43 protein-coding genes and 3 tRNA genes (1 of these 46 running past the window's edge) are annotated in these 47,053 nt (G+C 63.5%); 23 read left to right on the forward strand and 23 right to left on the reverse strand.

Annotation, left to right across the window (positions count from 1 at the left end):
- Positions 1-8, reverse strand: partial view of a hypothetical protein gene (locus tag BMI90_RS16190; RefSeq protein ID WP_078530539.1) — the start only. The gene continues 3,424 nt to the left of window position 1, outside the view; the window shows 8 of its 3,432 coding nt (coding positions 1-8); the start codon lies at positions 6-8; its stop codon lies off the left edge, out of view.
- 146 nt (positions 9-154) lie between these two features.
- Between BMI90_RS16190 and BMI90_RS16195 the strand changes: the two genes are divergently transcribed.
- From BMI90_RS16195 to BMI90_RS16205, 3 genes are all read left to right on the forward strand, one after another.
- Positions 155-658 (forward strand): peroxiredoxin, encoded by a 504-nt coding sequence (locus BMI90_RS16195; RefSeq protein WP_078530540.1) that lies wholly within the window; start codon positions 155-157, stop codon positions 656-658.
- Positions 659-954: 296 nt separating this feature from the next.
- Positions 955-2,271 (forward strand): M23 family metallopeptidase, encoded by a 1,317-nt coding sequence (locus BMI90_RS16200; RefSeq protein WP_093470181.1) that lies wholly within the window; start codon positions 955-957, stop codon positions 2,269-2,271.
- Positions 2,261-2,785 (forward strand): polymer-forming cytoskeletal protein, encoded by a 525-nt coding sequence (locus BMI90_RS16205; protein WP_078530542.1) that lies wholly within the window; start codon positions 2,261-2,263, stop codon positions 2,783-2,785. The genes BMI90_RS16200 and BMI90_RS16205 overlap by 11 nt, the downstream gene beginning before the upstream one ends.
- Before the next feature lie 97 nt (positions 2,786-2,882).
- On the opposite strand, the gene mfd is transcribed toward BMI90_RS16205, so the two are convergent.
- Positions 2,883-6,335: a transcription-repair coupling factor gene (gene mfd / locus BMI90_RS16210; RefSeq protein ID WP_078530543.1), complete on the reverse strand. Its 3,453-nt coding sequence runs from the start codon at positions 6,333-6,335 to the stop codon at positions 2,883-2,885.
- 42 nt (positions 6,336-6,377) lie between these two features.
- A complete protein-coding gene (locus BMI90_RS16215; RefSeq protein ID WP_078530544.1) occupies positions 6,378-6,911 on the reverse strand; it encodes a hypothetical protein in 534 nt (177 codons plus the stop codon).
- A gap of 149 nt (positions 6,912-7,060) precedes the next feature.
- Between BMI90_RS16215 and hemB the strand changes: the two genes are divergently transcribed.
- Together hemB and BMI90_RS16225 are read left to right on the forward strand one after the other, a co-directional pair.
- Positions 7,061-8,062: a porphobilinogen synthase gene (hemB, locus tag BMI90_RS16220; RefSeq protein ID WP_078530545.1), complete on the forward strand. Its 1,002-nt coding sequence runs from the start codon at positions 7,061-7,063 to the stop codon at positions 8,060-8,062.
- Positions 8,063-8,231: 169 nt separating this feature from the next.
- Entirely contained in the window at positions 8,232-8,789 is a 558-nt protein-coding gene (locus BMI90_RS16225) for a YSC84-related protein (protein WP_078530546.1), read from the forward strand.
- 106 nt (positions 8,790-8,895) lie between these two features.
- On the opposite strand, the gene BMI90_RS16230 is transcribed toward BMI90_RS16225, so the two are convergent.
- From BMI90_RS16230 to BMI90_RS16245, 4 genes are all read right to left on the reverse strand, one after another.
- Positions 8,896-9,507, reverse strand: a complete 612-nt coding sequence (locus BMI90_RS16230) for a lytic transglycosylase domain-containing protein (protein ID WP_078530547.1) — start codon at positions 9,505-9,507, stop codon at positions 8,896-8,898.
- A 118-nt stretch (positions 9,508-9,625) separates the two neighbouring features.
- Positions 9,626-10,165 carry a helix-turn-helix transcriptional regulator gene (locus BMI90_RS16235; protein WP_078530548.1) on the reverse strand — a complete coding sequence of 180 codons (540 nt, stop codon included), beginning with the start codon at positions 10,163-10,165 and terminating at the stop codon, positions 9,626-9,628.
- A gap of 6 nt (positions 10,166-10,171) precedes the next feature.
- Positions 10,172-10,765: a cytochrome b/b6 domain-containing protein gene (locus tag BMI90_RS16240; protein ID WP_078530549.1), complete on the reverse strand. Its 594-nt coding sequence runs from the start codon at positions 10,763-10,765 to the stop codon at positions 10,172-10,174.
- 87 nt (positions 10,766-10,852) lie between these two features.
- A complete protein-coding gene (locus tag BMI90_RS16245) occupies positions 10,853-11,110 on the reverse strand; it encodes a PepSY domain-containing protein (protein WP_158521760.1) in 258 nt (85 codons plus the stop codon).
- 258 nt (positions 11,111-11,368) lie between these two features.
- On the opposite strand from BMI90_RS16245, the gene ssb reads away from it, so the two are divergent.
- Entirely contained in the window at positions 11,369-11,887 is a 519-nt protein-coding gene (ssb, locus tag BMI90_RS16250; protein ID WP_078530551.1) for a single-stranded DNA-binding protein, read from the forward strand.
- A 281-nt stretch (positions 11,888-12,168) separates the two neighbouring features.
- On the opposite strand, the gene BMI90_RS16255 is transcribed toward ssb, so the two are convergent.
- On the reverse strand, positions 12,169-13,080 hold the full coding sequence (locus BMI90_RS16255) for an NAD(P)-dependent oxidoreductase (protein ID WP_281491821.1): 912 nt from the start codon (positions 13,078-13,080) through the stop codon (positions 12,169-12,171).
- Between the two features lie 98 nt (positions 13,081-13,178).
- On the opposite strand from BMI90_RS16255, the gene BMI90_RS16260 reads away from it, so the two are divergent.
- Complete coding sequence (locus BMI90_RS16260) at positions 13,179-15,659, forward strand: penicillin acylase family protein (RefSeq protein ID WP_078530553.1); 2,481 nt, start codon at positions 13,179-13,181, stop codon at positions 15,657-15,659.
- 414 nt (positions 15,660-16,073) lie between these two features.
- On the opposite strand, the gene BMI90_RS16265 is transcribed toward BMI90_RS16260, so the two are convergent.
- The 3 genes from BMI90_RS16265 to BMI90_RS16275 all read right to left on the reverse strand — a co-directional run bounded on the left by BMI90_RS16265 (position 16,074) and on the right by BMI90_RS16275 (position 21,327).
- Entirely contained in the window at positions 16,074-18,638 is a 2,565-nt protein-coding gene (locus BMI90_RS16265) for a PBP1A family penicillin-binding protein (protein WP_078530554.1), read from the reverse strand.
- A 173-nt stretch (positions 18,639-18,811) separates the two neighbouring features.
- Entirely contained in the window at positions 18,812-20,026 is a 1,215-nt protein-coding gene (locus BMI90_RS16270) for an N-acetylmuramoyl-L-alanine amidase (RefSeq protein WP_078530555.1), read from the reverse strand.
- 155 nt (positions 20,027-20,181) lie between these two features.
- Positions 20,182-21,327: an aminotransferase class I/II-fold pyridoxal phosphate-dependent enzyme gene (locus BMI90_RS16275; protein WP_078530556.1), complete on the reverse strand. Its 1,146-nt coding sequence runs from the start codon at positions 21,325-21,327 to the stop codon at positions 20,182-20,184.
- A 166-nt stretch (positions 21,328-21,493) separates the two neighbouring features.
- Between BMI90_RS16275 and BMI90_RS16280 the strand changes: the two genes are divergently transcribed.
- Positions 21,494-22,249, forward strand: coding sequence for a DsbA family protein (locus BMI90_RS16280; RefSeq protein ID WP_078530557.1), 756 nt, complete (start codon positions 21,494-21,496; stop codon positions 22,247-22,249).
- Between the two features lie 75 nt (positions 22,250-22,324).
- Here the strand turns inward: BMI90_RS16280 and BMI90_RS16285 are convergent, their stop codons facing one another.
- Entirely contained in the window at positions 22,325-23,218 is an 894-nt protein-coding gene (locus BMI90_RS16285) for a GNAT family N-acetyltransferase (RefSeq protein WP_078530558.1), read from the reverse strand.
- A gap of 420 nt (positions 23,219-23,638) precedes the next feature.
- On the opposite strand from BMI90_RS16285, the gene BMI90_RS16290 reads away from it, so the two are divergent.
- The 8 genes from BMI90_RS16290 (at position 23,639) to BMI90_RS16325 (ending at position 31,100) form a co-directional block, all read left to right on the forward strand.
- Positions 23,639-24,733, forward strand: a complete 1,095-nt coding sequence (locus tag BMI90_RS16290) for a hypothetical protein (protein ID WP_078530559.1) — start codon at positions 23,639-23,641, stop codon at positions 24,731-24,733.
- A gap of 112 nt (positions 24,734-24,845) precedes the next feature.
- Positions 24,846-25,772, forward strand: a complete 927-nt coding sequence (locus BMI90_RS16295) for a DMT family transporter (protein ID WP_078530560.1) — start codon at positions 24,846-24,848, stop codon at positions 25,770-25,772.
- Between the two features lie 51 nt (positions 25,773-25,823).
- Positions 25,824-26,678, forward strand: a complete 855-nt coding sequence (locus tag BMI90_RS16300) for an ATPase (RefSeq protein WP_078530561.1) — start codon at positions 25,824-25,826, stop codon at positions 26,676-26,678.
- Positions 26,679-26,730: 52 nt separating this feature from the next.
- A complete protein-coding gene (gene metA, locus BMI90_RS16305; protein WP_078530562.1) occupies positions 26,731-27,651 on the forward strand; it encodes a homoserine O-succinyltransferase in 921 nt (306 codons plus the stop codon).
- Positions 27,626-28,579 carry an alpha/beta hydrolase gene (locus BMI90_RS16310; protein ID WP_078530563.1) on the forward strand — a complete coding sequence of 318 codons (954 nt, stop codon included), beginning with the start codon at positions 27,626-27,628 and terminating at the stop codon, positions 28,577-28,579. The genes metA and BMI90_RS16310 overlap by 26 nt, the downstream gene beginning before the upstream one ends.
- 156 nt (positions 28,580-28,735) lie before the next feature.
- On the forward strand, positions 28,736-29,632 hold the full coding sequence (gene ppk2 / locus BMI90_RS16315; protein ID WP_078530564.1) for a polyphosphate kinase 2: 897 nt from the start codon (positions 28,736-28,738) through the stop codon (positions 29,630-29,632).
- The gene (locus BMI90_RS16320; RefSeq protein WP_078530565.1) at positions 29,625-30,233 is read left to right on the forward strand and encodes a TetR/AcrR family transcriptional regulator; all 609 of its coding nucleotides are present in this window, start codon (positions 29,625-29,627) and stop codon (positions 30,231-30,233) included. The genes ppk2 and BMI90_RS16320 overlap by 8 nt, the downstream gene beginning before the upstream one ends.
- A 24-nt stretch (positions 30,234-30,257) precedes the next feature.
- A complete protein-coding gene (locus BMI90_RS16325; protein WP_078530566.1) occupies positions 30,258-31,100 on the forward strand; it encodes a TPM domain-containing protein in 843 nt (280 codons plus the stop codon).
- A gap of 66 nt (positions 31,101-31,166) precedes the next feature.
- Here the strand turns inward: BMI90_RS16325 and BMI90_RS16330 are convergent, their stop codons facing one another.
- Complete coding sequence (locus BMI90_RS16330; protein ID WP_158521759.1) at positions 31,167-31,775, reverse strand: outer membrane beta-barrel protein; 609 nt, start codon at positions 31,773-31,775, stop codon at positions 31,167-31,169.
- A gap of 238 nt (positions 31,776-32,013) precedes the next feature.
- On the opposite strand from BMI90_RS16330, the gene BMI90_RS16335 reads away from it, so the two are divergent.
- Both BMI90_RS16335 and BMI90_RS16340 read left to right on the forward strand, forming a co-directional pair.
- Complete coding sequence (locus BMI90_RS16335) at positions 32,014-32,760, forward strand: SDR family NAD(P)-dependent oxidoreductase (RefSeq protein ID WP_078530568.1); 747 nt, start codon at positions 32,014-32,016, stop codon at positions 32,758-32,760.
- Between the two features lie 110 nt (positions 32,761-32,870).
- Positions 32,871-32,960: transfer RNA gene (locus BMI90_RS16340), tRNA-Ser, on the forward strand.
- Between the two features lie 299 nt (positions 32,961-33,259).
- On the opposite strand, the gene BMI90_RS19090 is transcribed toward BMI90_RS16340, so the two are convergent.
- Positions 33,260-33,544 carry an HGGxSTG domain-containing protein gene (locus tag BMI90_RS19090; protein ID WP_281491822.1) on the reverse strand — a complete coding sequence of 95 codons (285 nt, stop codon included), beginning with the start codon at positions 33,542-33,544 and terminating at the stop codon, positions 33,260-33,262.
- Between the two features lie 83 nt (positions 33,545-33,627).
- Between BMI90_RS19090 and BMI90_RS16350 the strand changes: the two genes are divergently transcribed.
- Entirely contained in the window at positions 33,628-33,885 is a 258-nt protein-coding gene (locus BMI90_RS16350) for a hypothetical protein (RefSeq protein ID WP_078530570.1), read from the forward strand.
- Between the two features lie 107 nt (positions 33,886-33,992).
- Here the strand turns inward: BMI90_RS16350 and BMI90_RS16355 are convergent, their stop codons facing one another.
- From BMI90_RS16355 to BMI90_RS16375, 5 genes are all read right to left on the reverse strand, one after another.
- Complete coding sequence (locus BMI90_RS16355) at positions 33,993-35,105, reverse strand: bifunctional DNA primase/polymerase (RefSeq protein WP_168172809.1); 1,113 nt, start codon at positions 35,103-35,105, stop codon at positions 33,993-33,995.
- Between the two features lie 91 nt (positions 35,106-35,196).
- Positions 35,197-35,502, reverse strand: coding sequence for a hypothetical protein (locus tag BMI90_RS16360; RefSeq protein WP_168172810.1), 306 nt, complete (start codon positions 35,500-35,502; stop codon positions 35,197-35,199).
- Positions 35,503-35,609: 107 nt separating this feature from the next.
- On the reverse strand, positions 35,610-35,786 hold the full coding sequence (locus tag BMI90_RS16365) for an AlpA family phage regulatory protein (protein WP_078530572.1): 177 nt from the start codon (positions 35,784-35,786) through the stop codon (positions 35,610-35,612).
- Positions 35,787-35,889: 103 nt separating this feature from the next.
- Positions 35,890-36,597: a helix-turn-helix domain-containing protein gene (locus tag BMI90_RS16370; protein WP_078530573.1), complete on the reverse strand. Its 708-nt coding sequence runs from the start codon at positions 36,595-36,597 to the stop codon at positions 35,890-35,892.
- Positions 36,597-37,889, reverse strand: coding sequence for an integrase arm-type DNA-binding domain-containing protein (locus BMI90_RS16375; RefSeq protein ID WP_078530574.1), 1,293 nt, complete (start codon positions 37,887-37,889; stop codon positions 36,597-36,599). Before BMI90_RS16375 ends, BMI90_RS16370 begins: the two co-directional genes overlap by 1 nt.
- A 582-nt stretch (positions 37,890-38,471) precedes the next feature.
- On the opposite strand from BMI90_RS16375, the gene BMI90_RS16380 reads away from it, so the two are divergent.
- Positions 38,472-39,266 (forward strand): glycosyl hydrolase, encoded by a 795-nt coding sequence (locus BMI90_RS16380; RefSeq protein ID WP_246831572.1) that lies wholly within the window; start codon positions 38,472-38,474, stop codon positions 39,264-39,266.
- Positions 39,267-39,376: 110 nt separating this feature from the next.
- On the opposite strand, the gene BMI90_RS16385 is transcribed toward BMI90_RS16380, so the two are convergent.
- The 4 genes from BMI90_RS16385 to BMI90_RS16400 form a co-directional block, all read right to left on the reverse strand.
- Positions 39,377-39,451, reverse strand: a tRNA-Val gene (locus tag BMI90_RS16385).
- Positions 39,452-39,466: 15 nt separating this feature from the next.
- The gene (locus BMI90_RS16390) at positions 39,467-39,901 is read right to left on the reverse strand and encodes an HU family DNA-binding protein (RefSeq protein WP_078530576.1); all 435 of its coding nucleotides are present in this window, start codon (positions 39,899-39,901) and stop codon (positions 39,467-39,469) included.
- 110 nt (positions 39,902-40,011) lie between these two features.
- Positions 40,012-42,426, reverse strand: coding sequence for an endopeptidase La (gene lon, locus BMI90_RS16395; RefSeq protein ID WP_078530577.1), 2,415 nt, complete (start codon positions 42,424-42,426; stop codon positions 40,012-40,014).
- 221 nt (positions 42,427-42,647) lie between these two features.
- Positions 42,648-43,982, reverse strand: coding sequence for an ATP-binding protein (locus tag BMI90_RS16400; RefSeq protein ID WP_078530578.1), 1,335 nt, complete (start codon positions 43,980-43,982; stop codon positions 42,648-42,650).
- Between the two features lie 36 nt (positions 43,983-44,018).
- On the opposite strand from BMI90_RS16400, the gene BMI90_RS16405 reads away from it, so the two are divergent.
- The 3 genes from BMI90_RS16405 to BMI90_RS16415 all read left to right on the forward strand — a co-directional run bounded on the left by BMI90_RS16405 (position 44,019) and on the right by BMI90_RS16415 (position 46,979).
- On the forward strand, positions 44,019-44,891 hold the full coding sequence (locus BMI90_RS16405) for an MBL fold metallo-hydrolase (protein ID WP_078530579.1): 873 nt from the start codon (positions 44,019-44,021) through the stop codon (positions 44,889-44,891).
- 71 nt (positions 44,892-44,962) lie between these two features.
- Positions 44,963-45,037, forward strand: a tRNA-Asn gene (locus BMI90_RS16410).
- Between the two features lie 370 nt (positions 45,038-45,407).
- Complete coding sequence (locus tag BMI90_RS16415; protein ID WP_146671325.1) at positions 45,408-46,979, forward strand: hypothetical protein; 1,572 nt, start codon at positions 45,408-45,410, stop codon at positions 46,977-46,979.
- Positions 46,980-47,053: the final 74 nt, after the last annotated feature.

The following is a 47,053-nucleotide window of genomic DNA, read 5'->3' on the forward strand; positions in this document are numbered from 1 at the left end:
GCCTTCATTCGGGTGGCTCCCGTTCCTCCCGTGATTGCCCGATCGGGCCATCCAGCGGGGGCGGGTTGGCCTTGCCCCAGTCTCCTGCCTCGTGGTTAATTCTTGCCCAATGCGGGCACGAAAGTAAGCCCCGATCTGCGAAGGAGACATCAAAGTGATCCAGACAGGCGAAAAAGCGCCGGACTTCACCCTTCCCGCAACCGGGGGCAATGCGCTCGGAGCATTGGGAAATCTGATCACGGAAGACGGGATGCTGCGGTTTTCGGACGCGCTGCCCCATCCCGTCGTGCTGTATTTCTACCCCAAGGACAACACGCCGGGCTGCACCACCGAAGCTCTCGATTTCAGCCGGCTCGCGGGCGAGTTCGCCGCCGCAGGTGTCGTCGTGATCGGGATGTCGAAAGACAGCCTCAAGAAGCACGAGAATTTCTGCGCCAAGCACGACCTCGGGATTTACCTTGCCTCAGACGATGGCGGGGAGACCTGCGAAGCCTATGGCGCGTGGGCTGAAAAATCCATGTATGGCAAGACCTTCTGGGGCATCGTTCGCTCGACCATTCTGATCGGAAAGGATGGCATCGTGGCGCAGGTCTGGCCGAAAGTGAAAGTGAAGGGCCACGCTGAAGAGGTGCTCGACGCGGCGCGCGCGCTGGCCTGAGTCCATCTTTTGCCGACCCAAACTGCCGATCGCGCGAAGGTGAAAGTCGCGCGATCGGCACGGCGAAACCCGCCTGAAAAGGCACATTTTTCGGCAGAAAACCGCCCATCCCAAGCGCGTGAGGGAACTCCTGCCCGATGCTTGGGCAAAAGCGGTTGCCCGGGCCGCCCCCCCTTGCTAATCCCTCTTCAACCGGGCGGAGGAAGTTATCCCCAGCGACGACAGGTCCTCCCTGCCCATGTTTGCAGACGGCCTCCGTGCCTTCCTCGATCTGAAACAACACAGGACCGACCGGCTTGCCCAGACGCATACTCGACCGCCTGAACACTCGCCTCGAGCGTTGGCTTCCCGAACAGCGACTGTTCATGAAATCGGACAGTGCGACCCGGTTCATCCGGTTGCGCCCCCTGACCCAGGCAAGTGTTCTCGCCGTAGGCTCCGGGCTGTTCCTGTGGTCGACCGTCGCCTCGGCGATGCTCTTCATCGACGGGATTTCCTCGGGCGGGGCCGCGCAGAACGACAAGGTCGCGAAGGTCGCCTTCGAGCGTCGCCTCGACATTCTCTCGAAGGAACGCGACAGCCGTGCCGCCGAGGCGCTGGCTGCGCAGGACCGATTCCAGACCGCGCTTCAGCAGGTCTCGAAGATGCAATCCGCCCTTCTCGCCTCGGAAGAGCGCCGCCGCGAGCTCGAGACCGGGATCAGCGTGATCCAGTCGACCTTGCGCCGCACCATGGACGAGCGTGACACCGCACGCCTCGCGCTAGCGAAGGCCGAGGGCAAGGGGGCCGACTCCGGCCCCACCCCCGTCGCGCGCGCCGAGGACATGGCCAAGACCGTCGACATGCTGACCGCAGCCCTCGGCGAGACCGCCAAGGAACGCGACACCGCGGCGCAGGACGCCCAGAGCGCCCAATACGAGATGGACAAGATCGCGCTTGAAAAGCGCCTGATGGAGCAGCGCAACGATGAGATCTTCACCACGCTCGAAGGGGCCGTGAAAATCTCGATGGAGCCGCTCGACAAGGTGTTCAAGCAGGCGGGCATGGACCCTGACAACGTGCTCGCGCAGATCAAGCGCGGCTATTCGGGCACCGGCGGCCCGCTGACCCCGGTCTCGCTCTCGACCAAGGGCTCGGCGGATCTCGACGGCGATACCGCGCGCGCCGAGTCGATCCTGCGCAAGCTCGATGAAATGAACATGTATCGCATCGCGGTGGACCAGCTGCCCTTCGCGATGCCGGTGAAATCCTCTTTCCGCTTCTCCTCGCCCTTCGGCTGGCGCTGGGGTCGGATGCATGAAGGCGTGGATATGGCCGCCCCGATCGGCACCAAGATCTACGCCCCTGCCGATGGTGTCGTGATCGCGGCCGAATGGGAACGCGGCTACGGCAACCTGATCAAGATCCGCCACGAGTTCGGGATCACCACCCGATACGGCCACCTGAACAAAATCCGCGTGAAAGTGGGGCAAAAGGTGTCGCAAGGGGACTGGATTGCTGATATGGGCAATACCGGGCACTCCACCGGACCGCATCTCCACTACGAGATCCGGATCAGTGGCAAGGCAATCAATCCGATGACCTTCATCAAGGCTGGTAAGAATGTTTTCTAAGAGCAAAATCCATGAGCCCGGCCCCAAGGCCGAGGGTGACAAACCCAAAACCCCGGAAAGCTCGGCTGCGCCCACGCGCCCCGCGACCGACTACACGCCCGGCGCCACGCCGCGCGCGAAGCCCGCGCCCTCGGTGCTGTCGTCGGACCTGACGATCACGGGCAACATCAAGACCACCGGCGACATCCAGATCGAAGGCGTGGTCGAAGGCGATATCCGTGCCCACCTGCTGACCGTCGGCGAGAGCGCCACGATCAAGGGCGAGATCACCGCCGATGACGTGGTGGTCAATGGCCGCGTCGTGGGCCGCGTGCGTGGCCTCAAGGTCCGCCTGACCTCGACCGCCCGCGTCGAAGGCGACATCATTCACAAGACCATCGCGATCGAGAGCGGTGCGCATTTCGAAGGTTCGGTGCAGCGTCAGGACGACCCGCTGCAAAACGGTCAGGGCACGCCCAAGCTCGCCCCTCCGATGGCCGAGCCCGCGCCCGCCCCGGTGGACGAAAAGAAATAATCTCCGGCAAGAGCCAGAGCGAACAGGGCGGCCCGCAGGCCGCCCTTTTTCGTATGTCATCCCCGGATCGATCATCCGCCTCTGGCAATGCGCGGCCTCAGTTTTTCTTCTGGACCGCGATGACCTTCTCGGCGAGATCACGGGCGATCGCAAAGGCCCCCTTGATCTTGTCCTTGTCGTTCTTCCAGTCGCGCCGAACGATCAGGCGATTGTCCTTCACTTTGGCCAGGTCGCGCTGTGCGGTCAGGAATTCCACGAGACCTGCGGGGTTCGGGAACTTGTCATTGTGGAACTGGACCGTCGCGCCTTTCGGCCCGGCATCGAGCTTGGCGATCATCGCGCGTTTGCACATCGCCTTGATCCGCACGACCAGCAGCAGCGTGTTGACCTCTTTGGGCAGCTCACCGAAACGGTCGATCAGCTCTGCGGCAAAGCCCTCCAGCTCGACCTTGGTGGTCAGGCTCGAGAGCCTGCGATAAAGCCCCAGTCGCACATCGAGATCGGGCACATAGCTTTCCGGGATCATCACCGGCACGCCGAGATTGATCTGCGGCGACCAGTCGCCATCCGCCGTCTCGGTCAGCTCGCCCGATTTCAGCTTGGCAATCGTCTCTTCCAGCATCGCCTGGTAGAGCTCGTAGCCGACTTCCTTGATATGGCCGGATTGCTCTTCGCCAAGCAGGTTCCCCGCCCCGCGCAGATCGAGATCCTGCGAGGCGAGGTTGAACCCGGCCCCAAGGCTGTCGAGCGATCCCAAGAGCCGCAGCCGCTTTTGGGCCTGCGGCGTCAGCGGCATGCGCGGCTTCGTCGTCAGGTAGCAATAGGCCCGAGTCTTTGCGCGTCCCACCCGGCCCCGGATCTGGTAAAGCTGGCTCAGGCCGAACATGTCGGCGCGGTGCACGACCATCGTGTTGGCGGTCGGGATGTCGAGGCCGCTCTCGACGATCGTCGTCGCGAGCAGCACATCGTATTTGCCGTCGTAGAAGGCGTTCATCCGCTCGTCGAGTTCACCGGCGGCCATTTGCCCGTGCGCCACGAGATATTTCACCTCCGGCACGTGGCTTTGCAGAAACTCCTCGATTTCGGGAAGATCGGAAATCCGCGGCACGACATAGAAGCTCTGCCCGCCACGGTAATGTTCGCGCAAGAGCGCCTCGCGGATCGTGACCGTATCGAACTCGCTCACATAGGTGCGGATCGCGAGGCGATCGACGGGCGGCGTGCCGATGATCGACAGATCTCTCACACCCGTGAGGCTCAGTTGCAGCGTGCGCGGGATCGGCGTGGCTGTCAGCGTGAGAACATGGATTTCCGAGCGCATCTCCTTCAGGCGTTCCTTGTGCTGCACGCCGAAATGCTGCTCCTCGTCGATGATCAGCAGGCCGAGATTGGCGAATTTGACCGTCTTGGCCAGCACCGCATGGGTGCCGATCACGATATCGACCGTGCCATCGCGAAGCCCCTCGCGGGTCTTCGCCGCCTCCTTGGCAGAGACGAAGCGGCTCAGCGGTTTGACGTTGAGTGCGGTGCCCCGGAAACGCTCGGCAAAGGTCTTGTAGTGCTGGCGCGCGAGCAGCGTGGTCGGCGCGATCACCGCGACCTGCATGCCCGATTGCGCGGCCACGAAGGCGGCCCGCATCGCCACTTCGGTCTTGCCAAAGCCCACATCGCCCACCACGAGACGATCCATCGGCGTGCCCGATTTCAGATCGTCCACGACATCCTCGATCGCGGTCATCTGATCGTCGGTCTCGGTATAGGGGAAGCGCGCGGCGAAAGCCTCCCATTCGTGATGCGGGGCTTCCAGAATGGGCGCCTGACGCAGGTGCCGTTCTGCCGCGATCCGCATCAGCTTGTCGGCGATCTGGCGGATGCGCTCCTTCAGCTTGGCCTTCTTGGCCTGCCACGCGCCGCCGCCGAGCTTGTCGAGCAGACCTTCTTCATGGCCGTAGCGGCTGAGCAGTTCGATATTCTCGACCGGCAGATAAAGCCGATCCCCGCCCGCATATTCCAGCAGAACGCAGTCATGTGGCGCGCCGAGCGCGGTGACGGTTTCCAGCCCCTTGTAGCGGCCCACCCCGTGATCGACATGCACAACCAGATCGCCGGGCGATAGCGTCGTGTGTTCGGTCAGGAAATTCTCGGCCTTGCGCTTGCGTTTGGGGCGCGAGACGAGGCGTTCGCCCAGCACGTCCTGTTCGGAGATGACCGTGAGGTCCTTGCCGTCGCGCAAATCCTGATACGGCGCCTCGAACCCCTCATCGAGCGGCCAGACGGTGAGGTTGACCCCCGGGCCGATCTCGCGCGCGTCCGAGATCAGCTTCGCACCGATCAGGCCCTCGTCCTCCATCAGCCCCTTGAGACGTTCGCGCGCACCCTCGGACCACGATGCAATCACCACCGGGCCATTGGCCACACGCGCTTGAACATGATCTTTCAACGCGCTGAAAAGGCTAACATTCTCGACTTTACGTTCAGGCGCAAAATTGCGTCCGATCTTGCCGCCCGCGTTCAGCACGCCCGGTCCTGGCGGGGCCGGGATCACTTGCAGGCGCAGCACACGCAGCGACTTCAACACCGCGCTCCAACCCTCTGGATCCAAATACAAAAGTTGCGGAGGTGCGGGCTTGTAGACTGAATCCAGCCGATCACGCCGGGTCATCGCCTCGCGGCGGGTATCGTATTGGTCCTCGATCCCCTCCCAGCGGCTTTCCTGCTGCGGCCCGATCTGGTCGTCGAGCATCACGGTCGCATCCGGCAGATAGTCGAACAGCGTCTCGAGGCGTTCGTGGAAAAAGCCCAGCCAGTGCTCCATGCCCGCCTGTTTGCGCCCAGCCGAGACCGCCTCGTAGAGCGGGTCTTCCGCGCCGCCCGAACCGAACTCGATGCGGTAATTCTGCCGGAAGCGCGTGATCGAGGCCTCGTCGAGAATGATCTCGGAAACAGGGGCCAGTTCGACGCCCTTCAGTTTTTCGGTCGTGCGCTGGCTCACCGGATCGAAGCGGCGCGCGTCATCCAGCACATCACCGAACAGGTCGAGCCGCACCGGCCCGCCCTCACCCGGCGGGAAGATATCGATGATGCCGCCCCGGATCGCGTAGTCGCCGGGCTCGGACACGGTCGAGGCTTGCGAGAAGCCCATGCGGACGAGGAAGTCGCGCAAGGCGCCCTCGTCGACGCGCTTGCCGACCTGCGCGGAGAAGCTCGCCCCCGCCAGTACCTCGCGCGCGGGCACGCGCTGCATCGCCGCCGATAGCGTCGTCAGCAGAACGAAAGGCCCGGGCATGCCTGCCGACAAAGCGGCCAGCGTCGCCATCCGCGTGGCCGAAATATCGGCATTGGGCGACACCCGGTCATAGGGCAGACAATCCCAAGCCGGAAAATCGAGCACCACGGCATGAGGCGCGAAGAACGCCAACGCCCCGCGCATCGCCGCCAGCCGGCGGTCGTCGCGCGCGACATGGATGACCGATTTACCCTTGGCGAGTTCCTTGGCGAGCAGAGCCGCGTCGAACCCTTCCGGGGCGCCCGAGAGAAGAAAATGATCCATAGCCAAGCGAGGTATCGAGCCAGCGCCCGGAGTCAAGCCCGCTCAGACCAACAGGGAGAGACGCAGGTTCTGGAACATGCCCCAAAGCGACGTGACGATGATCGAGATCACACCGACGGTCTGAATGCTGATCCGGTGACGCGAAAGCGCCGCGATCACGAAATCCGCCCCTGCCCCACTGGTCAGCGCATCCTCGAGCCGCATCGCCAACCGCAAACTCAGGCCGAAGACGAGCATCAGCGGCACAAGCAGCAATGCGAAGGCCTGCGCGGTTTCGGAGCCATAGACGAAACCGGTGATGATGAGAAAGCTCAAGAGGAACGGGATCGAGACCGCCATCGACACGCCCGCATCGCCCCGGATCCGGTTGAGCCTGCGCGCGTTCACACCGGCGATCTGCACCAGATCCGCCGCCGCCTCATTCCCCTTGCGCCGCGCGCGGCCGACCATGTCCCAGGGAACGCCCATCACCCAATGCGAGGCCGAAGACCAGATCGCGGCGAGCGCGATCCAGTACCACAGGTTGGAGAAGCTCCGCAGATCGATCAAACGGGTGATCACATCGAAGATTTCCACGCGGTTGGCTCCTGCGACTTGTACCGGTTTTTCCATTGCATAGACCAGCGCGAAGCCGAGCGGAAGCCCGCAGCCGCGCCGACCTGCCGCGCTTGCCAGTCCGCGCGATCCATGGCACCCCTTGGCCCAAGCCAGAGGAGTCCCCAGCGATGAACCCGATCCTTCCGCCTTTCCCCCATACCCGCCTGCGCCGGATGCGCCGCTCTGCCGCGCTGCGAGATCTCGCTCAGGAACACCGTCTGAGCGTGAAGGACATGATCTGGCCGATCTTCATCACCGATGTCGCGGGCGCCGATGTCGAAGTGCCGTCGATGCCCGGCGTGTTCCGCCGCACTCTGGAGGGCGCGGTGAAGGCCGCGGAAGAGGCCGCCAAGCTCGGCATCCCCGCGATCTGCCTCTTTCCCTATACCGATCCGGCGGTGAAGACCGAGGCCTGCGAAGAGGCCTGGAATCCCGACAACATCACCAACCGTGTGATCCGCGCGATCAAAAAAGAAGTCCCCGAGATCGCGATCATGACCGATATCGCGCTCGATCCCTATAATGCCAACGGCCATGACGGGCTGGTGCGTGACGGGGTGATCCTCAATGACGAGACGGTCGAGTGCCTCGTGCGCATGGGGCTCGCGCAGGCCGAGGCCGGGGCCGATATCCTGGGGCCCTCCGACATGATGGACGGCCGGATCGGCGCGCTGCGGTCGGCGCTCGAAGCTGCGGGCCATGCCGACGTGACGATCCTGAGCTATGCGGCGAAATACGCCTCGGCCTTCTATGGGCCGTTCCGCGATGCGGTGGGCGCCTCGGGTGCGCTCAAGGGCGACAAGAAGACCTACCAGATGAACCCGGGCAATTCCGACGAAGCGATCCGGCTGGTGGCGCGTGATCTGGCCGAGGGCGCCGATATGGTGATGGTGAAACCCGGCATGCCCTATCTCGACATCTGTCGCCGGGTGAAGGAACAGTTCGGCGTGCCGACCTATGCCTATCAGGTGTCGGGTGAATACGCGATGATGATGGCGGCGGTGAAGAATGGCTGGCTCGACCATGACAAGGTGATGCTCGAGAGCCTGATGAGCTTCCGCCGCGCGGGCTGCGACGGGGTGCTGACCTATTTCGCTCCGCAGGCGGCGCGGCTGCTCGCACAGGGGTGAGCGCGGAAAGAGGCGCGAAGGTAAGCAGGGATTCGCCACAAAGCCGTGACTTCCCTCAAGAATAAGTGACAGCGCGGGTTCCCTACGCTATAATTTGTGGCAATCGGTCAGGATAAGACTGTTGAGGGCCCGGCAGGTTCCGGGCGCAATCGAGCGGAGCAGATACAAGATGACGATGATTTCCAGACGGAACCTTCTGGCGATGAGTGGCGCGGGCCTGACGCTTGCAGCCTGCGGCAACGGGATCGGCAGCACGGGCGCGGCGAAGCTGGATGCGCGTGTCGACGCGACCCGGAACTACCTTCTCACGAAATTCCCCGGCACGAGCGATCTCGAGGCGAAATCGGTCGGCGTTCTCTGGATGCCTCTGGTGACCGAGGCGGGGTTCGGCTTTGGTGGCTCCTTCGGGCGCGGCGCGCTGCGCATCAACAACGTGACCGTCGATTACTACGCGGCTGCCGCGGCGAGCTTCGGTCTCCAGATCGGCGCGCAGCAATACGCCCATGCGCTGTTCTTCATGACCCCCGAGGCGCTTGCAGATTTCCGCAGCTCGGATGGCTGGCAGCTTGGCGCAGATGCGCGCTATGCGCTGCCCGATCGCGGCGGCGCAATCGCGGCCTCGACGCTTACCTCCACTGCACCGGTCATCGCACTGGTCTTCGGCCAGGCCGGCCTGATCGCGGGCGCCTCGCTCGCGGGCACCAAATACACCCGTGTGATCCCGTAATATCAAGGCGTTACGCGCCGATCTTCACGAAAAAACAAACCCCGCGGAGGCCATGCCCTGCGGGGTTTTTCCATTGTTATCGCTGTCAAAGCGACACCGCGTGCGATCAGCTGCCGTAGATGACCCGCACGTAATTGCGCGTTTCACGATAGGGCGGCACGCCGTTATGCTTTGCCACGGCTTCGGGCCCCGCATTATAGGCCGCCAGCGCGAGGCGCCAGCTTCCGAAGCGATCATACATCATCCGCAGGTAGCGCGCGCCGCCTTCGAGGTTCTGCGCGGGATCGCGCGGGTTGACCCCGAGCTTGGCCGCGGTTGCGGGCATTAGCTGCGCCAGACCCATCGCGCCCTTGTGCGAGCGCGCGTTCGGGTTCCAGCCGCTCTCCTGCTGCACGAGACGCAGGAAAAGGTCTTCGGGGATGTTGTGGCGCGCGGCAGCCGCCTTGGCTGTGCCCAGATACTGGCCACGATACTTGCCGGAATAGCTCGGCACCGTTTCGGGTTCGAGTCCGGCCAAGGATTTCGCGCCCGGCTTGAGGCGCGAGGAATGCTCGTATTGCTGGGCGGCGCGGGTATCGAGGATGTTGGTCTGGTTCCGAAACAGCATCGCCCGCGACTTCGAGGACGCACCGCTGAGCTTGAGCCCCTCGGCGTGCACGATCATCGGCGCGAGAGCGACCATCGCGCCCAGCCCGAGCCTCCCGACAATTTTACGCATCGGCACCCTACCGTTCACATCCACCCATTCTTGCGCAAAAACCTACACAGATTCCCCCGAAAGTTAAAGGAAAACACCCCCCGCATCGGCAATCGCCTGCCGACACGGGGACGTGAGCTCACTTTACGATGGCCTGTTGCAGTGTCGCATCGGCTCGGATCGGGCCGTGAAACAGCTCCTCGACGAAGACCGAAACGAGCTGGGCGCGCCCGCTCACCCCGGCCTTGCGATAGACGGCGTTGAGATGGGATTTCACGGTCGCCTCCGAGGAGCCGCGCAGATCGGCGGTCTCGGCGATGGTGAAGCCCTTGATCGTGAAGCTCGCCACATCGGCCTCGGCAGCCGTCAGCCCCCAGTTGCGGAACTGCTCGACCATCAGTTCGGCCATCGCGCCCTGTGCCGCCGAAAGCGCCCGGTCGGCCATCGCCTGCCGGCGCAACAGTTTCCAGAGCACGACGGCTTCGACCGCGATCCCCGCGATAAGGCCGATATTGGCGAAAAGCTCGATATTGAGATGAAGCGTGATGTGTCCGGCTTCCTTGATATCATCGAACACGTCAGCGACGAAAAGGGATGTACAGGCGGCCTGAAACAGGATGAGCGCGACGAGCGCGCCCTCCTTGGTCCAGGCCGAGACACGCTCTCGCGTGATTTGCATCGAAGGTTATCTCCCGCTGCGTCCGAACACTTTCTTTCCGGTGATCATCGCGCGGGCGAGATTGACGCGCAACCTGCGGCTCTCGTAGATCACGGCAACGATATGGGCCGCGATCGAAAATTCAGCCCAGTCGACCGCCATCTCATGCACTTCCTGAGGCCATTTCACGCCCCAATAGGCATCGGTCGTCATCAACCAGCCCGACCCCGCGATCACCAGAAGCGTCAAAAGCAGGTTGTAGATCATCAGCGCCCCGAGCGGCGAATGCCCCAGATGCGCATGCCGGCGGCCCGTGGCCATGTCACGAAGCTGCGTCAGTGCCCCCGAGGGCGAGGGCGGAAAATCGGTAAAGCGCGCATGATGCGAACCCACCAGCCCCCAGATGATACGCAGGGTGACAAGCCCCGCCACGGTATAGCCGATATAGTGATGCAGATCATGCTTGGGCGAGGTGAAGAAGGCATTCGCGGTGAAAAGCCCCACGATCGACCAGTGGAAGATCCGCACGAATATATCCCAGACATGATGGGTTCCGCGCGGCGGTGCGTGCCGCTCCTCTTGATCGGAAAAATCGGTGAAACTGGCGTCTTCGATGGCCATGCGCAGGCTCCTTCTTCTGGTTCGGTATCAGCGAGGGCAGCTTGCGGGCCGGGAATGCCCCGGCCCGCGGCAGGTAGGGACCGGCGATCAGCCGTTGTCACCTTTGCGAGTCACCTGCTTGAGGTTGGAGTCGAAATACAGCTCCATGCGCTTGCCATCCTTGAGCGCGTAAACCTCGATATAGCCGTCTTCCATCTCCATCCGGCGCACCTCGTAGCCTTGCGCCTTCAGCTCGGCCCCGAGCTTGTCGGCCTTGTCCTGCGCGACGGGCTGCTCGGCCAGAACGGGCAGCGCGGAGGTGCCGGCGATCAGGGCAGCGGCAGCGATCAGGGTCAGTTTCTTCATGGGCTCAATCCTCATGTCTTGGGTGATGGGCCGGCCGGGATCATCCCGAACCGGTGTGCAACGATCTGCACCGCCAATCCGCCCCCCGCCATCGGAGCGAGGTTGCAGAGCGCCGCGAAATCGGCCTCTCAAACCAAAGATGCACGCGGGTTCTTGCCGGTTTCCGTCACGGTTGAGCGAGGCGCAGCCCCTAGGCGCTGCCGGAAGGCTGCTCTATACCCTTGAGGGTCAATTTGAGAATCGCAGGCGGAGGAACGCATGGCAGGCAGCGTCAATAAGGTCATCCTGGTCGGCAATCTGGGGCGCGACCCGGAAGTGCGGACCTTCTCGAACGGCGGCAAGGTGTGCAACCTGCGCATCGCCACCTCCGAGAACTGGCGCGACCGCAACACCGGCGAGCGCAAGGAGCGCACCGAATGGCATTCGGTCGCGATCTTCTCCGAGCCGCTCGCCAAGATCGCCGAGCAATACCTGCGCAAGGGCTCGAAGGTCTATATCGAGGGCCAGCTCGAAACCCGCAAATGGCAGGATCAGTCCGGTCAGGACCGCTATTCGACCGAAGTCGTGCTACGCCCCTATCGCGGCGAGCTGACGCTGCTCGACAGCCGCGAAGGCGGTGGCTCAGGCGGTGGTTACGGTGGCGGCTCGGGCGGCGGCTACGGCGGGCCGTCCTCGGGCGGCTATGACGAGGGCGGCGGCTATGGCGGCCCCTCCTCGGGCGGCTCGAGCGGCGGCGGCGGCGGTCGTCCCGATTTCGACGACGAGATCCCGTTCTGATGACGAAGGGCCCCGCGTGGGGCCCTTTGCTTTTGTGGCGACCTCAGGGCTTGCGTCCACCCTGCTCGGCAAACGATGCGGGGCGCAAAAAGGGGGCGCTGCCCCCTCGGCGCGTTCCGCGCCTCACCCCCGGGATATTTTGGCCAACTCGAAGAGCATCCGTCCCTGATCTTCTTCTTGATCGAAATATCTCGGGGGAGTCGCCCCTGGGCGACGGGGGCAGCGCCCCCGCCTTTGATAAAGATGTCGCCCCGGCAACGGGGCGGCCGCGCGCCTTGCCCTCAGCCCAGCTTGCGCAGCCGCGCGATCAGCGAGGACGTGTCCCAACGCTGGCCGCCCATCGCCTGAACATCCTTGTAGAACTGGTCGACCAGTGCGGTCACAGGCAGCGAAGCACCGATCTCGTCGCCCGTTTTCAGGCAGATCGCGAGATCCTTGCGCATCCAGTCCACCGCGAAGCCGAATTCGAATTCGTTCTTCGCCATGGTCTCGTAGCGGTTCGCCATCTGCCACGAACCTGCCGCGCCTTGGCTGATCACCTCGACGACCGCGGGAATGTCGAGACCGGCCTTCTCCGCGAAGTTCAGGCTTTCGGCCAGCCCCTGCACAAGACCCGCGATCGCGATCTGGTTGCACATCTTGGTCACCTGGCCCGCGCCGCTTTCGCCCAGGCGGCGACAGATCTTGGCATAGGCCGCGATCACCGGCTCGGCCTTGGCGTAAGCGGCCTCGTCGCCCCCGCACATGACAGAGAGCTGGCCGTTCTCGGCGCCTGCCTGACCGCCCGAAATCGGCGCGTCGATGAAGGCCACGCCATGCCCCGCAGCCTCGCCCGAAAGCTCGCGCGTCACCGCCGCCGAAACCGTCGTGTGATCGACGAAGACCGAGCCGGTCTTCATCCCCTTGAACGCCCCGTCCTTGCCGAGGGAGACCTCGCGCAGGTCATCGTCATTGCCGACGCAAGACATCACGAAATCGGCGCCTTGGGCTGCCTCACGCGGGGTTGCGGCCGCTGCCCCGCCATGTTCAGCCACCCATGCCTCGGCCTTCGCGGCGGTCCGGTTGTAGACCGTCACCTCGTGCCCCGCAGCCTTCAGATGCCCCGCCATCGGATAGCCCATGACTCCGAGCCCCAGAAATGCAACTTTTGCCATAGACCTCTCCCTTGCGTGATCGCGAAACCCCGCGTCCAATGGCGCAGGCGCGTTGATTGTGGTGTCGCGCTCAACTAGTAACGCCCCAACCGGGCACGTCAACCAGAGGCCGGGACGAACGAGGTCAGAGGAACCGGATGTACAAGGTCTTTCGCTGGGGCGTGCGGCTCCTCATCGCCGTGATCGCATGTGTCGTCGTGCTGGGCGGTCTCGTTTACTATTTCGCCTCGCGCTCGCTGCCTAATTACAGCGCCACCTACGAGGTGACGGGGCTGAGTGCGCCGGTCGAGATCGTACGCTCGACAGAGGATGTGCCGCATATTTTCGGCAAGGACGATCCGGATGTCTATTTCGCGCTGGGGCTTGCTCATGCGCAGGACCGGCTCTGGCAGATGACGCTGCTGCGGCGCACGGTGCAGGGGCGGCTCTCGGAGGTCTTCGGAGCCGAGACGCTCAAGACCGACGAGCTGATGCGGCGGCTGGGCCTCTATGATGCGGCGCTGTCCTCTGTCTCGGCTCAGGACGATTACACCCGCAAGGCGCTCGAGGCCTATGCGCGCGGGGTCAACCAGTGGATCGAGATCGTCAATCAGGGCGCGATGGGGCGCGGCGCGCCGGAGTTCTTCCTCTTCGACAACAAGATCGCCTATTGGACGCCCGCCGATTCCATCGCGATCATGAAGCTGATGGCCGTGCAGCTCTCGAGCCAACTTCAGGACGAGGTGCTGCGCGCGCGTGTCTCGCTGGCCGGGCCCGATCTGGTGCGCGACGTGATGCCCGACGATCCGCAGCAGGCGGTGGCCGCCCTTCCCGCCTATGCGAGCCTCTTTCCCGACATGCCCCGCGGCATCCAGACTGCGAGCACCGCTCCCGAGGGACTTTTGTCGCCTTTCCCCGGGCGCGGCATGGCGGGTGCCTCGAATGCCTGGGCGGCCGCACCCGACCGCTCGGCCGCGGGCGGCTCGCTCCTGGCCAATGACCCGCATCTGGGCCTGACTGCCCCTTCGATCTGGTATCTCGCGCGGCTTCAGCTGCAATCGGGTGGCGTGATCGGCGGCACCATTCCGGGGATGCCGCTGGTTCTCTCGGGGCGCAACAAGGATCTCGGCTGGGGGCTGACCACCGCTTACGTGGACGACCAGGATCTGCATATCGAAGAGCTCGACCCCGACGATCCGACGAAATACCGCACGGCCGATGGCTGGAAATCCTTCCGCACCAGGCGCGTGATCGTCAACGTCAAGGATGCCACCCCCGTCACGCTGACCCTGCGCTGGACCGACAACGGCCCCGTCCTTCCCGGCAGCCATTTCGACCTCGCCACGGTCACCCCGCCCAATTCGGTGGTGTCGCTCAGCTGGACCGCGTTCGAGCCCCATGACACGACGCTGACCGGTGCGATGGAGCTGATGCGTGCCCAATCGATCCCCGAGGCGCTCAAGGCGGCCGAGCAGGTCGTCGTGCCCGCGCAGAATATCACGCTCGCCGATCAGAACGGGGTGGCGCTGGTCACCGCCGGAAAGATCCCGCTGCGCGATCCGGCCAATGACACGCAAGGCCGAATGCCCAATGCCGGCTGGAAACCCGAGAACCACTGGAAGGGCTACCTGCCCTTCAAGGACAATCCGCAATTCATCGACCCCAAGGGCGGGATCGTGGTCAACACCAACAACAAGACGGTGGACCGGCCCTTCCCCTATAACGTCTCCTTCAACTGGGGGGATACGCAGCGCATCCAGCGGCTGAGCAAGCTCATGGGCGAGCGCGAAGTGCATTCGCGCGACAGCTTCATCTCGGCGCAGCTGGATACGGTTTCGCCCGCCGCGCGCGGGTTGCTGCCGCTCGTGGGCGCGAACCTGTGGTTCACCGGTGATCCCGCCCCCGAGGGCACGCCCGAACGGATGCGCCAGCGCGCCTTGGAGATGCTCGCGAGCTGGGACGGGGAGATGAGCGAACACCTGCCCGAGCCGCTGATCTACGCCGCCTGGATGCGCGAGCTGCAAAACCGGCTGATCCGCGACGAACTGGGGCCGCTGGCGAAGAAATTCGACCATCTCGAGCCGGTCTTCATCGAACGAGTCTTCCGTGACACGCAGGGGGCCAGCCATTGGTGTGACGTCATCCAATCCGCACCAAAAGAGACCTGCACCGATATCGCGCGCCAGTCCCTCGACGCGGCCCTTCTGGATCTGTCGAAGAAATATGGCCCCAATCTCGAGAGCTGGCGCTGGGGCGATGCGCATATGGCCGAACAGGACAATCCGGTACTAGGCAAGGTTCCGGGGCTGAAATGGTTCGTGAATATCCGGCAGTCGACCTCTGGCGGTGATTTCACCTTGATGCGCGGGCGCACGCGCGGCGGCGAGGGCCCTGACAGCTACGCCAATGTCCACGCTGCTGGCTATCGTGAAGTGCTTGATTTCGCCGACCCGGACAGCTCGGTTTTCATCATCTCGACCGGGCAATCGGGCCATCCCTTGAGCCGCCATTACGACGACCTGTCGGAGCTCTGGCGCTCGGGCGAATATATCCCGATGTCGCTCGATCCCGCGCTCGCCCGGGCGGCCGCGACTGGCATCACGCATCTTGTGCCGACGGAGCCGACGCCCGGCCGCTGAGCGCCCGTCAGGTTGGGGAGCCTCCGGCGGGGATATTTTCGCCAACGCGAAGAGCGGGCCGGAAGGGCCCTTCTTCTTGATCCAAATATCTTGGGGTGAATGGCCGAAGGCCAGAGGGGCAACGCCCCTCGCGGGGCCGGGTCTTGCGCACCCTCCGTTGGCCTTATGGGCTGCACCACCGGGCATCGGTTCGGGCGGGTTGCGATCACGCGCCCAGGCATTGAAGGCGCAACGCGGAGAACACGTCGGTCAGGATCTGGCTCGCGTGCCGAACTCGCGGGCGCAGCGGCGCATGTTGCCCGTCCGAACACCCATCGGGCCGCTGACCTGTCTGACCCGCACGAGCACGATCAAAAAAGGGGCGCCCCTCCGGCGCCCCTTCGCAATGCCTTGCCGGCCCCCGCGCGGCGGCGGTCAGTAAAGCCCGCCAGCCGAAAGCGTGCCGAAATCGGCCTTCTTCGGGATCACTTTCTGTTGGCCGGTCGACGTCGTGACCGTGGTCGAGCCGCGATCGTCGGTCTCACCCCGGGCAAAGAGCGGCAGGTTCGCGCCCATCGCGAAACCACCATCGACGATCAGCGCGCCGAGGCCCGTCATGTCCTGACCCGGGCGCAGATATTCGGCCTGCACGAAATCGCCCGTCGCGCTGTCGGGAAGACGCTCGCCGGTGAAGCGGTTGAATTTCACCCAGTTGCCACCCGGCGGCACCTTGAATTTCGAGCCACCGAAATCCTTGATCGCCTCTTTCATGAACTCGTTGAAAACCGGGACGCAAAGCGTGCCGCCATAGGCATGCCGACCCAGCGAGCGCGGATTGTCATAGCCCATGTAGCACGAGGCCACGATATTGCTGGTGAAGCCGGTGAACCACACGTCCTTGGCGTCGTTCGTGGTCCCGGTCTTGCCCGCGACCGGGACGGGGAGTTTCACGCCGTAGCCCGAGCCGCGCTTCACCACGCCTTCCATCAGCGAGATCATCTGATAGGCGGTGATCGGGTCGATGATCTGCTCGCGGTTCGAGGTGATCTGCGGCCCCTGCCCCTCGGGAAGGTTCGGGTCCGAACAGTTGTCACAGCTCCGCTGGTCGTGGCGGTAGATCGTGCGGCCGTAGCGGTCCTGCACGCGGTCGACCAGTGTCGGCTCCACCCGCTCGCCGCCATTGGCGAACATCGCATAGGCCGAAATCAGGCGGAACATTGTCGTTTCCTGCGCACCGAGCGCATTGGCGAGGAAGCGGCGCATATGGTCATAGACGCCGAATTTCTCGGCATAGGCCGCGACCGTATCCATGCCGATTTCCTGCGCGATACGGATCGTCATCAGGTTGCGCGAATGCTCCAGACCCGTGCGCATCGGCGTCGGCCCGTAATACTTGTTGGACGCGTTCTTCGGGCGCCACAGGCCTTGCGGCGTGTTCACCTCGATCGGCGCGTCGATCACGATCGTCTCAGGCGAGAAGCCCGAATCCAGCGCCGCGGCATAGACGAAGGGTTTGAAATTCGAGCCGGGCTGGCGCATCGCCTGGGTCGCGCGGTTGAAGACCGAGGACTGGTAGGAGAAACCGCCCTGCATCGCGAGAACACGTCCGGTATTGACGTCCATCGCCATGAAGGCGCCCTCGACCTTGGGCACCTGGCGCAGGGTCCAGCGGATGAAGGAGCCGTCGGCGTCCTTCGTCATCGCGCGCACCTCGACCACATCGCCGATCTCGAGCAGATCCTGCGCGGTCTTGGCGCGGCCCGCGAGCTTGCCGTCCTTGAGCTGCTTGCGCGCCCAGGTCACATCCTCGGGCGGGATCCAGTGGCCGTCATTGTCTTCCTCGATGCCTTCAATGCCGATCCGGGCCGAGCCGCCCTCGAAGCCCAGCACCACCGCCGGATGCCAGCCGACGATATCGCGCGGCGCCTTGTCGGTGGGCACATCCGCAAGGGCGGCGCGCCAGTCGGCTTCCTTGCCCAGCTTGTCCTCGGGGATCTTCACCCCGGTGCCGCGCCAGATCCCCAGCTCGCGATCGTATTTCTCGAGCGCGTTCTGAAGCGCCTTGGCGGCCTGCGCCTGAAGGTCGGGGTTCACGGTCGCGCGGATCGTAAGGCCGCCGCCGAAGAACTCTTCCTCGCCGAAGCTTTTCGACAGCTGACGGCGGATCTCGTCGGTGAAGTAATCGCGCGGGGGCATCTGCGCGCGGAAGGGCGCATAATCGCCGTTCTGCACGCTCTTCAGCGGCTTTTGCTGCTCGGCCTCCATCGTGGCCTTGTCGATGCGCCCATCCTCGAACATCCGGCGCAGCACGTAGTTGCGGCGCAGGACGGCGGTCTCGTAATCGCGCACCGGGTGCAGATCGGCGGGCTTCTTCGGCAGCGCCGCGAGGTAAGCGGCTTCGCCGACGCTCAGCTCCGAGAGGGTCTTGTTGAAATAGGTCTGCGCGGCGGCGGCCACGCCATAGGAGTTCTGCCCCAGATAGATCTCGTTGAGATAGAGCTCGAGGATGCGATCCTTGCTCAGCACATGCTCGATGCGCGAGGACAGGATCAACTCCTTGATCTTGCGTTCGACCGAGCGGTCCGACGAAAGCAGAAGGTTCTTCGTCACCTGCTGGGTGATGGTCGAGGCGCCGCGCACGTCACGCCCGCCCGATTTCACCGCCGTCACCATCGCCGCGATGATGCCGCGCGGGTCAAAACCCGGGTGGTAGTAGAAATTCTTGTCCTCGGCCGAGATGAACGCACCCTTCACCAGATCCGGCATGTCGCGGATCGGAACGAAGAGGCGGCGCTGGTCGGCGAACTCGTCGATCAGGCGGCCATCGCCATTATAGATCCGCGAGATCGTCTTGGGACGATACTGCGCGAGCTGGTCATAGCTCGGCAGGTCGCGCGAATAGATCCAGAAGATCGCCCCGATCGTGAGCGCGGCAAAGAACAGGCCTGTGACGACCCAGGAGAAAACGCCGCCGATCGAACCGAGAATGAAACGGATCACTGATGCCACCTTTTGTCTCGAGGCGCGCAGGTCCGCCCCGTCGCGCCTGCCTATACATCGCGCATTCGTGACGGTCAAAGTAATGTGCGCTCACGCTTGCGAGAAGGGTTCAAGCGATCACTTTCCCGCTTCATGAGCGGATGGCCGCCCGTAAACCCCGTTTTCGCGGGTGATTACTGGCGCAGGAGTTTCGCTTCCGCGGCGTCCGATTGCGCCCAGCTCTCGATACCGCGGGTGATCGCCGCGGCCATGCGGGCGCGCCAGTCGGGATCCTGGAGACGCTTGCGATCGGCGGGCGAGGACAAGAACCCCAGTTCGATCAGGACCGAGGGAATGTCCGGGGATTTGAGCACCGAGAAATCCGCGCCCTGTACGGGATGCTTGTGCATATGCAGCCCCGCGCCCTTGATTGCGCCCGCGAGCACCTGCGAAAGCCGCAGCGAGCGCGGTTGCGTCTCGCGCCGCGCAAGATCGACGAGGACATGAGCCACCTGATCGCCTTGCCCGTCCAGATCGACACCAGCGAGGATGTCATCGCGGTCATGGCGCGCCACAAGCTTGCGGGTCGCGTCATCCTCGGCATGATCGGAGAGCCGATAGATACTCGAACCGCTCGCCTGCCCCTCCGCAATCGAATCCGCATGCAGGGAGACGAACAGATCCGCCCCGGCCGCCCGTGCGACCGTCACCCGCGTCTCGAGCGGCACGAAGACATCCTGATCGCGCGTCATCACCACTGTCATCCCGGCCCGGCGTAGCTGGTCGCGCAGCTGCCGGGCAAAGCCCAGAACGATATCAGCCTCGCGCGTGCCGCCATCCTCGGCGCCCGGGTCGATCCCGCCATGTCCAGGGTCGAGCACCACCACCAGCGGGCGCGCGCCATCCTGACGGCGATGCGCGTTCGACACCTGCGCGGGCTGTGGCAGATCCCACAGCGCGCTGTCGGCGGCGCCCTTGCGCGGGGTGAATTTCTCGACCGGCACAGGCTCGAGCTTGATGCGAATCTCGGTCTCGCCCTCGGTGCGCTCCTCGGAACTCACGAGCCGCACAGGACCGTCGAGCTCGGCCACCATGCGCGACCAGCCCGGACGAAACGCGCCCCAGCGCAGATTGGTGATCGCGTCGGTGCCGCCCAGAAGCTCCTGCGGCGTGCTGGTGCCGAAATTCACCTCGCGGAAATCCACGACGAGCCGGTAGGGCGCAGCCAGAAGAAAGACCCGGTAGATGACAGGCTGACTGATCCCGAGCGTGATTTCGGTATGTCCGTCCTGCTGGGTAATCGCGCTACGCTCTGGCTGGTAACGCGCAAGCGCAGAGAAATCCTGCGCGCGCGCCGGCAGCGTCAACGCGAGAAGCGTCGCGAGAAGAAGAAGGAACCGCCCGACCATTCATGCCTCGTTTTTCGGGCACTATAGCGGCGGGCGGTGCGGCTGGAAAGCGACGTGGCGCGCACGTTGCCCGGACGACCCGCCCGGGCCGCACTCGGGCCTGCCTCGCGCGTTCGCCGAGGCGTCCTTCCACTGGAAGGCCACCTTCGTCCGGCTCACCCGTTCCGCTTCGCCATGAACTCCCGCAACCGGCGGACGCCTTCCGCGACCCGTTCGGGGCTTTGCGCGTAGGAGATCCGGATCGTCTGCTTGCCGCGATGGGGGTCGAAATCCATCCCCGGGGTGACGGCCACGCCGACGCTTTCGAGGATCTCGGCGGCAAATGCCGCGCTGTCCTCGGTCAGCTCGGAGACATCGGCGTAAAGATAGAACGCACCGTCGGGCGGTGCGATCCGGGTGAAGCCCATCTTCGGCAACTCTTCGAGCAACAGCGCACGGCTCTCGGCATAGCGCGCGACATGGCCTTCCATCTCCTCAATGCTTTCCAGCGCGCCGAGGGCTGCCACCTGGCTCGCATGGGGCGCGCAAATGAACATGTGCTGGGCAAGGCGTTCGACGGTGCGCAGGTGGCTTTCGGGCACGACCATCCAGCCCACGCGCCATCCAGTCATCGAGAAATACTTGGAGAAGGAGTTGATCACGAAGACATCGTTGGTGATCTCAAGCGCCGAGACCGCGCGGGCGTCATATTGCAGCCCGTGGTAGATCTCGTCCGAAATGAAGGCGATGTCGCGCGCGGCGCAATGCTCGATCAGCGCTTCCAGTTCGGGCTTGCCCAGCATCGTCCCCGAAGGGTTGCCGGGCGAGGCGACGATCAGACCTTGCAGATCGTCGGGGATTTCTTCCGGCGTGGGCTGATAGCGGTTCTGCGCCTCGGTCGGGATGCCGACGGGCTCGATCGAGAGGGCCTTGAGGATCTGGCGGTAGCTCGGATAGCCCGGCTCACCCAGCCCTACCTTGTCGCCCGCATCGAACAGCGCCGTGAACGCCAGCTGGAACGCGCCCGACGAGCCCGAGGTGATCACCACGCGCGCCGGATCGAGATCGACATTGTACCAACGCTTGTAGAGCCGCGCGATGCCCTCGCGCAGGTAGGGCAGACCAAGCGCCACCGTGTAGCCCATCGGCTGATGTTCGAGCGCCTCGGCCAGGCGACGCTTTGCGGCTTTCGGCGCGGAGGTCGAGGGCTGTCCCACTTCCATATGCACGATATCGCGCCCCGCGGCCTCGGCCTCGGCCGCCATGCGCAGCACATCCATCGCGATGAAGGGTTCCACCTGTCCGCGTTTCGACTGCCGCATGACCAAACTCCCGAATTCGTGATCGTTTCGCCTCGGGGGTTAGGACACACGCCCCGCCCCGTCAATGCGACGCGACGCGGTGCCGCTCTCACAAGCCCTTGAACCTTGGCCCCCGAAACGCCAGTTTGCACGCAAGCGAAATTGCCCCGATCAAAGGAAACGCCTCATGCTCCGCACGCTTCTGGCCGCGACCGCCTTCGCAGCCCTCGCCTCTGCCGCCCCCGCGCAGGATTTCGATTTCTCGAAAATGAGCGACGCGCAGAAATCCGCTTTCGGCGAGGCCGTGCGCGACTACCTCATGAAGAACCCCGAAGTTCTGGTCGAGGCGATCAACGAGCTGGAAGCCAAGCAGCAGGCCCAGCAGGTCGAGAATGACGCGCAGCTCGTGAAGGCCAATGCGAAGGATATCTTCGAAGACGGCTACAGCTGGGTCGGCGGCAATCCCGAGGGCGACGTGACCATCGTCGAGTTCATGGATTACAAATGCACCTACTGCAAGAAAGCCTATGCAGAGGTCAGCGACCTTCTGAAAAACGACGGCAATATCCGCTTCATCGTGAAGGAGTTCCCGATCCTCGGTCAGGAATCCGAGCTTGGCGCGCGCTTTGCCGTGGCGGTCCAGCAAATCGCCGGGAACGACGCTTACGAGAAAGTGCATGATGCGCTGATGACGATGCGCGGCAGCCTCACCATCGAAAGCCTCACCGCGCTTGCGAAGGATCAGGGGCTCGATGCCGACGCGATCGTCAAGGCGATGAACGACGAAGCCGTGACCGATGTGCTGCGCCAGAACTACCAGCTCGCGCAACGCATGGCGATCTCGGGCACGCCCGCCTTCGTGATCGGTGGCCAGCTGCTGCGCGGCTATGCGCCCGAAGCGGCAATGGCGCAGATGGTGGCCGAAGAGCGCAAGGCCGAGTGAAGCCACATCGTTCGATTTGAACACTCTTCGCGAAGGCGAGGCCCCGGCCTCGCCTTCGTGCATTTCGGGCAGGACCTAACCCGGCAATACCCAACAGGTTTGCCCGAGCCGCTCGGCCCGCGCCCCGGTGCCAAGCTTGAACCGCATCCGCCCCGCGCCTTCCTCACCATCGACGGCGCCGAGATCGAGCTGGCGCACCCCGCGCGCCCGCAATTGCAACGCCGCCTGCCAGAGCATCAGGTTATGCGCGCTGCCCGCGCGACCGGCATCCGCGCTCCAGCCGATGTGATAGCTCGCCCCCGTTCCGTGGATCAGGAAGATCCCCGCCGCGATCCGCTGCCCGGCCGGGGTCTCGACACGCAGCGCCATTAGATCCTGCGGCGCGATCCGCGACCAGTTCCGGGTAAAGCCAGGTGGCAAAGCGCGATATCCCCGCGCGCGCTGCTGAGCCCTGTCTTGTTCCAGCACCCCGGCCAGGTCGGTTTCGGGGCACAGCACGAGGCCCGCCCGCTCCGCCGCCGAAAGCCTGTTGCGCCATTTCCCCGCGAGCCCTGCGCGCAGCGCCTCGGGACCAAGCGAAAGATCCCAGATCGCCTGATGGCGCGACGTGACGAGCGGGATCAGCCCCGCCCCCGCGACCGGCAGCTCGGGCGTTGCAAGGACCACGCCCACGCGTTGCGCCAACGCGCGCAAGGCCGCCCGCTGTTGCACCGCCGTGAGATCGGGCGCAAAGACCGGCCCCCGCGAGATCGGCCAGAGCCCTGCCTGCCCGATCATCTGCACAAGCCCGATCTGCCTGCCGGAGCTCCGCAATTCCAGCCGCGCGACACGGCGGCCTGCCGCCTCGGCGATCGCACCGTAGACCGCGCCTTGCTGGAACGCCGGCGCACGGACAGGCTCCAGCGCCTCGAGCGCCGCTTCCCAGTCCCGAGCGCTCTTGGCGCAAACCTGCCACGCGAACCGATCCATGTCTTTTGTTAACGCGGGCTTCACTAAGATGGGCTTAACTGGAGCGCGACATTCAACCGAAAGGCGAACCATGCGCTCAGACGAACCCGGCCGACGCCCTCGCCTTCCGGAGCAACGCGCAGACGAGTTCCCCAACCTCAAAGCCCCGCGCCTCACCCCATGGGTGCCTGCGGGTCTCGCCCTCGTCGGTTCCGCACTGTGGTTGGGATTGCTCGCAATCACGCTTTATTCGGGGCTTTTCTGAACTCCGCGGTTCGAAAGTTGACGTAAGCGTCAAAAAACGTGGCGCGATGGACACAGGCTCCGTAGCGTCAACCCGCCCATACGCCACGTCAAACTAGAAGCCTGATTGATTCACATCCCTCGGATGATAGCGTCGGCTCAGGGAACCAGGACAACACGTTAGGGAAGAGGAACAATATGAAACGTGTTATGACTTCTGCGGCCGTGCTCGCGCTCAGCGCCGGCATCGCCCATGCAGGCGGGGCCGAACGCTCGACCCAATCGGCCGGCATTCTGTTTGAAAAAGGCAACTACCTCGAACTGAACTTCGGCGCGTTCAATCCGAATGTTTCGGGCAGCTTCGAGGCAAATCCGGCCGCGAAATCCGGCGACATGGCTCCGGGCTACGGGACGTTCAGCTTCGGTTACAAGCAAGCTCTCAGCGACAAGTGGGATCTGGCGATCGTCGTCGACCAGCCGGTCGGCGCGAAGGTGAACTATCCTTCGACCGCGCCCTACCCGCTCGCGGGTTCGAAAGCGGCCATCTACTCGTCGGCTGTGACGGGCTTGCTTCGCTACAAGCTTCCGAACAATTTCTCGGTCTATGGCGGCATCCGCAGCGAGAGCGTCAAGGGCAAGGTGACGCTGTCGAACGGTTACACGATGAACACCTCGTCGGACTCCGCCTTCGGCTATGTGATCGGCGCGGCCTGGGAAAAGCCCGAGATCGCGGCGCGCGTTGCGCTGACCTACAATTCGAAGATCAAGCACAGCTTCCGCGTGACCGAGATGGGCAACCCGAGCCTTCCGTTCTCGACGACCATTCCGGAATCGGTGAATCTCGAATTCCAGACCGGCATCGCGAAGGATACCCTTCTGATGGGCTCGGTGCGTTGGGTTCACTGGACGCAGTTCGACATCACGCCGGCAGGGTATTACAGCCAGACCGGCGCCTCGCTTGTCGATTATGGCGACAACACGGTCACCTATAACATCGGGGTCGGCCGTCGCTTCAACGAACAATGGTCCGGGGCCGTCATGTTCGGCTATGAAAAGCATACCGGCGAGCGTACTGGCAACCTCGGTCCGACCGATGGCTTCAAGTCCGTTTCGCTGGCTGCAAGCTATCAGGCAACCGACAATATCAAGGTTACCGGTGGCATTCGCTATGTCGATATCGGCGATGCGAAGACCAACCCCTATGCCCCGGCAGGACCGAATCCGGTATATGGCGGCGTTTTCACCGACAACTCGGGCTGGGGCGCTGGCGTGCGCGTCGGGATCAACTTCTGATCCACGACCGATCCACAACATTCGAAAAGCCCCGCCTCGCGCGGGGCTTTTTCTTGACCAATGAGCAAAATCCGGGTGGCGCGGGACGCGGGTCGGGCTTATCGCTCGGGGCATGAAACAGACGCCCGATCCCCTCTCGATCTCTCCGCTCGCCTGGGCGCTCCTCGGTGGGCTCGCCCTGATCTGGGGTTCGTCCTTCCTGAGCAACCGTGCCGCGCTCGAAGGCGCAGGCGTGGCCACCGTGGTTTTCCTGCGCGTCTTGGGAGGCGCGGTCTTGCTCTGGATCTGGGTCGCGGTGCGAAACCTGCCGGTCCCACGCGATCCGCGCTATCTCGGGCGGTTCCTGATCATGGGGCTTCTCAACAACGCCATTCCCTTTTCCCTGATCGTCTGGGGGCAGAAACATATCGATAGCGGCCTCGCCTCGATCCTCAACGCCTCCACCGCCATCTTCGGCGCGCTGATCGCGGCCCTTGTCTTTGCGGACGAGCGGCTGAGCCCGCGCAAGATGACCGGGATCGCGATCGGCTTTGCGGGCGTCGTGGTGGCGATCGGGCCGGATGCGTTGCGCGGCTTTGACCTCACATCGGCAGGTCAGCTTGCGATCCTTGGCGCCTCGCTGAGCTACGGGTTCGCAGGCGCCTATGCGCGCTTTGCGATCAAGGGGTTACGACCCGAAGTTTCTGCGGCCGGGATGCTCACGGGTGGGGCGATCTGGACCCTGCCGATCCTTCTGATCACCGAGGGCATGCCGAGCCTAGACTACGCGCCCTCGGTCTGGTTTGCGATGCTCTGGCTCGGCTTTGGCTGCTCCGCTCTGGCCTACCTGCTCTATTACCGCATCCTTGCGCTTGCGGGCGCGGCCAATCTGGCACTCGTGACGCTGCTGATCCCGCCGGTTGCCATTGTCGCGGGCTGGGCGGTCTATGACGAGCGCCTCGGATGGGCCGAGGGCGCGGGCTTTGCGTTGCTCGCGCTGGGGCTGATGATCCTCAATCGCCACCCGAGCAAACGCGTCGCACCCGCCAAAACCCCGTGACGCGCCCGCGCGCGCAGGCTAAACCGGGGCCAAAGACCAATGAGGAACCGGATGATCTATTCCAATCGCGCACAGTGGCTGGGCGCCGAAAAGAAGCGCGTCGCGCTCTTTGGCATGTCGGGGCTGGGCAAAACCTGGGCGGCGAACCTGCTGCGCGACGAGGGGTGGTTTCACTACTCCGTCGATTACCGCATCGGCACGCGCTACATGGGCGAGTATATCGCTGACAACTTCAAGCGCGAGGCGATGAAGAACCCCTTCCTCGCCGAACTTCTGCTGTCGGACTCGGTCTATATCGCCTCGAACATCACCTTCGAGAACCTCGCGCCGCTCTCGACCTATCTTGGCAAGCCCGGCGATCCGGCCAAGGGCGGCCTGCCCTTTGACGAATATCTGCACCGCCAGACCCAGCATCGTGAGGCCGAGATGGCCGCGTTGCTCGACACGAAGCATTTCATCGAGCGCGCCGAGGACATCTACGGCATCTGCAATTTCCTGTGCGATTCCGGCGGCTCGATCTGCGAGGTGGTCGATCCCGAAGACCCGGAGGACCCGATCCTCACCGCTCTGTCGCAGAACCTGTTGATGGTCTGGATCGAGGGCTCGGACGCACATACCGAGGAACTGGTGAAACGCTTCGACCGCGCGCCGAAGCCGATGTATTATCAGCCGCAGTTCCTCGCCGCGAAATGGACCGAATATCGTGACCTGAAAGGCGTCTCCGAGGACAAGGTCGATCCCGATGACTTCGTGCGCTGGACCTATGCGCAGGCGCTCGCCCATCGTCAGCCGCGCTATGCCGCGATGGCAGCAAACTGGGGGGTAAAGATCCGTGCCGAAGATCTTTACCTTGTCCGCAACGGAAAAGATTTTACATCGCTGATCGCAGATACGCTTCCCGTCTGAGGTGCGTCGCGACGACTTTACCTGAACTTCGACCCGCAAGAGACTGAAAACAATGCCGATCACGCTTCCTGAGAACCTCCCCGCCTTCGACATCCTGTCGCGGGAAGGTGTGATGGTGATGACGCCCGAACGCGCGATGCGTCAGGAAATCCGGCCCTTGCGCATCGGGTTGCTGAACCTGATGCCGAAAAAGATCCAGACCGAGAACCAGTTCGCCCGGCTCATCGGCGCGACCCCGATCCAGATCGATTTCCAGCTGATCCGGATCACCGACCACCAGACGCGCAACACTGCGGCCGAGCACATGGAAGAGTTCTACCGGCCCTTCGAGGAGGTCGCGGCGACGGGCGAGAAGTTCGACGGGCTCATCATCACCGGCGCTCCGATCGAACATTTGCCTTTCGAAGAAGTGACTTACTGGCAAGAGCTCACTCGGATCCTCGAGTGGACGCAAAGCCATGTCTTCTCCACCTTCGGCGTCTGCTGGGGGGGCATGGCGATGGCCTACCACTTCCACGGCGTGAAAAAGCACATGCTCGATCACAAGGCCTTCGGGTGCTTCCGGCATCGCAATTGCGCGCCCGCCTCGCCCTACCTGCGGGGTTTCTCCGACGATCTGCTGATCCCGGTGAGCCGCTGGACCGAGATGAAACGCGACGAGCTGGAAGCTGCGGGCATGGTGACCTTGCTGCATTCGGACGAAACCGGCCCCTGTCTGGTCGAAGACCGCGCCCATCGCGCGCTCTACATCTTCAACCATTTCGAATATGACAGCGGCACGCTGAAGGAAGAATACGATCGCGACGTGGCGGCGGGAAAGCCGATCAACGTGCCGCTGAATTACTACCCTGACGACGATCCGAGCCGGGTGCCCACGAACCGGTGGAAGAGCCATGCCCACCTGCTCTACGGCAACTGGATCAACGAGATCTACCAGGGAACACCTTATGATCTGGAAGAGATTGGCCGCTAGTATCGCCCTCATCGCCCTCGCGCTCGGCGGGGCCACCTGGAGCGTCGCCTCCTGGCGCGCGAGCCGCGCCGAGGCCGCCTATCCGCCCGACGGGATCTTCGTCGAGGTCGACGGCCAGCGCGTGCATATGGTCGTCATGGGCGATCAGGGGCCGGATCTGGTGCTGATCCACGGCGCGTCGGGCTCTGCGCGCGCGCTGACCTTCGATCTCGCGCCGGAGCTGGCCAAGCGGTACCGCGTCTTCGTGCCCGACCGGCCGGGTTTCGGCTGGTCCGACCCGCTGGAGGGCGACTCGATCACCGCGCAGGCAGAGCTTCTGCAACACGCCGTGGCCGAAGCTGGTGCCCGCGATCCGATCGTCCTTGGGCATTCCTATGGCGGAGCTGTCGCCATCGCCTGGGCGGTCACGCGCCCCGGCACCCTGTCGGCGCTGGTTCCGGTGGCCGCCCCCTCGCAGACCTGGGAGGACCCGCTGCCGGCACTCTACCAGATCACTGCGCCGCCGTTGGGCCAGGCGATCGCGGTGCCGCTGATCTCTGCCTGGACCCCCCCCGATCTCTTGCGCTCCGAGGTCGCCTCGGTCTTCGAGCCGCAAGACATGCCCGACGGCTATGCCGAGTGGTTCGGCCCCGGCATGACATTGCGCGCCCGGACGATGCGGGTGAATGCCCGCCAGCGCGCGTCGCTGAAAGACGAGATCGCGGCTCTGATACCGCATTACCCCGATCTCGACCTGCCGGTGATATCGCTTCATGGCTCCGCCGATATGATCGTGGGCGAGCAGATCCATGCCGTCCCCTTCACCCGTCAGGTCCCGGGGGCCGAACTGGTCTCTCTCCCGGGGGTCGGGCATATGTTGCCGCATGTCGCCCTGGAGGAAACCGTGGCCGCCGTGGACCGCGTCGCGGCCCGCCTCCACAACGACTGAGCAAGCGGAAGATTTGGGGTGGAACACAGGCCCCTCCCTTCTTCTTGACCCAAATATCTCCGCCGGAGGCATCGCCCCCGAACCAAAGGCGTCGCGTGCTGGCTTCTTGCGCCGCCCGCAACGCCACCCCATACTGCGCGAAACGAGGAGACGGCGATGGCCAAGGACAAGAACGAAACCCCCTTCGAGATCCCTTTCGTCGGCGATATCACGAAATTCCTCGAAACCGAGGCGCCGAAGGAAATTCGCGACGCGATCACGATGTCGGACAAGGATGATATCCTTTCCAAATCATACCCTTACGACGAAGAGTTGAAGGGCAAGAAATACGACCGCCACATGGAGGCGCTTCAGGTCGAGCTGGTCAAGATGTTCTGGGACGTCAAGGAGACCGGCAAGCGGCTCGCGGTGATCTTCGAGGGGCGCGACGCGGCCGGCAAGGGCGGGACGATCGGGCGGATGCGTGAAAACCTCAACCCGCGCTCGGCCTATGTCGTGGCGCTGCCCAAACCCACCGAGACCGAGGCCACGCAATGGTACTTCCAGCGCTATGTGGATTGGCTGCCTGCGGCGGGTCAGATCGCGATGTTCGACCGCTCGTGGTATAACCGCGGCGTGGTCGAGCATGTCTTCGGCTTCTGCACGCCCCAGCAGCGCGAGCATTTCTTCCACCAGCTCCCCGATTTCGAGAAGATGCTGGTCGAGGACGGGGTGACGCTGGTCAAGCTCTGGCTCAACGTGGACCGTGCCGAACAGCTGCGCCGTTTCCTCGCGCGCGAGAGCGACCCGCTCAAGCAATGGAAGCTGAGCTGGATCGATGTCGAGGGCCTCAAGCGCTGGGACGCCTATTCCGCCGCGATCCAGGAGACACTGGAGCGTTCGGACAGCAAACACGCACCTTGGACCGTGATCCGCTCGGACGACAAGAAGCGCGCGCGCATCGCGGCGATCCAGACGGTGCTGAACGCGGTCGATTACGCGCGCAAGGACAAGGATGCGATCGGCGAGATCGACAAGAAGATCTGCGGCGGCATCGACGTTCTGAATGTCTAAGCAAGGCTATCATCACGGCAACCTGCGTCAGGCGCTGGTGAGCGCCGCGCTGAAGCTGATCGAGGAAAAGGGCCCGACCGGGTTCACGCTTTCGGAGGCTGCGAAAAGCGCGGGCGTCACCCCGGCCGCAGTCTATCGCCATTTCGCCGGCCGCGAGGATCTGATCGCGGAATGCGCGCGTCAGGGATACTTGATCTTCGGTGACCTCCTGGAACACGCTTGGCATGAGGGAAAACCTTCGGCTCTGGCAGCGTTTTCCTCGGTCGGGCGGGCCTATCTGGCTTTCGCGAAGAAATATCCCGGTCACTACATGGCGATGTTCGAAAGCGGCATCTCGCCCAACCGCTCGCCCGAGATTTCCGCCGTGGCCTCGAAATCCAGCGCCGCGATGGAGCGGGCGACGCGCGCGCTGATGGAACATGTCCCGCCGGAAAAACGCCCGCCCGCGGCGATGGTGGCCGCCCATATCTGGGCGATGAGCCATGGTGTGGTCGAGCTGTACGCGCGCGAGGGCAACCGCTCCCCCTTCGCGCCCGAGGATCTGCTCGAAAGCGGGATCGGGGTTTACCTGCGCGGGTTGGGGCTCATCCCGCCGGGGTGACGCCCTCCAGGCACTGGAGGTATCATGCGCTTCGTTCTGACCTTTGTTCTGATCCTCTGGGCCGGCCTTGCAGCAGCGACGCCCTACCCCGCCTATGAAACCCTCGGGGTCAATGATTTCGCGAATGTCTTGGCGCCCGCGCAAAGCGATGCGCTCGATGCGAAGCTGTCCGAGCTGCGTGAAAAGACCGGGATAGAGTTCACCGTGCTCACCCTGCCGACGCGCTCCGATTACGATCCCGCGCCCTCCCTGGAGAGCTTCGCGACGCGGCTTTTCAACGGCTGGGGGATCGGAAATGCCGAGCGCAATGACGGCATCCTGTTGATGGTGCTGGTGCAGGATCGCGAGGTGCGCATCGAACTCGGCTCTGGCTACAGCCCCGAATACGACATCCCCGCGCAGGATATCATCCGCACCGTGATCCTGCCCGCGTTTCGCGACGGCGATCTGCCCACCGGCATCCTCGCGGGCAGCGACGAGATCATCACCCGGATCGCCGATCGCTGGGCGCAGGGTCTGCCGCCGCAGCCGTCGCCCGACCGGGCAGAAGGGGTTCTCGACAAGATCCTGCGCTACGCGGTGTTTGTCGTCTTCGGGCTCGCCGCGGCCGTGATCTTGCTCGGACGCCGATTGCGCGGGCGGTTCACGCGGTGTCCAAATTGCGGCCGTCGCGGCCTCGATGTCACGCGCGAGATCAGCACGCAGGCCACCCGGAAAACGACCGGTCAGGGTGTCTGGATCCGCCGCTGTCCGCATTGCGGCTGGACTGGGCGCGAGAGTTTCACGATCCCCACGCGCGGCCGATCTTCGGGCGGGAGTTTCGGTGGAGGTCACTCCTCCGGCGGCGGGGCCAGCGGGCGCTGGTAGCCGCGCATGAAAACGGGCGGAGACCATCGCCTCCGCCCGCCAATCTTGCTTTCAGATCGCCGAGGATCAGAACTTGTAGGACGCCGTCAGCGCGAGCGTCGTGGTGTTCAGATCGTTCGTGGTGCCGTCGAAATTGTTGCCGATGCGATGATCGAGCTCGCCACCCACCGACCACTTGTCGTTGATGGCGTATTTCATGCCCAGACCGACCAGCGGCACGGTATCCGAGTAGCTGGTGCCACCCACTTCAGCATCCACGTAGGAGGCGCCGAGCGTGCCGTAGAACAGCATGTTCTGGTAGGGAACGCCGCCGATCGCCTTGAGATCGGTCATGCTCTTGACCTTGGCGGTGGTCGTGGTTTCGCCGTCGTTGATCGTCTCTTTCAGGTTCGCGGCGTTATAGGCCAGCTCGCCACCGAGGACGAAATTGCCGAAATCCTTGAGGTAGCCGCCGTGGATACCGCCCACGACGCCATCGGCCTCGATCGCGTCCTGCGCCTTGCCGTAGCCCAGCTGGGCACCGCCATAGAAGCCGCTCCAGTTGTAGTTGGCCGGAGCAACAACGACCGGTGCGGGCGTCACGACCGCCTCGGTCTGCGGAGCGGTATACCCGCCCGCCAGCGCCGCCGTGCCGGTCAGCGCCAGAATGCTCGAAGTCACGATAATCCGTTTCATGTTTCTCTCTCCTGTCTGAGGGTTCATCCCTCGTTCGAGATGTTTGGATCAGATCCGTTGCACGGACCTATGCTTCCTAAATTCACAGTCAATGCACCCGGTTCCGAGGCTCGGCGGGGACTTGCCGAAACGTGATCAATCCAGCGCTTTTCTGCGCATGTGAAAGCCTCTGCAATGACTGGACAAAAGACTGCGCGAGAGAGATTATTGAACATATGTTCATTTCCGGGAGGATCACATGGAGTTGACGGCACTCAGGGCGGTGGTGACAGGCGGGGCCTCAGGTCTCGGCGCGGCAACGGCGCGCCATCTCGCCGAGTCGGGGGCAAAGGTCACGATTTTCGACCGTGACCGCGCTCAGGGCGAAACGATGGCGGGCGAGATCGGCGCGACCTTCGCCGAGGTCGACGTGACCTCCGAGGAGAGCGTCGCGGCCGGTATCGCCGTGGCGGTCGCGGCGATGGGCGGAATCGACGCGCTGGTCAATTGCGCGGGCATCGCCACGGGTGAACGCGTGGTGGGGCGTGACGGTCCGCACCGGCTCGAGAGCTTCCGGCGCACGATCGACATCAACCTCGTCGGCTCATTCAACGTGCTGCGCCTTGTCGCCGCCGAGATGGCGAAAAACGAAGGCCCCGAGCGCGGCGTGATCATCAACACCGCTTCGATCGCGGCATTCGACGGGCAGAAGGGCCAGGCCGCCTACGCAGCGTCCAAGGGCGGTATCGCAGGGATGACCCTGCCGCTCGCGCGCGATCTGGCCACGCAAGGTATCCGTGTCTGCGCCATCGCGCCGGGGATTTTCGGGACACCGATGATGAAAGGCTTGCCGCAGGATGTGCAGGATAGCCTCGCCGCCGAGGTCACCTTCCCCAAACGCCTCGGAGAGCCGACCGAATACGCCGAACTGGCCGGTTTCATCATCCGCTCGGGTTATCTCAACGGAGAGGTGATCCGCCTCGACGGCGCGCTGCGGATGCGCTGATCCCCGAGAAAAACGCCCCGCGCGAACGCTTGCAAAAAATTTCCGAAAAACGGGTTGCAAGCCACCGCGCGGGGCGATAAATCCCGCTCTACCAAAACGACCACCGATGCGGAGAGGTGCCGGAGCGGTCGAACGGGGCGGTCTCGAAAACCGTTGTGGGTGTGAGCCCACCCAGGGTTCGAATCCCTGTCTCTCCGCCACTTACCCTTGATTTAATTGAATATTTTTCAATTACTCGGGCGCTACCCACCGAAAAACCCACCAAAGAAAAAACGCTTGGGATTCGGTGCCCTACCCATCGCGCGAGCCTCAATCCGTAGGGGGTGGCCCAATCTCATGGCGTGGGAAACCGCAAACCGGGGCGCTCGCTCGACTCGCACATCCGCAATTGAAGAAACCGCCCCCTACCCCCGTTTAGCGCCGAGCACATTGCAAACGCACTAGGGGCGCGGGTTTCCGGTCTTAGGCTTCCCAACTTTTCGCCGCCCCCTCCCCAAGCTCAACATTTTCCAACATCGCGCGAGCACGCCCAGCGCCGCCTCTGCGCCTCTCGGATGCGCTCGATCCCTTCTGGCGTTTTCGGCCCGGTCGATAGCCCGCCGTGAAACTTGCACCGCCGCTTGCCGGGAAGGCTGAGCACTTTGCAAGGATGCCCCTTGCGGGTCTTGGCTCCGCAGCGCACACGGCGTTTGGCTTCTCTCGCACGCTCGCGAGCTAGGGCTGCGGCCAGTTGTGTCTTGAGCCATTCTGTTTCCGAAGCGGTCAAGCTAACACCCCACCCCATGCGCGCGCGTATTTGTCCGCGCTAGACGCGTTGAACGAAAACGGCCATGTTTCTTGAACACGCTTTCACATCTGGAGACCGATTTGAGAACGCTCGTCATCTTGATTTTCTCGATTGCCGCAACCCAAGCAGTCGCATCGGATTTTCCTGCTACTAGCTTCAACGGCTACTCTGTGACCATTTCGATTCCATCCACCAGCAAGATCAACCTCAGCAAGCTGCCCGATGGTGCGAAAGAGAAAGCCGAAACTGTCTGCGCATCCGTTGGCAAGTCCGCGAAGGCACAGTCTGTCCAGCAGATTGCAGACTTCCGCTATAGCGCCTTCTTCCTGTGTATGTAGTTGGCGCTCGCCTCGCATAATGCCCTCTGCCGATGGCTCAATGTATGATTGGCACGGCTTCCATGTTCTGCGCCCTTGTGGCGCAAATCTGCTCCACAAATATAACCTTAGTCCTTCCCCCCTTCTTCCCCGTCCTTCCCGCGCGGCGCGATTTCGGAAATTCGTTCGACATTCGGCGCAGTGTCCATACCGGGGCGCAGGCGCTCAAGTCGGTATTGCTGGCGATGCGAGCCGGGACGGTATTTGGTCGCCACCGCCAGAAGCCCCTCATCCTCCAGCATCCGACGCGCGGCCCGAAATCCACGCGCTGACAGATCGGTCAACCCCGCCGCTTTCATCGCTCCGTGATCGAGCGCGAAGCGTTTGCCGGGGTCATGCCCATGCAGATCGACCAACAGAACGTAGAGCGCGATTGCATCGCTCCCGCCCGGTTTTCCGCGCAGGGCGTCATGGGCCAACCTATGGACCGGGAAGGCACTGTCCCGCCCGTGATATAGCTCACCCCTTAGCAAGCGCTGCCACGTCCAATCGGCAATTCCGCGCAGCTCCGCATCGGGCATACTGGAAGGGGCTGCACATCGCTCATCACGCAGCACGACAAGACGCGCGGTCAGCTCATCAGGGCCGCTGACGGTTTCGACCATCGCAATCGCTTCGCTGACCAAGGTTTGGTGACGCTCACCCTCTTGGATCGGCGCTGGCGCACCCATCGCCGTTTTCGCGCCGTAAATTACGGGCAATCTATCCACCCCCAGCACCCCCTTTACCGGAACATAGCGCCCTCCATCTGGCCGCAGAGAGAGCGGGCCGACCACATAGGACCGCCCGCCCGATTTCAGATCGACCGGAAGCCCTTCGGCGCGCAGGTTCGGCGTTGCGCCGCCCGCGCGATAGTAGAGATGCCGCCCCCTTGAGGTGAGCACATGCACCGGGCTTGAGCCGAACCGGGCTTCCATTTCCGCGACAAGGGCGGAGTCGTCGTGGTCGCAGTCGATCACGGCCAGCCCGTCGAGCCTTACACCATAGACGCCCACCCCGTGGCGATGGAGCGGGGCCAGCACTTGGCCCAGCTTAACCTTGGGCGCGGTCCAATTGCCGATGCCGGGTGTTTTCCCGTCATCGCCCCGCCCAAGCGGCAAGAGGTGAAAGCCCGCCAGTTTGAGCCGCACAATCTCTTGCCGGATTTCCTCGGCCAGCAGGGAAGCGCGCTGGGCTGTCATCGCCACCACCCCCCATAGACCAAAGGGGCCAGGTTGCGGGCTTGGGCTTCGCTCAGCCCCCGGCGCATCAATCGGCGGATCTGGGCGCGCATCATCGCGCACCCCCTCGGTCGATCCGCGCGACTGTCGAGCGCAGGACGTAGCGCGCATGTGTGCCGGGGAAGGCTCCTTCGTGGCGCTCGTGGACCGTCTCGATCCGCACGCCATGTTCCTTGAGCTTGTGAACGTAAGCGCTCCAACGCGGGCCGGGATGGTCAATCGGGGTGCATCCCTTCGCCCCAGCGCGGATCAGATTGTCGAGCGCCCAGCGCAGCCGCCCGTTGAGGTGGATTTCAGCCCGTCTACCATTGCTTTCGGCAATAAGGTATCGGGCATGGTCAAAGCCATGTTTAGCCATTCCTTCGGCTCCTAATTCGGTTGTGAGATTAGGGGCGCTGGGCTAGGGTCGCGGTGTCTCACCACACACGAAACTTGAACCGCCGCCCCCGATTGTGGGGCGCGGTTTTAGCGCTGCGCGGCTTCCCAGCGTTCAAGCTCTGCGAGGTTCCAGCGGGTGCATCCCGGCGAAAGCGTCACGGGCTTGGGGAAGCGCGGATCGGTCTTGGCCCAGCGCCACGGCGTCGAGCGGTGGACGCCATAGCGGGCGGCAAGCTGAAGGTCGGAGAGGTAGGTTTGTGCCATGCGGCGTGCTCCAATCGGTTGCGACTGGATGCAAATTCGGGAATTCAAATCGGACAAAAAAGTCTGACAAAACTGCCAAATCAGCCAAAACGAGCGATTTCACTCAATTCCTGTATTTTGCGCGCATCCGTTGGATAGTTCGGTCGGAAACAGAACGCCCAGTTTCGTCCCGCACCAAGCGAGCAACGCTCTTGGTAGACGAATTAATTATGTCGGCAGGCGCAAGGCTCTCAAGAACACTTGCGACTGCTGCGGATGCGTCTGGGGGCCTCCCTCCTGCTCGACGCTCGGCGAGGTTGTCTTCGTCCATCGACGATGTTGGAAATTCCTTCTTCATGCCATCTTGGATGCCTTGCACCGCCTTGCTCGACACGTCAGCCGCGACAAGAACAACGCCGAGACCTGCTGGCAGTATGGGTGTTCGGCTCATTGTATCTGAGTCCATATCTAAGATGCCGAAAACGCCCTTTCTAATATCGATAAATGGGCCATCGTCCCGCTCGAGTCCCGGGATACCATGCTCGTCATCGTCGAAAATGGTCACGAGCGACGAGCTTGCCAGCAAGAAACCAGTCTTATCTCCGATAACTGCCAACTTTTTCGAGTGCGCTGCGTTTATGAGATGAAGCCACACCGCCCGAGCCGTGACTGCCATTGCCATATCGAACTCGCGGTCAAAGAACCGGCCAGCATCTTCATCATTCATATCTTCAGCGAATTCTCTCATTCGGAGATCCAAGCGCTTAAGCATAAGACTTTCCACTTCGGCAAAAAAGTCTCGTAGAGGAACCCAGCCATCGACAAAAAACATCACCCAATCCTTACCACATCTGCGCCAGCCCGCGCACGGCCAGCCAAGTAATCCGCCCAAGCGTCCATCATGCCGCGCCGCTTCTCGACCATATCGCCGCGCCGATAGGCGGCTTCCACGGCGTTGCCGACCTTATGGGCCAGCGCCACCTCGGCCATATCGCCGGGGAAATGCGTGCGCTCTGCCACCCAATCGCGGAAGGTCGAGCGCAGCCCGTGCGGCACCGCTGGGCGCTTGCTCACGCGGTCCACATAGCCGACCCCATGCTCGGCCAGCTTGGCAGCGTGCAGGCGCTTCATCGCGGCGCTCAGGGCCATGTCGGACATTTCGCCCCCCTTGGGCGCGGGGAACACATGGGCGCTTCCCTGAAAGCGCGGCAGAGCTTTCAACAGCGCCAGCGCGTCGGCAGAGAGCGGCACGCGGTGTTCGCGGTCCATCTTCATCCGCGCCGCCGGGATGATCCACAGAGCCGCCTCAAGGTCGATTTCCTCCCAGCGCGCGCCCCGCACCTCTTGCGAGCGCGAAGCGGTCAGCGCCGCAAATTCGAGCGCGCGATTGCTCATCCCCTCACGGGCGCGCAGATCGGCCAGCCATTGCGGCGCGTCGTCGATCTGCAAGGCGGGTTGATTGGCGTTGCCCTTGAGCTTCGCAGGCGCGGGCAACAGCTCCTTAAGGTTGCCTCCCCAGCGGGCCGGATTGTCGCCCCGGCGATAGCCCGCGACCGTTGCCCAAGACAGAACCGCCTCGATCCGCCCACGCAGGCGCGATGCCGTTTCGGTCTTGCTATGCCAGATCGGTTCCAAGACGCGCAGCACGTCCTGCACGGCAATGTCCTGCACCAGCATCTTGCCCAGATCCGGCACGGCGTAGGTTTCGAGCGTGCTACGCCATTGCGCGCGGTGTTTGTCATTCTTGAAGGCGTCGAGCTTGGCCGACAGGTATTTCTCCACCGCATCGGAGAAGGTCAGCCCCCGGCGCTGGGCCGCGACAAGGGCCGCTCTGTTGGCCTTGCGCTGTTCCACAGGGTCAATCCCCGCCCGCACCTGTTCCTTGGCCTCTCTGGCCCGCTCACGCGCTTGGCTTAGGGTTACATCAGGGTAGCCGCCCAAGCCGATTTCCCGGCGCTTCTCGCCAATCGTGGTGCGCAAGAGCCAGGACCGCCCGCCCTTGGGCGTGAGTTGCAGGTAAAGCCCCGTGACGCCGCCCACCGGATGGATCACGTTTCGCCCCGTGCCGGGATGCGCGAGGTTCTTCACCTCCAGCGCGGAAAGCTCTTTGGCGATTTTCGGCATGGGAACCTAACTCTTTTGCCCAACATCCTACCCACCATTGAAGATGCACACCCCTGCGATTGATTGCAATGGGCCGCGAAGGCGTCTTGATTAAATCTTGTTATTTTATTGGCTTAGCGCGACAGGTTCTAACAGGTTGCAAAACCCTTGGGGCGGGCTGTCTCTCCGCCACTTCCCCTCACTCGTCCTGGGCATTCGCATTGGCGCGTCGCGCTTGGCGCCTGCATCGCTTTAACGAAGCGCTGCGGAGGCATTGTTGGCTGCCTGCCTCATTGGGAAAATTGGGCCGATTCAACCAAGTTGTATCGTGAATTGCAGGGGAATCGCGACTACCTCGGGAGACCGCGGCAGCTCCCATCACCCACAGCCACTCGTGGACGACGCCCTGACGCCCCACCAGAACTTGTGTCCTGCCTGATTTCCGGGCATTCCGCACCCCCGAGTCGGCGGGATCTTGCACGTCCGCTCGGCGCTCCGCAATTTCGCCTCAAAATCGGCAGAATTGCCCGCTAGGGTTGCAAAAAACGTGAGAGGCGACGTCGGCGGATGATCAGGCAATTCCTTTTGGCAGGACTCATGCTCATGCCCATGCAATCGAATGCGGCGCGGATCGGTGTCGGTGCCTGGGAAAATGCCAGCTACACGATGATCAACTGGATCGAGAACGCGCCCGCGGTGAGCTGGTATTACAACTGGCGTCCCGATCAGATGTGGAGCAAGTCGAACGCCAACCGCTCGGTCGAATTCGTGCCGATGATCCGCGATGTGGCAGATGTGAATGCCCGGATCGTGTCGGATACGCCGGTGCGCACGCTTCTCGGCTTCAACGAACCCGACAACGCAGATCTGAAAGCGGGCAGCGCGATCTCGGTCGCGAAGGCGATCAAGCTCTGGCCGAAACTCGAAGCGCGCGGGCTGCGCCTTGGTAGCCCCGCCACCACGCAAGACGGCACGCTCGGACCCAATTCCTGGCAGCGCCGTTTCATGGATGAGGTCGAGGCGCGCGGAATGCGGGTCGACTTCATGGCGGTGCATTACTATTCGACCAATGGCAACGTGGCCGAGTTCAAGCGGTGGCTCCAAAAGGTCCATGCCGAATACAAGCGCCCGATCTGGGTGACCGAATTCGCCTATGTCGACTGGAACCGGCCCGCCAAGGTCAGCTATGCGCAAAATGCGGCCTTTGCCGCAGCAGCGATCGAGATGATGGAGGGGCTGGCATTCATCGAGCGTCACGCCTGGTATGCCGCCAATCCCTATCAGTGGAACGGGCGCCAGCCGCAGATCAATCTGGTCAATGACAAGCTCGAGCCGACGCCGGTGGGCTATGCCTTTGACCGGACCGTGTCGCGCATCGGTCGCAAGCGAAGCCAGTAAGGCGAATTCGGGCGAACGCGCCCTGCCCCAAACAGGTTCACTCCCGGAAGTACGCGCCCGCGTGCAGCGCCGGGGCACACCCGTCGTTTCATACTGTGAAGGAGGGGGGATGGTGGGCGATGAGGGATTTGAACCCCCGACATCATCGATGTGAACGATGCGCTCTACCGCTGAGCTAATCGCCCTCCGTGGCGCGCGTTTTAGCGTCCCTCCCCGGGGTCCGCAAGAGGGTTTCGATCGCTTTTTTCAGACGCCCCCGCGTCAGTCGTATCCGCCCCCTTGCGGCGCAGCTTGACCACCAGGATCTCGTCGCCATTCTTCTCGAACTGGCGGTTGATCTTGAGCTTGCCAAGCGGCGGAATGTTGAGCTCTTCCCCCTCCGAGAGCGCCTCTCCCAGCACCTTCAGCACGGCCTCGGTCATCTGGCGCGCCTCGCCCTTCCTGACGCCGCCCTCGACCATGACGCGCTCCACGAAGCTCTTTTTCCGCAAGATGATGACCGGATCGGGCGCAGGCGCGGGTTGCGACGCAGGCGTGAGCGAGGCGGCAGATTTCGGGGCCGTTTTGCGCTTCGGGCTCGGCCCTTTCGTTCGGCTGTGCGGTCTGGAGGTGCTGGGCGTGCTGCTCTTGGCCATTTCGGTTCCTGTTTTCGGCGCTTTCGTAATAACTTAGCCAGTGCCGCACGAAAAAGCAAAACGCCCGTTGCGCGGGCAACGGGCGTTTCGTTTGTCATCAGCGTGAGGGATCAGTGCGCGGTTGCGCCCTGCCCGTCCGTCTTGGCCGCCGCGGCGGCCGCAGCCGCGGCCTCCTCGGCTTCCTCATCCCAATGGACCGGCTCGGGCTGGCGCACCAGCGCGCGGGCCAGAACCTCTTTCACATGGGTGACGGGTACGATTTCGAGCCCTTCCTTCACGTTGTCGGGGATCTCGGCGAGGTCCTTCTCGTTCTCCTCGGGGATGAAGACGGTCTTGATGCCACCGCGCAGAGCCGCGAGCAGCTTCTCCTTCAACCCGCCGATCGGCATCGCATTGCCGCGCAAGCTGACCTCGCCGGTCATGGCGATATCCTTGCGCACCGGAATGCCGGTCAGCACCGAGACGATCGAGGTCACCATCGCCAGACCCGCCGAGGGACCGTCCTTCGGGGTCGCCCCGTCCGGCACGTGAACGTGGATGTCCCACTTCTCGAAGCGCGGCGGCTTGATGCCGAATTCGGGCGCGACCGAGCGGACATAGCTCGATGCGGCGTCGATGGATTCCTTCATCACGTCGCCCAGCTTGCCGGTGGTCTTCATCCGGCCCTTGCCCGGCAGGCGCAGCGCCTCGATCTGCAGCAGGTCACCGCCCACCGAGGTCCAGGCAAGTCCCGTCACCACGCCGACCTGGTCTTCCTTCTCGGCCAGACCATAGCGGTAGCGCTTCACGCCCAGGTAGTCGCCGACCTTATCCTCGTCGATGGTGATCGACTTGACCTCGCCTTTCGACTTGATGATCTCGGTCACCGCCTTGCGGGCGAGCTTGGCGATCTCGCGCTCGAGGTTCCGCACGCCCGCCTCGCGGGTGTAGTAACGGATTACGTCGGTCAGGGCGCCATCGGTGATCGCGGTCTCGCCCTTCTTCAGCCCGTGCGATTTGATCTGCTTGGGGATCAGGTGCTGTTTCGCGATCTCGCGCTTCTCATCCTCGGTGTAGCCCGCGAGCGAGATGATCTCCATCCGGTCCAGAAGCGGGCCCGGCATGTTGTAGGAGTTCGCCGTGGTCAGGAACATCACGTTCGAGAGGTCGTATTCCACCTCAAGATAGTGATCGACGAAGGTCGCGTTCTGCTCGGGGTCGAGCACTTCGAGCATGGCCGAGGCCGGGTCGCCACGGAAGTCCTGCCCCATCTTGTCGATCTCGTCGAGCAGGATGAGCGGGTTCGTGGTCTTCGCCTTCTTCAGCGCCTGGATGATCTTGCCGGGCATCGAGCCGATATAGGTCCGGCGGTGACCGCGGATCTCGGATTCGTCACGCACGCCGCCGAGCGAGATGCGGATGAACTCGCGCCCAGTGGCTTTCGCGACCGAACGGCCGAGCGAGGTCTTACCCACGCCGGGCGGGCCGACGAGGCAGAGGATCGGGCCCTTCAGCTTGGCCGAGCGCGCCTGCACCGCGAGATACTCGACGATGCGCTCCTTGACTTTCTCGAGGCCGTAGTGATCCGCGTTGAGGATCTCCTCCGCCTTGAGCAGATCCTTTTTCACGCGGGATTTGGTGCCCCACGGGATCGACAGCATCCAGTCGAGATAGTTGCGCACGACGGTGGCCTCGGCCGACATCGGCGACATCGACTTGAGCTTCTTCAGCTCGCCCTCGGCCTTCTCGCGCGCCTCTTTCGACAGCTTCGTGGCCTCGATGCGCGCTTCCAGCTCGGCGATCTCGTTCTGGCCATCCTCGCCATCGCCGAGTTCCTTCTGAATGGCCTTCATCTGCTCATTCAGGTAGTACTCGCGCTGGGTCTTCTCCATCTGCGTCTTCACGCGCGACTTGATCTTCTTCTCGACCTGCAGAACCGAGACCTCGCCCTGCATCAACCCGTAGACCTTCTCGAGGCGCTCGGAGACGTTGAGCGTTTCCAGAAGCTCCTGCTTCTGCTCCACCTCGAGGCCCAGATGGCCCGAGACGAGATCGGCGAGTTTGTCGGCTTCGGTGGCGTCGGCCACCGCCGAGAGCGCCTCTTCGGGGATGTTCTTCTTGATCTTGGCGTAGCGCTCGAACTCCTCGGCGACCGAGCGCAGCAGCGCACGGATCGTCTCGGTGTCGCCCTCGGTCTCGATCAGAGCCTCGGCCTCGGCTTCGAAATAGTTGTCGTTGGGCACGAAATCGGTGATGCGCACGCGGCTCTTGCCCTCGACGAGCACTTTCACGGTGCCATCGGGCAGTTTGAGCAGTTGCAACACATTGGCGAGCACGCCCACGCGGAAGATCCCGTCAGTGTCAGGGTCGTCCTGCGAGGGGTCGATCTGGCTCGCGAGCAAGATCTGGCGGTCCTCGGCCATCACCTCTTCGAGCGCGCGCACGGATTTCTCGCGCCCGACGAAGAGCGGCACGATCATGTGGGGGAAGACCACGATGTCGCGCAGCGGCAGGACCGGATGGGTGACTGAGGTGAATTCGGTCATCGGCGTTCCTTTTCTGGCAGAAGGGTCCGGCCCCGATTTTCGGCAGCCACGTCCCTTCCCTGTTCAACCCAATATCTAGGAGGCGTATGGCGCCCATTCAACTAGGCCATGTCACTCACTCGTCACAATGCGCGTCCCACGCACGGGTCGCAAGAGCGGATCGGGAGATAGCGGAAAGGCGCTCCGCAGGCCAGCGAAAGGGTTGGGTGCGCGGCCAGCACTCAGCGCGGCAGGATCATTTCGGCCATCAATCCGCCAAGCCGTTCGGAATGCCCGAGTTTCAGCGACCCGCCATGGCTGCGCAGGATGTCGGCGGCGATCGAAAGCCCCAGACCCACGCCCTGCCCGCGATCCTGATTGCGCGCAGGATCGAGCCGGGTGAAGGGCCGCATCGCCTCGTCGCGCCGCTCGGGCGCGATGCCGGGCCCGTCGTCATGAACCGCGATTCGCCATCCCGTCTTGCCGATCGAGACCGTCACCTCTGCACGCTCGCCATACCGATTGGCATTGCCGATAAGGTTTTCAAAAGCGCGGCGCAGCGCATCGGGCCGGAAAGTCGCGGTCTCGCCCCCCTCGCAGCCGACAAGCGTGACCTTTTGGCCCGCGCGCTGCGCATCCTCGACGACACCGCGCACGAAACCGCAAATCTCCAGCGTCTCGGGATTGCCCTGCGTCGCCCCTTCGCGGGCGAAATCGAGAAAGGCGTCGACGAGGCGGCCCATCTCGTCGACATCGCGCTCCATCGCCTCGACATCCGGGCTCTCGGGCATCATCGAGAGCGCCAGCCGCAGCCGCGTCAGCGGCGTGCGCAGGTCATGGCTCACCCCCGAGAGCATCAGCGTGCGCTGTTCGATCTGTCGCTCGATGCGCGCACGCATGTCGAGGAAGGCCGAACCAGCCGAACGCACCTCGGTGGCCCCCGACACCCGATAATCCACGTTGCGCCCCTTGCCGAATGCCTCGGCGGCCCGCGCGAGCCGCCGGATCGGGCGCAGCTGGTTGCGCAGGAACAGATAGGCGATCAGCGTCATCAGGATCGACACGAAGACCATCAGCACCAGCAACTGATGCGGGTTCGAAGCCGAGACCCGCCCCCGCGGAAAGATCACCGACAAAAGCCCCTTCGGGGTCTCGAGCGCCACCGCGACCTTGTTGTCATCGCTCACAAGATCGATCGAGCGGATCGCGGGCAGGTTCTCGTGCAGAGTCGAGAGCACGACGATCCCGGTCAGGTCGAGAAACTTGCGCCGGTCACCGCGGTTTTTCGCCACCGAAGCGGGAGCGGGCAGCGCGGTGATGAATCCAAGCGCTTCGTCGAGTTCTGCAAGGCGCTCGCGTGCGGCCTCGATCGTCGCGGCCTTCGTCACCACCTGATCGAGCAGGACGATCTCGCGCACCATGCCCTCGGTCATCTGCCGCGTGACGCGTTCGAAATGACGCTGGATGAAGACGACCGAGACGACGAGCTGGATCGTGACGACCGGCAAAATGAGGATCAGCGCGGCCCGCCCGTAAAGCCCGCGCGGCATCACCTGTTTGAGCCAGCGAAAATTCATGGCAGAACCCTAGCGTCGGCCAAAGCGGAGGGAAAGATGGAAGAACTCGAGCCGGGTCTGCGGCGGATCGTGGCGCCCAACCCCTCGCCGATGACCTATACGGGCACCTGCAGCTACGTGATCGGGACCGGTGCGGTCGGTGTGGTCGATCCCGGCCCGGCCGACCCCGCGCATCTTCAGACGATTCTCGACGGTCTCGCGCGGGGCGAGCGCATCAGCCATATCCTCGTGACCCATGCCCATCTCGACCATTCTCCCGGCGCCCGGCTTCTTGCCGACGCAACGGGCGCCCCGGTTCTGGCCTTCGGGCCGCCCGAGGCCGGTCGCTCGCCGATCATGGCCGAACTGGCCGCGTCCGGTATGGCGGGCGGCGGCGAAGGCGTCGATCACGGGTTTCACCCCGACGAGCCACTCGGCGATGGCGAAACGCTGTCGCATGGCGACTGGCAGGTCACCGCGCTGCATACGCCGGGCCATTTCTGCAATCATCTGAGTTTCGTGCTGGGCGATGCGGTGCTCACCGGCGATGTGGTGATGGGGTGGTCCTCGACGCTGATCTCCCCCCCGGATGGAGATCTGAGCGATTACTACCTCTCTCTGGAGCGTATCGACGCACTCTCCCCCCGCATCCTCTACCCCGGCCACGGCGCGCCCGTTTCGGACCCGCGCGGGCTCATTTCCGAGCAGCGCGCCCATCGCGAGTCCCGAAGCGCCCAGATCCTGGAAAACTTGCGCCGGAGACCTGCGACGCCCCACGCCCTCACGCAAGCCATCTACACCGATATCCCGCCTGCCCTCCTGCCCGCAGCCGAGCGAAACGTCTTCGCCCATCTCGTTGAAATGACGCAACAAACCCTGGTGGCCCCTGCCCCACACCTGCATCCCAAGGCGCTGTTTTCGCTGACGTGACGAAAGGATGAATTTTTTCGCAAGAACCCTCTGGACAACCCAATTCGAGCTTTCTATACACCCCCTCGTGTTCCGGCGTAGCTCAGCGGTAGAGCAGTTGACTGTTAATCAATTGGTCGTAGGTTCGATCCCTACCGCCGGAGCCAAATCACCCTAAGTGGTTGATTTTATTGGTTGAGCCCCGACAAGAGTCGGAGCCGCCAGTTCGCGTTCACAAATTGGTGCACAGATGCATGCGCAAGCTGATGCACACTCGCGACTCCCGGATGCCCTGAAATCAGTTTTCGGAGGCTGCCCGCATGGCCGGAGTCGCACACACCCTATCTCGAAAAACGCCCCTCGGGCTTCTTCTTTCGCCGCCGTCTGACACGCCCATTTTGTGAGATATCAAACCCTAATCACAAATCGTCACTGTGTCTGTCGCTGCGAACCGAACTCCTCTCCGAAGCGAAGATCCGCGTCCGTGCACTGACAGTGCTCACCGACCTGGCCTTCGCGCTGACGTCGGAGAGACCCGTGAATCATTTGAGCCCCGAGCACGTGACATTGTTGACCGAACTTGCGCGCTGCCAGATCGCCGCCCATGAGGCCCTGCGCGCGTCGGCCGAGCCGCGCTCAGAAGCGGCCGCGTTGTTCGCGGCGAAGACCGAGCGTGCGACCCAAGATATGCTGCGCCGAGCCCTGGCGCTCGGCGACCGGTCGCCCGTCGAAGAGCCGCTGCGCGAGATGGCGCGGCACTTCGGGGTCACCCTCGACGAGAGCTCGACTGACCGGCGCGCGCTCGCCTTCGAGGCGCTGCGGGTCATGCTGGACGTGTCGCGCGAACGGGAGCGGCGTGAGGTCGGAACCTATGAGGAGCCGACGCCGATCTTCCGGTCTGTCCTGGCAAGCCGCTCGGCCGCCTCGGGCTCTGTCCTGCCCCAAGTTGTAGCACAATCGCACGCGCCCGCCCTAACCATCCCGGCAGCAGCCGCGCCTGTTGCAGTTTCCGTGCCGGTGTCAACCATCCCGTCGGCGATCGCCCCGGCTGAGCCACAGGTGGCCTCTCCGGATCAGCCTCCGACCCAAGAGGCTCACGCCACGCCGAAGAGGGCGAAAACGGGTGTAGCGGACACTGTGTCCAGCCGACCGCCCAGCCACGATTGCGAACCCGAACCTATCGTTACGTCGCCCGAGCCAGCGCTGAAGGCTCCCGTCATGCCGCGTGAAGAACCCCGGATCCTGATCGATCAGTCGCTTCTCTCCGACAAGGCGCGCGCGGCCTTGGCAAAAGGCCCCAATATCGAGTTCCTTGAGGCGTTCGACCTGTATTTCGAGATCAAGGAACTCGGATACGGAGATCTCTTCGAGGCCCGGCAGAAACGATTTCCGGACAAGGGCAAAAATTGGAAACGGACATCCGGGGGCAATGCCAGGAAGGCTCGCGATATCTGGGTCGATGTCCTGGGAAACCAACCGTTCCACCAGATCGACTGGACCGAGGTAGACGGTGTCCTGAATGTCATTCGCCGTATCCCCAAATACCACGGAAAGAAGAAGAACCTTCTCAATACGAAAGGTTTCCGCGACCTCGTCGAGCGTGCCGACGAGCAAGAGCTCGCAGCGGCAACTGCCTTGAGGGAAGAGCTCGCCGCGAAGGGCATATCCAAACCGGCGGCTCTCGAACGCGCGGACCTTGACGCGAAGATCCCTCGGCTTCGTGTCGCCACCTTCCTCCGCCATGGCCGCATGGCGAACCGGGTCGGCAAGATGTTGGAAGCCATGAAGCTGATCGACGAGAATCCGTTCGAGATCTGTTCCTGGACCAACGACGAGGAGAAGGCGCTGAAGGCGAGCGAAGAAGACCGTTCCCGCATGCTCTGGGATGACAAGATCCAGAAGCTCTTCGCCTCTCCGGTCTACCAGGGGCAGTGCGACGAGGTGGACTATCCGCTTTTCTGGGCGCCCCTCATCGCGCGCCTTGCCGGCTGTCGCGCCGAGGAAATCCTGCAACTCGGACCGGACGACTTCGGGTCGGAGAACGGCATCGCTTATTTCACCGTGCGCAACGTCGCCGGCAACCATGTGAAGTCCTCGGCCGGGGAATGAACCGCCCCATGTTTGCCGGAGGCTCCAACTCCTGAGTAGGATGGAGCATCATGAGCAAGACGACGAACAAGTTT

This window comes from Thioclava sp. L04-15, assembly GCF_002020275.1.
GTDB lineage: Bacteria > Pseudomonadota > Alphaproteobacteria > Rhodobacterales > Rhodobacteraceae > Thioclava > Thioclava marina.

Coding starts and splice junctions, on each gene's coding strand:
- ppk2 (WP_078530564.1), top strand. CDS start 28,736: ATGGCCAAGGACAAGAACGAAACCCCCTTCGAGATCCCTTTCGTCGGC.
- BMI90_RS16300 (WP_078530561.1), top strand. CDS start 25,824: ATGATCTATTCCAATCGCGCACAGTGGCTGGGCGCCGAAAAGAAGCGC.
- BMI90_RS16280 (WP_078530557.1), top strand. CDS start 21,494: ATGCTCCGCACGCTTCTGGCCGCGACCGCCTTCGCAGCCCTCGCCTCT.
- BMI90_RS16290 (WP_078530559.1), top strand. CDS start 23,639: ATGAAACGTGTTATGACTTCTGCGGCCGTGCTCGCGCTCAGCGCCGGC.
- BMI90_RS16270 (WP_078530555.1), bottom strand. CDS start 20,026: ATGGTCGGGCGGTTCCTTCTTCTTCTCGCGACGCTTCTCGCGTTGACG.
- BMI90_RS16380 (WP_246831572.1), top strand. CDS start 38,472: ATGCCCATGCAATCGAATGCGGCGCGGATCGGTGTCGGTGCCTGGGAA.
- BMI90_RS19090 (WP_281491822.1), bottom strand. CDS start 33,544: ATGGGGTGGGGTGTTAGCTTGACCGCTTCGGAAACAGAATGGCTCAAG.
- BMI90_RS16330 (WP_158521759.1), bottom strand. CDS start 31,775: ATGAAACGGATTATCGTGACTTCGAGCATTCTGGCGCTGACCGGCACG.
- BMI90_RS16320 (WP_078530565.1), top strand. CDS start 29,625: ATGTCTAAGCAAGGCTATCATCACGGCAACCTGCGTCAGGCGCTGGTG.
- BMI90_RS16370 (WP_078530573.1), bottom strand. CDS start 36,597: ATGTTTTTTGTCGATGGCTGGGTTCCTCTACGAGACTTTTTTGCCGAA.
- BMI90_RS16375 (WP_078530574.1), bottom strand. CDS start 37,889: ATGCCGAAAATCGCCAAAGAGCTTTCCGCGCTGGAGGTGAAGAACCTC.
- ssb (WP_078530551.1), top strand. CDS start 11,369: ATGGCAGGCAGCGTCAATAAGGTCATCCTGGTCGGCAATCTGGGGCGC.
- lon (WP_078530577.1), bottom strand. CDS start 42,426: ATGACCGAATTCACCTCAGTCACCCATCCGGTCCTGCCGCTGCGCGAC.
- BMI90_RS16275 (WP_078530556.1), bottom strand. CDS start 21,327: ATGCGGCAGTCGAAACGCGGACAGGTGGAACCCTTCATCGCGATGGAT.
- BMI90_RS16240 (WP_078530549.1), bottom strand. CDS start 10,765: ATGGCCATCGAAGACGCCAGTTTCACCGATTTTTCCGATCAAGAGGAG.
- BMI90_RS16335 (WP_078530568.1), top strand. CDS start 32,014: ATGGAGTTGACGGCACTCAGGGCGGTGGTGACAGGCGGGGCCTCAGGT.
- BMI90_RS16235 (WP_078530548.1), bottom strand. CDS start 10,165: ATGCAAATCACGCGAGAGCGTGTCTCGGCCTGGACCAAGGAGGGCGCG.
- mfd (WP_078530543.1), bottom strand. CDS start 6,335: ATGGATCATTTTCTTCTCTCGGGCGCCCCGGAAGGGTTCGACGCGGCT.
- BMI90_RS16285 (WP_078530558.1), bottom strand. CDS start 23,218: ATGGATCGGTTCGCGTGGCAGGTTTGCGCCAAGAGCGCTCGGGACTGG.
- BMI90_RS16205 (WP_078530542.1), top strand. CDS start 2,261: ATGTTTTCTAAGAGCAAAATCCATGAGCCCGGCCCCAAGGCCGAGGGT.
- BMI90_RS16400 (WP_078530578.1), bottom strand. CDS start 43,982: ATGAATTTTCGCTGGCTCAAACAGGTGATGCCGCGCGGGCTTTACGGG.
- BMI90_RS16225 (WP_078530546.1), top strand. CDS start 8,232: ATGACGATGATTTCCAGACGGAACCTTCTGGCGATGAGTGGCGCGGGC.
- BMI90_RS16310 (WP_078530563.1), top strand. CDS start 27,626: ATGATCTGGAAGAGATTGGCCGCTAGTATCGCCCTCATCGCCCTCGCG.
- BMI90_RS16230 (WP_078530547.1), bottom strand. CDS start 9,507: ATGCGTAAAATTGTCGGGAGGCTCGGGCTGGGCGCGATGGTCGCTCTC.
- BMI90_RS16390 (WP_078530576.1), bottom strand. CDS start 39,901: ATGGCCAAGAGCAGCACGCCCAGCACCTCCAGACCGCACAGCCGAACG.
- BMI90_RS16405 (WP_078530579.1), top strand. CDS start 44,019: ATGGAAGAACTCGAGCCGGGTCTGCGGCGGATCGTGGCGCCCAACCCC.
- BMI90_RS16245 (WP_158521760.1), bottom strand. CDS start 11,110: ATGAAGAAACTGACCCTGATCGCTGCCGCTGCCCTGATCGCCGGCACC.
- BMI90_RS16260 (WP_078530553.1), top strand. CDS start 13,179: ATGTACAAGGTCTTTCGCTGGGGCGTGCGGCTCCTCATCGCCGTGATC.
- metA (WP_078530562.1), top strand. CDS start 26,731: ATGCCGATCACGCTTCCTGAGAACCTCCCCGCCTTCGACATCCTGTCG.
- BMI90_RS16355 (WP_168172809.1), bottom strand. CDS start 35,105: ATGACAGCCCAGCGCGCTTCCCTGCTGGCCGAGGAAATCCGGCAAGAG.
- BMI90_RS16295 (WP_078530560.1), top strand. CDS start 24,846: ATGAAACAGACGCCCGATCCCCTCTCGATCTCTCCGCTCGCCTGGGCG.
- BMI90_RS16360 (WP_168172810.1), bottom strand. CDS start 35,502: ATGGCTAAACATGGCTTTGACCATGCCCGATACCTTATTGCCGAAAGC.
- hemB (WP_078530545.1), top strand. CDS start 7,061: ATGAACCCGATCCTTCCGCCTTTCCCCCATACCCGCCTGCGCCGGATG.
- BMI90_RS16365 (WP_078530572.1), bottom strand. CDS start 35,786: ATGGCACAAACCTACCTCTCCGACCTTCAGCTTGCCGCCCGCTATGGC.
- BMI90_RS16325 (WP_078530566.1), top strand. CDS start 30,258: ATGCGCTTCGTTCTGACCTTTGTTCTGATCCTCTGGGCCGGCCTTGCA.